58 protein-coding genes and 1 pseudogene (1 of these 59 only partly in view) are annotated in these 57,671 nt (G+C 36.0%); 18 read left to right on the plus strand and 41 right to left on the minus strand.

Annotated elements, in window-relative coordinates:
* A protein-coding gene (locus EM808_RS15880; protein ID WP_127739197.1) for a hypothetical protein crosses the window boundary here: on the plus strand, positions 1 to 112 show its final stretch. 368 nt of this gene lie to the left of the window's left edge; 112 of the gene's 480 nt are visible here — the last part of the coding sequence; the start codon falls outside the window, past its left edge; it ends in the stop codon at positions 110 to 112.
* A 45-nt stretch (positions 113 to 157) separates the two neighbouring features.
* Here EM808_RS15880 and EM808_RS15885 read toward each other — a convergent pair whose 3' ends face one another.
* The 3 genes from EM808_RS15885 to EM808_RS15895 form a co-directional block, all read right to left on the minus strand.
* Positions 158 to 709: a hypothetical protein gene (locus EM808_RS15885; protein WP_127739198.1), complete on the minus strand. Its 552-nt coding sequence runs from the start codon at positions 707 to 709 to the stop codon at positions 158 to 160.
* Positions 710 to 1,250: 541 nt separating this feature from the next.
* Positions 1,251 to 1,454 (minus strand): glycosyl transferase, encoded by a 204-nt coding sequence (locus tag EM808_RS15890; RefSeq protein ID WP_127739199.1) that lies wholly within the window; start codon positions 1,452 to 1,454, stop codon positions 1,251 to 1,253.
* A gap of 43 nt (positions 1,455 to 1,497) precedes the next feature.
* Positions 1,498 to 2,439, minus strand: coding sequence for a helix-turn-helix transcriptional regulator (locus EM808_RS15895; protein ID WP_127739200.1), 942 nt, complete (start codon positions 2,437 to 2,439; stop codon positions 1,498 to 1,500).
* A gap of 97 nt (positions 2,440 to 2,536) precedes the next feature.
* Here EM808_RS15895 and EM808_RS15900 point away from each other — a divergent pair, with 97 nt between their 5' ends.
* Entirely contained in the window at positions 2,537 to 2,983 is a 447-nt protein-coding gene (locus tag EM808_RS15900) for a VOC family protein (RefSeq protein ID WP_127739201.1), read from the plus strand.
* 45 nt (positions 2,984 to 3,028) lie between these two features.
* On the opposite strand, the gene EM808_RS15905 is transcribed toward EM808_RS15900, so the two are convergent.
* The 8 genes from EM808_RS15905 to EM808_RS15935 form a co-directional block, all read right to left on the minus strand.
* Positions 3,029 to 3,631 (minus strand): uridine kinase family protein, encoded by a 603-nt coding sequence (locus EM808_RS15905; RefSeq protein WP_127739202.1) that lies wholly within the window; start codon positions 3,629 to 3,631, stop codon positions 3,029 to 3,031.
* Between the two features lie 35 nt (positions 3,632 to 3,666).
* On the minus strand, positions 3,667 to 3,891 hold the full coding sequence (locus EM808_RS15910) for a hypothetical protein (RefSeq protein WP_127739203.1): 225 nt from the start codon (positions 3,889 to 3,891) through the stop codon (positions 3,667 to 3,669).
* Positions 3,892 to 3,904: 13 nt separating this feature from the next.
* Positions 3,905 to 4,105 carry a hypothetical protein gene (locus EM808_RS15915; RefSeq protein WP_127739204.1) on the minus strand — a complete coding sequence of 67 codons (201 nt, stop codon included), beginning with the start codon at positions 4,103 to 4,105 and terminating at the stop codon, positions 3,905 to 3,907.
* A 401-nt stretch (positions 4,106 to 4,506) separates the two neighbouring features.
* Positions 4,507 to 5,499 carry a DUF3231 family protein gene (locus tag EM808_RS15920; protein WP_127739205.1) on the minus strand — a complete coding sequence of 331 codons (993 nt, stop codon included), beginning with the start codon at positions 5,497 to 5,499 and terminating at the stop codon, positions 4,507 to 4,509.
* A gap of 123 nt (positions 5,500 to 5,622) precedes the next feature.
* A complete protein-coding gene (locus EM808_RS15925) occupies positions 5,623 to 5,886 on the minus strand; it encodes a hypothetical protein (RefSeq protein ID WP_127739206.1) in 264 nt (87 codons plus the stop codon).
* Positions 5,859 to 6,092, minus strand: a complete 234-nt coding sequence (locus tag EM808_RS28625) for a hypothetical protein (RefSeq protein WP_164849685.1) — start codon at positions 6,090 to 6,092, stop codon at positions 5,859 to 5,861. Before EM808_RS28625 ends, EM808_RS15925 begins: the two co-directional genes overlap by 28 nt.
* Positions 6,089 to 6,598 carry a DUF2716 domain-containing protein gene (locus EM808_RS15930; protein ID WP_127739207.1) on the minus strand — a complete coding sequence of 170 codons (510 nt, stop codon included), beginning with the start codon at positions 6,596 to 6,598 and terminating at the stop codon, positions 6,089 to 6,091. Before EM808_RS15930 ends, EM808_RS28625 begins: the two co-directional genes overlap by 4 nt.
* Before the next feature lie 40 nt (positions 6,599 to 6,638).
* Complete coding sequence (locus tag EM808_RS15935) at positions 6,639 to 6,866, minus strand: DUF3953 domain-containing protein (protein WP_127739208.1); 228 nt, start codon at positions 6,864 to 6,866, stop codon at positions 6,639 to 6,641.
* A 408-nt stretch (positions 6,867 to 7,274) separates the two neighbouring features.
* Between EM808_RS15935 and EM808_RS15940 the strand changes: the two genes are divergently transcribed.
* On the plus strand, positions 7,275 to 8,846 hold the full coding sequence (locus EM808_RS15940) for a histidine kinase N-terminal 7TM domain-containing diguanylate cyclase (protein WP_127739209.1): 1,572 nt from the start codon (positions 7,275 to 7,277) through the stop codon (positions 8,844 to 8,846).
* 55 nt (positions 8,847 to 8,901) lie between these two features.
* On the opposite strand, the gene EM808_RS15945 is transcribed toward EM808_RS15940, so the two are convergent.
* Positions 8,902 to 9,465: a hypothetical protein gene (locus EM808_RS15945; RefSeq protein WP_127739210.1), complete on the minus strand. Its 564-nt coding sequence runs from the start codon at positions 9,463 to 9,465 to the stop codon at positions 8,902 to 8,904.
* Positions 9,466 to 9,672: 207 nt separating this feature from the next.
* Between EM808_RS15945 and EM808_RS15950 the strand changes: the two genes are divergently transcribed.
* The gene (locus EM808_RS15950; RefSeq protein WP_127739211.1) at positions 9,673 to 9,939 is read left to right on the plus strand and encodes a hypothetical protein; all 267 of its coding nucleotides are present in this window, start codon (positions 9,673 to 9,675) and stop codon (positions 9,937 to 9,939) included.
* Here EM808_RS15950 and EM808_RS15955 read toward each other — a convergent pair.
* The 8 genes from EM808_RS15955 to EM808_RS15990 form a co-directional block, all read right to left on the minus strand.
* Positions 9,913 to 10,473, minus strand: coding sequence for a helicase (locus tag EM808_RS15955; protein ID WP_412758982.1), 561 nt, complete (start codon positions 10,471 to 10,473; stop codon positions 9,913 to 9,915). The genes EM808_RS15950 and EM808_RS15955 overlap by 27 nt on opposite strands.
* A gap of 126 nt (positions 10,474 to 10,599) precedes the next feature.
* On the minus strand, positions 10,600 to 11,721 hold the full coding sequence (locus tag EM808_RS15960; protein ID WP_127739213.1) for a GerAB/ArcD/ProY family transporter: 1,122 nt from the start codon (positions 11,719 to 11,721) through the stop codon (positions 10,600 to 10,602).
* Positions 11,722 to 11,745: 24 nt separating this feature from the next.
* Positions 11,746 to 12,921: a Ger(x)C family spore germination protein gene (locus EM808_RS15965; protein WP_127739214.1), complete on the minus strand. Its 1,176-nt coding sequence runs from the start codon at positions 12,919 to 12,921 to the stop codon at positions 11,746 to 11,748.
* 15 nt (positions 12,922 to 12,936) lie between these two features.
* The gene (locus tag EM808_RS15970; protein ID WP_164849686.1) at positions 12,937 to 14,397 is read right to left on the minus strand and encodes a spore germination protein; all 1,461 of its coding nucleotides are present in this window, start codon (positions 14,395 to 14,397) and stop codon (positions 12,937 to 12,939) included.
* Positions 14,398 to 14,616: 219 nt separating this feature from the next.
* Positions 14,617 to 15,525 (minus strand): DMT family transporter, encoded by a 909-nt coding sequence (locus tag EM808_RS15975; RefSeq protein ID WP_127739216.1) that lies wholly within the window; start codon positions 15,523 to 15,525, stop codon positions 14,617 to 14,619.
* 162 nt (positions 15,526 to 15,687) lie between these two features.
* Positions 15,688 to 16,449 carry an aminoglycoside phosphotransferase family protein gene (locus EM808_RS15980; RefSeq protein ID WP_127739217.1) on the minus strand — a complete coding sequence of 254 codons (762 nt, stop codon included), beginning with the start codon at positions 16,447 to 16,449 and terminating at the stop codon, positions 15,688 to 15,690.
* 110 nt (positions 16,450 to 16,559) lie between these two features.
* Positions 16,560 to 17,009 carry a DinB family protein gene (locus tag EM808_RS15985; RefSeq protein ID WP_127739218.1) on the minus strand — a complete coding sequence of 150 codons (450 nt, stop codon included), beginning with the start codon at positions 17,007 to 17,009 and terminating at the stop codon, positions 16,560 to 16,562.
* A 368-nt stretch (positions 17,010 to 17,377) separates the two neighbouring features.
* Positions 17,378 to 17,980 carry a hypothetical protein gene (locus EM808_RS15990; RefSeq protein ID WP_127739219.1) on the minus strand — a complete coding sequence of 201 codons (603 nt, stop codon included), beginning with the start codon at positions 17,978 to 17,980 and terminating at the stop codon, positions 17,378 to 17,380.
* Positions 17,981 to 18,131: 151 nt separating this feature from the next.
* Here EM808_RS15990 and EM808_RS15995 point away from each other — a divergent pair, with 151 nt between their 5' ends.
* A complete protein-coding gene (locus EM808_RS15995) occupies positions 18,132 to 18,497 on the plus strand; it encodes a cupin domain-containing protein (protein WP_127739220.1) in 366 nt (121 codons plus the stop codon).
* Between the two features lie 379 nt (positions 18,498 to 18,876).
* Here the strand turns inward: EM808_RS15995 and EM808_RS16000 are convergent, their stop codons facing one another.
* The 6 genes from EM808_RS16000 to hutP form a co-directional block, all read right to left on the minus strand.
* Positions 18,877 to 20,196 (minus strand): amidohydrolase family protein, encoded by a 1,320-nt coding sequence (locus EM808_RS16000; protein WP_127739221.1) that lies wholly within the window; start codon positions 20,194 to 20,196, stop codon positions 18,877 to 18,879.
* Between the two features lie 13 nt (positions 20,197 to 20,209).
* On the minus strand, positions 20,210 to 21,472 hold the full coding sequence (locus EM808_RS16005; RefSeq protein WP_127739222.1) for a Zn-dependent hydrolase: 1,263 nt from the start codon (positions 21,470 to 21,472) through the stop codon (positions 20,210 to 20,212).
* Complete coding sequence (gene hutI / locus EM808_RS16010) at positions 21,444 to 22,739, minus strand: imidazolonepropionase (protein ID WP_127739223.1); 1,296 nt, start codon at positions 22,737 to 22,739, stop codon at positions 21,444 to 21,446. Before hutI ends, EM808_RS16005 begins: the two co-directional genes overlap by 29 nt.
* 14 nt (positions 22,740 to 22,753) lie before the next feature.
* Positions 22,754 to 24,412, minus strand: coding sequence for a urocanate hydratase (gene hutU / locus EM808_RS16015; RefSeq protein ID WP_127739224.1), 1,659 nt, complete (start codon positions 24,410 to 24,412; stop codon positions 22,754 to 22,756).
* 75 nt (positions 24,413 to 24,487) lie between these two features.
* Positions 24,488 to 25,999, minus strand: coding sequence for a histidine ammonia-lyase (hutH, locus tag EM808_RS16020; RefSeq protein ID WP_127739225.1), 1,512 nt, complete (start codon positions 25,997 to 25,999; stop codon positions 24,488 to 24,490).
* 277 nt (positions 26,000 to 26,276) lie between these two features.
* On the minus strand, positions 26,277 to 26,705 hold the full coding sequence (hutP, locus tag EM808_RS16025) for a hut operon transcriptional regulator HutP (protein ID WP_127739400.1): 429 nt from the start codon (positions 26,703 to 26,705) through the stop codon (positions 26,277 to 26,279).
* A 372-nt stretch (positions 26,706 to 27,077) separates the two neighbouring features.
* On the opposite strand from hutP, the gene EM808_RS16030 reads away from it, so the two are divergent.
* The 5 genes from EM808_RS16030 (at position 27,078) to EM808_RS16050 (ending at position 30,983) form a co-directional block, all read left to right on the plus strand.
* Positions 27,078 to 27,662 (plus strand): GNAT family N-acetyltransferase, encoded by a 585-nt coding sequence (locus EM808_RS16030; RefSeq protein WP_127739226.1) that lies wholly within the window; start codon positions 27,078 to 27,080, stop codon positions 27,660 to 27,662.
* Positions 27,663 to 27,709: 47 nt separating this feature from the next.
* Positions 27,710 to 28,504, plus strand: a complete 795-nt coding sequence (locus EM808_RS16035; protein ID WP_127739227.1) for a MerR family transcriptional regulator — start codon at positions 27,710 to 27,712, stop codon at positions 28,502 to 28,504.
* A gap of 546 nt (positions 28,505 to 29,050) precedes the next feature.
* The gene (locus EM808_RS16040) at positions 29,051 to 29,860 is read left to right on the plus strand and encodes a TrmB family transcriptional regulator (RefSeq protein ID WP_127739228.1); all 810 of its coding nucleotides are present in this window, start codon (positions 29,051 to 29,053) and stop codon (positions 29,858 to 29,860) included.
* Positions 29,861 to 29,934: 74 nt separating this feature from the next.
* Complete coding sequence (locus EM808_RS16045) at positions 29,935 to 30,666, plus strand: AzlC family ABC transporter permease (RefSeq protein ID WP_127739229.1); 732 nt, start codon at positions 29,935 to 29,937, stop codon at positions 30,664 to 30,666.
* The gene (locus tag EM808_RS16050; RefSeq protein WP_127739230.1) at positions 30,657 to 30,983 is read left to right on the plus strand and encodes an AzlD domain-containing protein; all 327 of its coding nucleotides are present in this window, start codon (positions 30,657 to 30,659) and stop codon (positions 30,981 to 30,983) included. Before EM808_RS16045 ends, EM808_RS16050 begins: the two co-directional genes overlap by 10 nt.
* A gap of 126 nt (positions 30,984 to 31,109) precedes the next feature.
* On the opposite strand, the gene EM808_RS16055 is transcribed toward EM808_RS16050, so the two are convergent.
* Together EM808_RS16055 and EM808_RS16060 are read right to left on the minus strand one after the other, a co-directional pair.
* Entirely contained in the window at positions 31,110 to 32,150 is a 1,041-nt protein-coding gene (locus EM808_RS16055) for an NAD(P)-dependent alcohol dehydrogenase (RefSeq protein WP_127739231.1), read from the minus strand.
* A gap of 352 nt (positions 32,151 to 32,502) precedes the next feature.
* Positions 32,503 to 33,108 carry a TetR/AcrR family transcriptional regulator gene (locus tag EM808_RS16060; protein ID WP_127739232.1) on the minus strand — a complete coding sequence of 202 codons (606 nt, stop codon included), beginning with the start codon at positions 33,106 to 33,108 and terminating at the stop codon, positions 32,503 to 32,505.
* Positions 33,109 to 33,380: 272 nt separating this feature from the next.
* Between EM808_RS16060 and EM808_RS16065 the strand changes: the two genes are divergently transcribed.
* Entirely contained in the window at positions 33,381 to 34,826 is a 1,446-nt protein-coding gene (locus EM808_RS16065; protein ID WP_127739401.1) for a DHA2 family efflux MFS transporter permease subunit, read from the plus strand.
* Positions 34,827 to 34,847: 21 nt separating this feature from the next.
* Here the strand turns inward: EM808_RS16065 and EM808_RS16070 are convergent, their stop codons facing one another.
* Both EM808_RS16070 and EM808_RS16075 read right to left on the minus strand, forming a co-directional pair.
* Positions 34,848 to 36,125, minus strand: coding sequence for a GHKL domain-containing protein (locus tag EM808_RS16070; RefSeq protein WP_225314718.1), 1,278 nt, complete (start codon positions 36,123 to 36,125; stop codon positions 34,848 to 34,850).
* A 240-nt stretch (positions 36,126 to 36,365) separates the two neighbouring features.
* Complete coding sequence (locus EM808_RS16075; RefSeq protein WP_164849687.1) at positions 36,366 to 37,679, minus strand: PTS sugar transporter subunit IIC; 1,314 nt, start codon at positions 37,677 to 37,679, stop codon at positions 36,366 to 36,368.
* A 407-nt stretch (positions 37,680 to 38,086) separates the two neighbouring features.
* Here EM808_RS16075 and EM808_RS16080 point away from each other — a divergent pair, with 407 nt between their 5' ends.
* Both EM808_RS16080 and EM808_RS16085 read left to right on the plus strand, forming a co-directional pair.
* Entirely contained in the window at positions 38,087 to 39,115 is a 1,029-nt protein-coding gene (locus tag EM808_RS16080; protein WP_127739235.1) for a Gfo/Idh/MocA family oxidoreductase, read from the plus strand.
* Positions 39,115 to 40,098 carry a Gfo/Idh/MocA family protein gene (locus EM808_RS16085; RefSeq protein WP_127739236.1) on the plus strand — a complete coding sequence of 328 codons (984 nt, stop codon included), beginning with the start codon at positions 39,115 to 39,117 and terminating at the stop codon, positions 40,096 to 40,098. The genes EM808_RS16080 and EM808_RS16085 overlap by 1 nt, the downstream gene beginning before the upstream one ends.
* 57 nt (positions 40,099 to 40,155) lie before the next feature.
* Here the strand turns inward: EM808_RS16085 and EM808_RS16090 are convergent, their stop codons facing one another.
* Together EM808_RS16090 and EM808_RS16095 are read right to left on the minus strand one after the other, a co-directional pair.
* Positions 40,156 to 40,941, minus strand: coding sequence for a MurR/RpiR family transcriptional regulator (locus EM808_RS16090; RefSeq protein ID WP_127739237.1), 786 nt, complete (start codon positions 40,939 to 40,941; stop codon positions 40,156 to 40,158).
* A 122-nt stretch (positions 40,942 to 41,063) separates the two neighbouring features.
* A complete protein-coding gene (locus tag EM808_RS16095; RefSeq protein WP_127739238.1) occupies positions 41,064 to 41,933 on the minus strand; it encodes a cation diffusion facilitator family transporter in 870 nt (289 codons plus the stop codon).
* 257 nt (positions 41,934 to 42,190) lie between these two features.
* On the opposite strand from EM808_RS16095, the gene EM808_RS16100 reads away from it, so the two are divergent.
* Entirely contained in the window at positions 42,191 to 42,733 is a 543-nt protein-coding gene (locus tag EM808_RS16100) for an MEDS domain-containing protein (protein ID WP_235856628.1), read from the plus strand.
* 230 nt (positions 42,734 to 42,963) lie between these two features.
* On the opposite strand, the gene EM808_RS16105 is transcribed toward EM808_RS16100, so the two are convergent.
* Positions 42,964 to 43,431, minus strand: a complete 468-nt coding sequence (locus tag EM808_RS16105) for a hypothetical protein (protein ID WP_127739240.1) — start codon at positions 43,429 to 43,431, stop codon at positions 42,964 to 42,966.
* 574 nt (positions 43,432 to 44,005) lie between these two features.
* On the opposite strand from EM808_RS16105, the gene EM808_RS16110 reads away from it, so the two are divergent.
* Both EM808_RS16110 and EM808_RS16115 read left to right on the plus strand, forming a co-directional pair.
* Positions 44,006 to 44,767, plus strand: a complete 762-nt coding sequence (locus EM808_RS16110; protein WP_127739241.1) for an SDR family oxidoreductase — start codon at positions 44,006 to 44,008, stop codon at positions 44,765 to 44,767.
* A 344-nt stretch (positions 44,768 to 45,111) separates the two neighbouring features.
* Positions 45,112 to 46,641, plus strand: a complete 1,530-nt coding sequence (locus EM808_RS16115; protein WP_127739242.1) for an MDR family MFS transporter — start codon at positions 45,112 to 45,114, stop codon at positions 46,639 to 46,641.
* 261 nt (positions 46,642 to 46,902) lie between these two features.
* Here EM808_RS16115 and EM808_RS16120 read toward each other — a convergent pair whose 3' ends face one another.
* The 4 genes and pseudogenes from EM808_RS16120 to EM808_RS16135 all read right to left on the minus strand — a co-directional run bounded on the left by EM808_RS16120 (position 46,903) and on the right by EM808_RS16135 (position 49,243).
* Entirely contained in the window at positions 46,903 to 47,328 is a 426-nt protein-coding gene (locus tag EM808_RS16120) for an SRPBCC family protein (protein WP_127739243.1), read from the minus strand.
* Between the two features lie 162 nt (positions 47,329 to 47,490).
* The gene (locus EM808_RS16125) at positions 47,491 to 48,003 is read right to left on the minus strand and encodes a cysteine hydrolase family protein (RefSeq protein WP_127739402.1); all 513 of its coding nucleotides are present in this window, start codon (positions 48,001 to 48,003) and stop codon (positions 47,491 to 47,493) included.
* Between the two features lie 252 nt (positions 48,004 to 48,255).
* Positions 48,256 to 48,623, minus strand: a pseudogene (locus EM808_RS16130) (RidA family protein).
* Between the two features lie 125 nt (positions 48,624 to 48,748).
* A complete protein-coding gene (locus tag EM808_RS16135; protein ID WP_127739244.1) occupies positions 48,749 to 49,243 on the minus strand; it encodes a GNAT family N-acetyltransferase in 495 nt (164 codons plus the stop codon).
* Between the two features lie 263 nt (positions 49,244 to 49,506).
* Here EM808_RS16135 and EM808_RS16140 point away from each other — a divergent pair, with 263 nt between their 5' ends.
* Entirely contained in the window at positions 49,507 to 50,397 is an 891-nt protein-coding gene (locus EM808_RS16140) for a fructose bisphosphate aldolase (RefSeq protein WP_127739245.1), read from the plus strand.
* A gap of 561 nt (positions 50,398 to 50,958) precedes the next feature.
* On the opposite strand, the gene EM808_RS16145 is transcribed toward EM808_RS16140, so the two are convergent.
* Positions 50,959 to 51,381, minus strand: a complete 423-nt coding sequence (locus EM808_RS16145) for a DUF4181 domain-containing protein (RefSeq protein ID WP_127739246.1) — start codon at positions 51,379 to 51,381, stop codon at positions 50,959 to 50,961.
* A 584-nt stretch (positions 51,382 to 51,965) separates the two neighbouring features.
* On the minus strand, positions 51,966 to 53,228 hold the full coding sequence (locus tag EM808_RS16150) for a sensor domain-containing protein (RefSeq protein WP_127739247.1): 1,263 nt from the start codon (positions 53,226 to 53,228) through the stop codon (positions 51,966 to 51,968).
* 316 nt (positions 53,229 to 53,544) lie between these two features.
* Between EM808_RS16150 and EM808_RS16155 the strand changes: the two genes are divergently transcribed.
* The gene (locus tag EM808_RS16155) at positions 53,545 to 54,759 is read left to right on the plus strand and encodes an FAD-dependent oxidoreductase (protein ID WP_127739248.1); all 1,215 of its coding nucleotides are present in this window, start codon (positions 53,545 to 53,547) and stop codon (positions 54,757 to 54,759) included.
* Between the two features lie 112 nt (positions 54,760 to 54,871).
* Here the strand turns inward: EM808_RS16155 and EM808_RS16160 are convergent, their stop codons facing one another.
* Together EM808_RS16160 and EM808_RS16165 are read right to left on the minus strand one after the other, a co-directional pair.
* Complete coding sequence (locus tag EM808_RS16160) at positions 54,872 to 56,119, minus strand: MFS transporter (RefSeq protein ID WP_127739403.1); 1,248 nt, start codon at positions 56,117 to 56,119, stop codon at positions 54,872 to 54,874.
* A 129-nt stretch (positions 56,120 to 56,248) separates the two neighbouring features.
* Entirely contained in the window at positions 56,249 to 57,637 is a 1,389-nt protein-coding gene (locus EM808_RS16165; protein WP_127739249.1) for an aminotransferase-like domain-containing protein, read from the minus strand.
* Positions 57,638 to 57,671 lie beyond the last annotated feature (34 nt).

The following is a 57,671-nucleotide window of genomic DNA, read 5'->3' on the forward strand; positions in this document are numbered from 1 at the left end:
ATTAGGACCGGTATTTATGCCAATGATCTTTGTTATACCTGGTGTTGGTATGGGTTTTATTGTGCGGTATCTAATTCTAAAGCTAACAAACGAAAAGCAGAGTTATACATAACAGGGATTTTTATCTCTGTTTTTTATTTTTGCTGATGAATTATTTTCAATCATAACGAACAAGCATGTGCTTGGATTTCAACATCCGTCCCTTGTAAACATGCTTAGCTAGTAAAATAATCCAAAGTATAAATAAAATTCCACCAATACTAAACAAACCCAAAGGAAACACATAGTACCAATCAACAAAATCACGATGTACAATGAAAAAGTTCCCTGCTTCAAAGCCTTCAGCACCTATAAATAAATCATCCATCCATTTGTTCCGTTTTAAATCACTTGGAAACACATAATCAGCTTCATTAATATTCCTGTCATAATATCCATTTGCACGGTTATCATTTTTCAGATAAATAGCAACACTCTCAAATGAATGAAACTCTTCATTTATCGCTTTTATGGAAGCCTCAATTTCCATAAATTCTTTGTGCGTAAGTTGATTATAATTTTCAAGGTGATTAAATAGTTGACCTCGATACACTTTGTAGTTAGCTGTCTTAGAACTCGCTATGTAGAGACTTATAATTCCCAAAATTAACACCACAAGAAAACAGTAGAATAATACCCTTATTGTCCTATTGAAGCCAACAAACTGCATGCTATTCCCTCCCGTTTATCCATTAAAGGAGAATATTCTATTTTAATTATTGAATTCCTGCTCAAATGGAAAATTAATACTATTTTTTATCGTCTGATTAAGCAGACCGAATGAAAGATGCTGACTAATCCCCCATTCGGTTTATAACAAACACAAATTTTCCAATATACGGACCTCGATTTCTGGTTAATGTAGCAATAAGAGCTCGTCCTTATTAATGATTGCCCATTGTTAAAACGATAAAGAGATAAAATAATATCCAAATCCAAGTAGGAAGTATTTCAAATAACATATAGTATCCTCCTAACATAACTTGATTATCTAATATATGATATGTAGGTGGACGAATAAATGTAATCGTTTTCCTGTAGGCTTTCACGTTATTTTTCATTTCATTGTACAAAATTGCAGGTTAAGCTTTTCAAAAGGTAAGAATAAACGAGACTTATTCATAAAAATTTATTCTTAACATTAAACTGCGATTACCTTCCATTTACTTGTTATCCAAATAAAAAAAGCTGCCAAGCGGCAGGCTTACTGGTTATTCGTACTTCCTTTTATTCAGAATACCAAGGATAAATATTAATATCCCGCTTATCATATAGGAATATATAAATCCATTTAACATCGGCTTAAATTCACCTTCACTCAAGTTTTGATTAGCATACAATAAATTGAGAGACATATAGCCTAACGGTGTACTTAATACTATCAGCATAATACCGATTACAAATTGCTTTTTCATAAGCTCTCCTCCTGACCATACAATATATTCTCATGTGAATCCCTTAAGACATTTTTTCAAGATGTGTCTGTAGCTTTATTAATTTGGACTGTATTTGTTGCTTTAATGATGCAGGTTTAATTGCTTTGATATTGCTGCCATATCGCAAAAGATAATCCGTAATAAAATCCTCTTCCCCTCGATTATAAAATCCTTTTATCACTATTTTGTCTCCAATTTCGATCGACATGGAGGGATAATTCTCTTTATAAAAGATATCTATTGCATGTTCAACAATTTCCACCTCGAAATTAACGCTATTCTCTGTACGTTTTATTTGCTTAGAGCGCAGCAGGAGATCATCTAAAGAAGTATTCGATTTTGTCGTTATTTCTTCTATATATGTGATTCGATCACAGCGGAACACTCTAAATGTATTTGTATCAAGCTCAATACCTGTAGCATACCATTGACCAAACTTAGCGGAAATCTTAAAGAATTGGATAAAATAACTTCTTTCAACACCACTTTTTTTATATAAAATTTTACAACTGCTTTCATCAAGAATACTTAATAAAATCCTGTCTAAAAAACGACTAATATAATGATGCAAGTTCACTTCAAGTTGGAGAACTTTTTTCATTTTGTGGATTTTCTCTATTTGCTTTGGTGGAAGACAATTTTCAAACTTCTCATTGAGCTTTTGGATACTTATATGAAATGGTGTTGATTGATAGGAATCAAGTGTCAGCATCGCAAAATATAAAGCATATATTTCATCCACTGTAAAAGTAATCGGCGATAATAATCTGTTTTTTAGGATTCCATACCTGCCATATCTTCCATGCTCTGCATAAATGGGCATTCCTAATTTTTCTAGTGAACTTAAGTCACGCAGAGCTGTGCTTTTTGAGATACCATATTCATCCATAAGATTCTGTAAATTGAAGAATTCTCGCTTGTTTATGAACCTTATCATGTCGTTTAATCTTTCTGATTTTTTCATTGCTGGCTCCTTTAAAGGTGTCATAGGTTGATCCCTTTATTCATTATAATGAGATTTGTTAGTGGATATCAAATGAATAGTGAAGGAGATTGATGTTATGAATACAACACTTGAAGCAGCCATTTTCTTATCAATGAATGGAAAAGCTAAAGAAGCAATTGAGTTTTATAAAACACATTTTAATGCAAAGGAGTTAATGCTTGTGACGTATCTGGACATGGCAAAACGTGATACGTCAATGAAAATTACAGAAGACAATAAAGATTATATTGCTCACTCTGTCCTGAGTATTGGAAAAACGAAGCTTATGATTGCAGAAGACACAATGAATACGAGCGAAGCCTATACAGTTGGTAATAATATCTCTTTGTGTATTCAAAGTGCTGACCAAACAGAAATAGAACATTTTTACAATAGCTTAACGTCTGATAATCGCGTAAAAGTCATTCTTCCCCTGTCTAATATTATTTTTAGTAAGGCTTATGGGGTTATTGAAGACCCATTCGGCATTCAATTTCAGTTAATGTTTGATGATAGATTGTAAAATAAAAGCCTTTGAAAATTTTCTTTCAAAGGCTTCCATATTTATTTAATATCCCCGAATAATAAAGTTTGCTCTGTTAACAGGCTGATGTGCTTTGACATATATATCTTCAGCAATCATCCAGTTATTTTCCCATATTGTTTGTGCGTCTTCGCCATCTCTTTCTATTCCTCGTGCTAAGCGTGTTTCTCTTGGACAATCTATCCATACTTTAACATCATATAAATCTTCCAATTCTTTTCGCAGTGTATAAACACCCTCTATTACTACAATACCCCCGACAGGAACATGGTGCCATTCGGCTAATTTATCTGTTTTCCAATCATATCTTTGATAATATCCAGCTACCTCCTTGCTTAAGGGATTAAGAACTTCCTTTAACAGTCTTCTCCAATCAAAGTCAGCACCTATAGACTTTTTCGCAGGTTCTAAATTTGAAATCAAGGAGGTAGTAACATAAAAATCATCCATATGAACAATTGTAATATCACAGAAATCATCTTTTAGTTTCTGCGCAAATGTGCTTTTACCAGAGCCTCCACACCCGTCAATGCCAATCAAAAATGTAGACTGCTTTCTAGACTCACCAACAACATGTTTTACCCAGTTTTTAAAAGAATAATAATCTTGTACTAATTGCCCATTCATTATAATCCACCTACCTTCAAACTATTTAAAACTCATTAAACAGGCAATGGACGTTCTGGCCGCATAGGACAATAGCAGCATTCAGAATCACTGCATTTCGCTTCTTTCCAAACATTACAATTAGGACAGAAATAGGCATCAAAATCTTCGGAATACACTAAGTGAAACTTACAGCTTAAGCACCGTTGTTCTGTATCAATAAAGCCCTCAACCTCAAAGCCATCTATCACCACTAAATAATCTTTTTCTTCTATTTTCATAGAATCTCTCCAATCATTTTTCGCTGTAGCATTTAAATGAATACCCTAAAGTAAGAAAGGTACTTTCCACACTTGGATTACCGCCATTTTCATAACAAGACTCACTAGCTGCAGTTATTTCCTTCGTATTAAAATATACTTTAGAAGCTAATAAGAATAATGAGATAATGATAACCATTACTAGTGTTATCGATATACTAAGTTTATTAGTCATATTCTCCTCCTTTTCTTCGTTACAACATATAACTTATAAAAACATGGAAAGTTAATTACAGTTACCCTCCTACGTTAATAAGCATTAAAACCGATTATTCCATAATATGTATTTCTTTATAATCAATTCTTTTTGGCCTTGACTTCGTTAAGCAAAATAAAAAAACTGGTACTTGGAACAAATGGACTTTGGATTACTAAAAGAGTATTGCTTAATAGGATTTCGTTTCCTTACGATGTGGTCCCTGCTCCATTTCACTATGATTTTTTATTATTGAATACAATACGTAAACACTAAATAAAAAAACCGAACTATTAATCGATAAAATAGTTCAGCTTAAACATAGACTTAAATACTTGTGTGCCCCTCACCAACTAGTTATGAACACCGTAAACCGTTTCTCAATTCAATTCTTTACGGTCATCTGCCTCTGGTAACTTCTCAATCCAGCCTTGTTTGACCATTAATTTACCGAATAAAGCGATAATTTTTAGATCCCTAAGCATTGCTGCATCACAATGTCCAAGTACGTCTATTCTCATGCTTGTTATCATGGCAGTTGTGTAATACGTCGCTGCTAAATGGAACAGAAATCCTACATGAAATGTCATTAATTTTTCTGAGAACGGCGCTTCAACAGAATTTGTCGTTTCTCCATCTAACAGGCTTGGTGTATGAAGATTCTCTTCTTCAAATAATTTAGAGAAAACACTTATATTTTTATGGATGGTATCTGAGCACTGCTCCATAAAATGAATAATTTCTTTATCCTGCATGACTTGTTTAAATCCATTAATTAACGTTTTCGTTACGATGCTTTTCTTTAAGTTAAAATAAATATTTCCTGCTTCCATTGTGTTTAATGGCCTTTTATCGCCAAAGGAATCCATAAAATAAGAAAATTGAGTCGGTGATTCCCCGCCTTGCTTTACTGAAAAATAAGGCGAACGCTGATAAATATCTTTCGCTAAAAGCAGTTCAATTGATTTATTATAAAGATCCATTGTATCCGTATTACTTTCATAAAAATGATCTCTAACATCTTTTCTGGCAGAGGTGCTAAACGAAATGGAGTAGCCAGACAGCCCATGCAAGGTCATATCATGAATATAAATCAGCCAAAAATTATCAGAAAATAAAGAAGGGGCATTTAGGTTAACATCATCTTCTGTAAATCCTATTGGTGCTTCCATATTCTCCGCTTTAAAAAATTCCGCCACCATCTGCAAATGCTTTTCAGATAGTTTCAAAGTAAATTTAAAAAGAGAAAGAACCTCTGGATCTTTTGCTGTAGCTAATACATGTTTACTAATACATATCGACATCGTATTTTGAATATATTGTGTCCACAATCCTGTAATTTCAGAAGACGTTAATCTTTCCTTCTTAGCCAAAGCATATACCTCCAGTATCACTAAATTTATAAGTATTTTGCCCTAACTATTCATCGATTATTTATACTTCTTATATGGATTGTGATTAATTATTCAAACTAGACTGACCCCTCTCCAGTAAAATTAATTTAGTTCAAAATCGTCCGGTGTCCAAGCCGCAATTTCATTTCCTGGAACTGCAACAATTAACCAGTCATCACCAGCTTGCCAGCATTCTACATTTTTATCATAATCGTTGATATATAGACATTTTCCAGAATGAAAGGAAATTAATAAAGATGGGGAATTTTCCCCTAATGAAATATCAACAATCTGTTCTCTCCGAATTTCTAAAATCGTGTTAATCGCTTCCTCTTCACTTAGCTCCCTCCTATTTTCAAATACCAATAATTCACTCTTTTCTTTATTATTAATACAGCAAACTTGTTTACTTCAATATTTATCCAAAATCTATTTGGTTCTTTATCGGAATAGTGAATAAAATATATAAATGTTGAACGAGGCCCAACACCAAATTTTATTCCATCTAAGCTGCCGTCAATTAAAGTACACCACTCAGCAAACTCTCTATCTGAAGGTGTTATAATACTCACTTCTCTTCTTGGTCAACTATATGATGCAGCATTCTTGGTTGATGCATATTAAATTGTTCTAATAATTCTTTTCCAAAAATCGTTATGGTTTCTTCCCATGGATGTCCCAGCAATCCCCACTCGAAATTTTTCTGAATAAAAAAGTAATAATCACCATTTGGAAATATCGGCACAATCCACTCATCGAACTGTGATTTAGGAAATTCTAAATGGGGATTTATCCAATAAGAGGGATGCTGCCAATCTAATGCATACATAAATTCATCCTTATGTATAAGTGCCTGAAAAGCATGCAGCGATTTAAGCTCTAAGTCACTATATATATCAATAAAAGTTCGCATATCTCCTGTCCAATTTAAATAGGAGGAGATATTATATTTTATAAACGGTGGAGGGACTTTATAGGAAGGAAAAGAAGTCATTCTTGGGTTAAATCTAAATTCCTTATAGAGTCTTTCCCATACTTTTCTTTCCTCCATTGAAGATAATTCCTTCCAATTCTTCATTTACACTCTCTCCCATTATTTACTCTGAATAAATGTATCATTAAAAGGAAGAAGAAATAGAAACAAAAAGAACGAAGCAAGCTGTGGCAAAAAGGAGAGCTGTCATACCTTTTTCCCTTTTTTTCCACTCCGATATTCCCATAATTATGAATGTTAGCCCTAATAAGCCAAATGTTAATGGCATTAAATTCGTATTATCTGTTATTAGACCATAAATAGCTAAAAAAGCCGCACTCAAACTAAAGATTATTCTTAATATACTTAGCATTCAACAACACTCCCTTTTCAAAAATAACTATATAAATAATTCCTGATAATTAGTTCCTCTTTTCTAAACATCAGCACCAATTTTACACTTGTAATGATATAAATAAATTTACTTATTTTTACATAAAATACAAATAGCGATAAAAGTAAGCGTAAAAGGTGTATAAATCACATTAGTACATACGAATATGCTTTCTAAAAGGTTTCACCTTGTCCTTCTATAACTTATATGGTGTTAGTGCCTCTAAGTAAATTCTGCTAACAGCACTATTTCCACTGGGAAAACTTTACACATGAAAAAAATTTACCAACTTGGAATTCTTAAAGTATAATGAAATAAAAATAATATAGGAAAATTCACCTAATCAATTTACTTTTTTAAAGGATTGGTTATATTGGAGTACAATAGATGATCAATGAATTATTAATGTTTAAATTAATTGTGGCTTTAGCTGGTATTTTAAGCTTGTTTCTATGCTTATTTGCCCATTTTAAGCTAAAGGGTGCCCCTGGTGTTAGACCATATAAAGCAGCAGCACTATTTTCATCTTTATTTGCCTTTTTTTATGTCTTTGAGTTAAGCAGCACCTCGCTTAGGGATATAAAATTATGGATCATGATGGAATACCTTGTTATGCCATTCATTCCCGCTTTGCTCTTTATCATGTGTTCCGAATATGTTGGTCAAAAATTAAAGATATGGGTCTATTACTTTCTATTTTCCATCCCATGTTTTACGATATTTATGCAGGCAACAAACAATCTTCACCACCTATACTATTCTTCTGTCGGGTTAAGAAGTGATGCTCCCTTCCCCATTGCAAGAATGGAATATGGTCCGTTTTTTTACATACACGCACTTTACCTGTTCCTTTGTTTAACGGTAAGTGTCCTAACATTAGCCAGACAATTGAAAAGTGCCTCTTTTATTTTTAGAATTCAGATTTTAGCCATGATAGCTGGGTTGATTTTTCCAGTCCTTGCTAATTACTTTTACCTAAACGGTTTAAGCCCATACGGTATTGATTTAGGTCCTGTTTCCATGAGTTTATCCTATATTTTCCACTGTATCGCCCTGCTATCTTTTAAAATGTTTAATGTGACTCCCATCTTTAGAGATACAGTGTTTGATAGAATGAAAGAAGGCGTAATTGTTCTTAATCAAAATGGAATTATCCTGGATTATAATCAGGCAATGCTGCCAATCATTCCAAGCCTCCATGCAGCCGCAATTGGTAAACCAATAAAAGAAATTTTGTCAGATAATAGCAGTCTAAAGACAATTTTAGACACTGAGGAAAACTGTGATTACAAATGGATTTATAATAATAAGACAATTTATCATCAAGTTCAATTTTCAGAGGTCCAAAATAAAAATTCACTTAAAGTCGGGCAGATCGTGACTTTTGTTAATATGACCGAGAAGATAGAACTGCAGGAACAATTAAAACAGCTTGCATCCATTGATGGACTTACTCAAGTTTATAACCGAACCTATTTTTTGAAGCTATCTAATGAACTGCTTCACACGAAAACACCTGAGAGAATCAGCCTCTCTTTAATTATGTTTGATATCGATCATTTCAAAAGGGTCAACGATGATTACGGGCATGAGACTGGAGACATTGTTCTATCTCATATTGCGACAATAGCAAAAAAATGCATTCAAGAGTCCGATATTATTGGAAGGTATGGCGGAGAGGAGTTTGTGATATTGCTGCCAAATACCACTAGAGAGGAAGCATCTATCTTAGCGAATATCATCCGTGTAAAGGCTTCAGAAAGTCCTAGCTATTCGAATAATACTATCATTCAGACCACTTTAAGTTTAGGTGTTTCACATACATTAGTTACACAACCAAGTATAGATACTATAAAAAACTTAATGAGAGAGGCAGATCAAGCTCTCTATACTGCCAAAAAAAATGGCAGAAACAATGTGCAAATATATTTAGAAGCCGATGCTAAACAAACAATTTAAATGCAAGGGAAGGTAATGATACTTACTCATTGACTTCCCTTTTTATTTTTGTCAATCAGCTATTTTCATAGTCTTGTATCAACATTACTTGAAATTCATTGATATTTGATACCCAATTAACGGAATCAATATGGATTGTATCATTTACCTCAGGCAATTCATTCATGATTCGCTCAGCAATTTCAAACATGGCTGCCGTTCTGACATCATCATACGGGATGCCATCTTTAAATATTTCATTGATTTCTTGACCAAACTCTTTATTATTAGGAAGTATTTTTACTGTATAATTTATCTTACCTGTATTCTCACTTTTCCAAGAGTCCGTTATATAATGGGTATTTTCAATGACATAATGAGTATTTAAATAATTCTCCATATCTATTACCGTGTTAGCTTTGTCTGGTTTGTTATTTTCAATAGACTGATTTGCATTTGAATGATTGATTTTATCTTGTTTAGACACTGTGCTATTTTTTGTTTCTTGATTTATATCTTTCTGTTCACTTGTAGTAGAAGTTAGGTTTGATTTCTCAACTGTATCTCCTGTCGGATTTGAACAGGCTGCCATTGTTAGTACCATTGTCGCTAAACCAATATAGAAAGAAGCCTTTTTCATAAATACACTTCCTTGATCAATACTTATTAACCTTCTTGTTTTTTCATCTATGTACAAAGCCACTTGACTGCTTACGGCACAAAATGTTCTCTAACCAGTCGAACATTATATCCCTCTCTTTTTCCGAACACAAACACAAAGGTCCGCCTACAAATTTATGGAAAATATGTTAAAATATAATTATATTCTATAAAAGGATGTGGGTCAATGAAAGCAAAAGAGCATGGTATCTCCATTGTGTTAAACCTTTTCTTAGGTTATCTGTGGATTATATTTGTAAATCATATGGTTGCAATTGCCAATTCCTTTCCTAACACCCTTATATTTGGAGGCTTTTTTATCCTATTAGGAACCTTTTTATTTTGGGAAATTGTCAACCGAATAACTCCATTTAATACGTACAAATTTAATCATCCTGTCCGAATAACAGGTTTTGCTTCATTCTTCTTAGCTGTGGTCATCTACTTCCTTTGACAAGACAAAGATAAAACGATCATCTGGATTCCAAATATGCAAGTTATCCGCAATATAACCGCGCAACCACAGTTTTCCATCCATTTTTCTCAGATAAAAGCCTTTCGGAAATTCATCGTCCTCAGTTAAAGGTTCAGATGCTACGGTGACAGAACCTGTAGGAGCTTGATGAGTTTTGCCAGTATCAGCAGCAACTTCAGGTTGCTCTAAATAAAATAGTCTTAAATATGGGCCCAGCTCAAGGGGGCAAATATGTAAACCAAGCTCTGTTGCTTTATGCAAAATTTCAGGTGTTGTCCCTCCATTTGGAATCCCTAAATTACTTACAGCAAGTTCCACTGTCTTAAGTCTATACGCAGTAGAAGATACGATTAATCTATCATCAGCTAACAACAGCTCCCCGTACTTATTTAATAAAATAGAAGAATCCTGCAGTGCCTGAATTAATTGTAATTTTGTCTGGCCGCCTATTGTTACGTTTCTGATGATAGTTGGGCAGTCAGGATATACTTTTTTATATTCTTCATTAGCCAAAATCCCTCATCCTCTCCATATGTAATTTCTAACTTAGGTTTTTATGTATTCTACAAGCTTCATTTAATACCCTTGTTATTCCTTCCATAAAAAAAAAGCAGCTGGTCGGCTGCGACTTATGCGAGCTTAGGTTTTCACTGCCCTCCTCTTCCTTTTCTTGACCATCATTTTAGCTAATAATATTACCAGACACGATATTGGAATAAGAAACTGAAAGAACAAATGAACGTACAGCGGCACAATCTTTAAACCGATATAAAGATGGATAACAAAGTTGTTCATGAACGCTGCGCTTATAATATAAACAGCAAGCAAAAAGGGGATGATCATCTTTTGTTTCTTTTTCAGTTTGAAAATTCCTGCCAGCCCTTGAATACCTGCATAGGAGAAAATAGTTATTTTTATTAAGCCACCAATGGTAAACACCAAAACCGCTAATAATTCTAGATGTCTAATAAAATTTAAAAAATTAATCTGTTCGATTGTCTTCATAAATGGAAAAGTAAAAAATTCAGCTAGATCTGCTGTTAATAGTCCGACATTAAGTACTGCTATTATTATTAATATTAATCCTGAAATAAGTACCGCCAGCCAGCCATACTTCTGAAAGGCGGAAAATTTTGTCAAATATTGATAATAACAAATAAATACGATTACTTCACCAAATGGAAAGGTAATTAATGTTGGGAAAACAGCCTTTATAATGGGCGAAAAGCCATCTTCTAGGATTGGTCTTAAATTATTCCACTCAAAATCCTCAAGAAAAAACATAAATACGATAACCAATATAAGAAAACCCAACATAATCAAGGTTAGTGCCTGAGATGATCTACCTAATGTCTCTATATCTAAATAACAAACATAGGCAACTAACAAAAGAATCGATAATTTAATGACCCAAGCACTGACACTCCATAAAATTACTTCATTAATAAAAAAAGCAAAATCTCCTGTTACACGAGCAGCTAAATACAAAAAATAAAAATAGTAAAGGGTAGCGATAATAACTCCTATGGGACGGCTAAATGCATCTTGTAAAATACGCGTGAACGTTTTACCTGTACCACCAGCTCTATACAATGCTACATAACAAAAATGAATGGCAATACCGATAACTGTTGCAATACCAATTGCCATCCAAGCATCTTTTTTTGCCTCCATTCCCATCCCTAATACAATGGAGCTTCCTAGTTGAAACAATATGATCATAGAAGCTAGCTCTAACGCATCAATTTTTTTTATTTTCATCTTTAACACCAGCCGCCCATTAGGTTAGTCACTTATATTTATATCTCCGTAATTTCGTACGGTAACATTTGCTGTTATTTCGAACTGAGAAGTTGAAAAGATTTCTTTTTGCCATATTTTCTCATTCTTTTTCCAGTTTGATTTATCGTCAATTCTCAATACATCTCCAAAACCGATAAAATCACAATTTAATGTTTGTGACTGAACAATTAAGTCTTTTATGCTTGCTTCAATGTCCTTTTCCATTAATTTCTCAATCTTTTTTATCCCATCTGGTTTTGTTAAATCCATATCACAATTTAGTTCATCTAAATCTCCAACTAAATCAACCTTAATTTTGAATTGCGGTTTTCCATTATTCATCTTGCCATCGATCGACGTTTTAGAATGAATAATCGTTAAACCAAACTCCTCCTTCTGAGCAGAACAATAAGAGCTGAAATAACTATTTTTCAAGGATCCTTTAATTAAATAATAGGTTCTGCTTTGGTTATCATTTAACCAGCCTGCTTTTTTGTCTTCATTCATAACAGTCAATCCTGAAAGCTCTAAGTAGGCATTTGGCGATATGGACTCCAAGATAGCTTTTTCTCCAGCAGCTTTCTTATCCCCAATTAACATAATTGTTGGTACGATTGCTTCCTTTCCTCTTGAAATAATTTCCGCCTTAAGCTGTGTTGGAAATATTCTTTGGTGCGAGCCCCAGTTTTCCTCGGTGTTTTCGAGTGTTTTTACAATTTCGCTGCCTGGAATGTCCTCCATGAACGGGATAACTTTTAAAGCATCCCAAGCACTAATGTCTTTTGTGATTAGTATGTCTAACATGGAGCTTAAACCAGGCTCACGCAATATATAATTAAGTACTCCATTAATTCCAATTGTTTCAGCAACTGACTCTCCAATTATTATGAGCTGAACTTGAGCTGGACTTAACTGTCTTGATATTTTTCTAGATACCATTTCAATCGCTTTGCCCATGCTTTTTGCCTTCGAATCATACACAACTACTGGCAGCTTTTCTGTTTGATTATTAAGTGGCTGTGGATTAATTACTTGTAAGGAGACAACATAATTATCGGAGTCCCTGTCTATTCCAATTGCATAAACAAGAGCGACTTCATTTAATTCGTTACGATTAATATTACCTAGTGAAAGTATGGCAAACAGTGATAAGAACGCAATTATGCCTAATGTTTTCATTCTGCTAATCCTTCATTATTCTCTTTTTTTAGATACAGGTTCCTCATGCTGATATCCATGCTTATTCGTTAGTTTTCGTAATGGAAAGCGATAGATAGTATCCTTTTGGTCTTTTGAATTAAAAGGGAAAAGTGGAGCAAAGTAAGGCACACCAAAGGATCTTAAATGATTAAGATGAAAAACTAACGCTAAAGTTGCAAGAATAATTCCATATAACCCTAAAAATGCAGCAATTAAGATAAAGCCGTACCGAAGTGTCCGAACAGCTGTTGCTAGTGTCATAATTGGTGCTACGAAACTGAATATATATGACATGCTTACTACAAGTAGTGTAGCAGGCTGAACTAAACCTGCTTCTACGGCTGACTGACCTATGATTATCGTCCCAACAATGGACACAACTGAAACCAATCCCTTCGGCAATCGCAGCGCACCTTCAATGATAATTTGGAAAAGAAACATAAAGAGAAGTAGCTCAACGACTAAAGGTAAAGGTTTACCTTCCCTTTGAGAAGCCAGGCTTAAAATTAAATCAAAGGGCAATAGCCCTGGATGGTATGTTACAAAGGCTAGATAAAACGCTGGTAAATAAATAGCCAATATCAATGCAAGGATTCTGAGTAGCCTTGTAACACCACCATTAACAAAGTAATAATCATCTGGTGATTGCAAGAACTGTAAAAAAAGCGCTGGTACGACTAACGCATACGGTGTACCCTCAACTAAAATCGCAATTTTTCCATCCGTAATTTCTCCTGTAAGCACATCTGGTCTATCTGTTGTCAAAATCAGTGGAAACGGTGTGAGAAACTGGTCGCGAATAAATTCTTCCACATAGTTTGCATCCATTATTTTACTTGTCTTTATTTTTGTTAACCTTTTTTTTAATTCTGCTAATATTGTTTTATCTACTGAGTTTTCTAAATAGATTATGCAAATATTTGTATTCGTAAGGCTTCCAAACGTATAATTTTCTAATCGAAGTTGTTCGTTTTTAATGGCATGTCTCATAATCGCTATATTTGTCGCAAGATTTTCATTAAATCCAATTAAAGGACCCTTCGTAACACGTTGCCCCTCTGCTTCAGTCAGAGACCTTTCCTTCCATTTGGCAACATCAATAGACAGGACATCTTTTATTCCCTCTATGATCACGATGGTTTTGCCATTGAGCACATCGTGAATAGCATCTTTATATAAATGAAGAGTTGCAATGGATTTAGCCTGAATAATTTCCTTCTGAACAGTAAGTAAAATATCTTCAGCTTCTACTGCAGGAGATAGCTGCTGTAAAGGCTTAATAATAAAATTTTCAATCTCTTTCTCATCAGCAATGCCTGCAATAAAAACGATAGAACACTCTAATCTATTCTCCATCAATAGATTCAAGGTAATGGATCGAACATTTAAGTCGTTAGGATTACCTAAAGAAGCTTTAATATTGTCAGCACTTATACCCTTTAGGCTTGCCCCCATCCTAATACCTCCAAACATTTATATATTTGTTAATTTTAACTAAGTGGTAGATTTTTATGTATAGCTTAGCTCCTAAAATAAAAAAAATAGAGGCAGCTTATTCTCCAATTAAACAAAAAAAACCGGACTATTACGCGAAATCTTCAGGTGAAAATTCCGCATAATAGTTCCGATTTAGCTATGATTGATATACTTGTACCAGTATCCAACCCTTTTTATTTAATTAGCTAAAGAATTATTTGCTTTAGTATTCATGCTAGATTTAGAATACTTTAAATTACTGGCAGCGATTCCTCCTAAAATAATTACCACGCCGATCCATTGCACTCCACTAACATGTTCTTTTAAAACGAAGGCAGACATAAGAACGGCTACAGGAAGCTCAGATGCTGTTAGAATTGTGCCAAGTCCTGGACCAATCTTTGGCATACCAATTGAAAATAACAGTGGTGGCAATACTGCACCAAAGAAACCAAGGATTAAGCCGAACTTTGTTACCCCTATTAATACAGGTAAATCAATTAAATAGAATGGTGGAAATACGATGAACACAATGATTAATCCGCCACTAGACAGCAATGCACTTTTTAACAGCGGCGCTGTATCTTTCCCGACAGAACCACTGAGGAAAATAAACGTTGCAAACGTCACTGCAGAAAGCATTCCCCACATAGCACCTTGCAATGATACAGTAACTCCTGTATCTGAAAGGATTCCTGCTGCTAAGAGAGAACCTGCAAGAAGAATAACGATGGCAACAAGTTTTTCTAGTGAAGGCTTCTTTTTTAAGAATACTAGCTCTAGTATCGAACCGATCCAAATATATTGAAAAAGAAAAATAATAGCCAATGAAGCATGAAGTGATTGCAGCGAGTGATAATAGAATATTCCTGTTAAACCAAACGGAACACCTGATAACAGCAGCTTTACCGCTTGATTTCGTGAAATTTTCTGCTTTTTTGTTAATGCTACAAGCAGCCAAATAATCACTGTCCCAAATAAATATTGTCCACCTGTTATCTCCTGCACCGAAAATCCATTAGCGTAAGCAAGTTTAACAAATGTTGATAAGATGCCATAACTGCAGCCACCTAAGAAAACAATTAATACATAATGCCAGTTTTTCATACTAGCACCTCCTTTTGCATAAAAAAAGCCACACAAATGTCCTAAGACACTTGTGTGGCGAAAATAGAGCTTACTCTAGAAAAATCCACGAACAAAAAAATTTTAGTATGTTAATTCCGACTTTATTATAAAATCAACCATTATTGTTGTCAATAGTGTCTCTTAATCATTAGCACAAAATTTCGCAACAATTTTCATAAGACGTTCATTTTCTTCAGAAGGTATGTGTTCATTCAGTCTGGCTCCCGCAATAATTGCCATCCATTCTAAAATTGCCTTCTTAGAAATATTGGCCCTATTACAGTAGGAGCGAAGATATAATTCTGCTAATTCATGGGAATACGATGAAATTAATAAATAGGTACGACAAACGTCTGCTCTCGGATCACCAGCACTAGCATCTACCCAGTCAATAATACTAATCAACTCATTACTTACAAGTAGATTATATGGATGCAAGTCACCATGACATAGTTTAGGTTCATATTGCAGGGAACTTAATCTACTTAAAAGTTTAATTTTTTGTTCTTCACCTAAAGTGGGGGCCGAATTAATTTGCCGGTTCAGTTTTTCTGCCATAGATTCCACTTCATCATCTTGATGAATTTTAACTGTATGTATCTCTTTCTGTACATTCACGAAGATGTCAATATAATGCTCGACAGACCCCATCTTGTTCTGAATTTGCTGACCTAGCGTTTCACCGTTTATGTATTCCATAACGATTGCCTGTCTTCCATTTATTTTGGTAACTTCAAATACCCTCGGGACATTAAGGCCACACGAATAAGCAAACTTTTGTTTCTTAGCTTCATATGTGGCTTCAGTTGGCGGTAAATATTCCTTAAATAGCTTAATTACTTTATTATTGTACAAAAATACATCTGCCGTATTTCCAGTAGCTATTGCACTCCCTAAATCCACTATCTTCCCTCCCCAAGGTATTGCCTCTGCCTCCGTCAAATTTGACAACTGATTATCAATTACTAACCATTTAATTTCAAAGTTTTTCTTTATGGAATTTGCAGATGTCATTATTTAACTAAAATTTGGTTGTAAATATGATGCTCCATATGCTCGAGATAATCCTGTATCAGCCATTCTAATGTTTTTTCTTCGTTATTGCCGATATCACAAATATAAGATAATTTTTCAGATGGTATGTTTTGCAAAACATGGACAATTTGGTTATTTAACGCTTGAAAGAGAGTTACTATATCCTGAAGAGGTCTTTCTTGATAATTCTGGAGTATAACACATTGCACTTGATTATAAGGCTGAATCACATATGGTTGTTCTTCATATTGAACTTGTAGAAATCTACCTAGATTATTAATGGCAGAGTCACATAGATGTCCTAATATCTCTTTTTTGGACCATTTGTTTGGTGCAGACCGATTAGAAATTTCTGTTACTGACATAGTAGTGAATTCCTTTGGTAATGCTTGTATCCAGTGGTTTATACCATTAATTACTTTCTCCATCCTTTACCTCCTCATTGTACTTACCTAAATAGCTTCTACAATTATATTGCATGGAAACAACAATCATTCATTTGATGAAAGCAATTGATTGCTACAGAGAAATTCAAGTCTAAATGTATACATACTAGTTAAACAAGCTCCTAATAAATGACATTGAGAGCTGTTCCTTCCTTATAATTAAAGTCAAATTATTCTTGAAATACTTTTCATAGGTATTTCGCTAATGCCTTCACCTGAAGGGAAAGGACCACAATGAGGAAGTAAAACAAACGGTATTTCAAGTCTTGCAGCCATTTATTCGTAGTTAAATTGATCTGTTCTCGAGGCAATCATAAAGGAATATCCCAGCAAGTTATTGACTCTTTTGTCTATAACTCATTCTCCAATGTAATAACAAATTCAATTCCTGTTGGTTTTCTTTGCAGTGGTTCTTTATATTCCGTAAAAATGAACTTAACTGCAGACATATCGTCAGGTAATGGCGGTGATACAGTGTAAGTATGTGACATATGACCGTCAGAGCCTCCTCCTCCTATGTCTTTGCAGTCATACTCCACCCCATTATTTTCTATCGAGAGCTCTAGAAAGGTAAATTCAAGTAAAGATTCTGCATTTTCTTCTAACGGTTCTTTATCCATCGTTAAATTTACGATGCTAGCATTTTCATATTGACGTACAAATGTTACGGTGAAAAATAGATTATCCCTTTCATATGACTTTAATATCGGGATATTTTTACGAAATCCTTTTGGGTCAACATATGGCTTAAATAGGTCTTCAACTAATAAGTGATGGAATAATCCGTCTAAAAATCCCTCATATAAATCATATTTTTTTGACCATGAAGTTATAAGCTGAGAGGTTGGAATACTTGACTTACTCGATATACTTTTTCGTTTGTTAATCAATTCACATATTTGTTCGTCAATTGTTTCAAAACGGCGATCATATTGTTCTCGTTTATCTGTCATTTTACTTCCTCCTCATGGTAAGATGATGAACTAATTTTAGCATAATCTGGAAAAGATAGAAACTAACTTAATAGACTTTGTGTATTTAGCAATAATAGGTAAAAATATGCTACTATTTAAATAAATCAGTCAGATAAAAGGAGGTAAAATAATGAACTATTCTTCGATTAACTTTCAGGAGAAATTTTCGAAGTTTACGGACCAATGGTCACCGAAGGTCATTGCCGAAATGAATAATTATCAATTTAAATTAGTTAAGGTGCTTGGTGATTTCGTCTGGCATAAGCATGAAGATACAGATGAAGTGTTTATTGTAATGGAAGGCAGTTTAATCATTGAATTTAGGGATGGTAAAGTTCAATTAAAGGAAGGAGAAATGTTTGTTATTCCGAAAAATGTAGAACATAAGCCTTATGCGGTTTCGGAATGCAAAATAATGCTTGTGGAACCTAAAGGTGTAGTCAATACTGGCGAGGAAAGAACCTCCCAAACAGCAGAAAATGATGTGTGGATATAATAGCTTGCTATAAAACTAGCTGTTTTTTTCATTAATTGGGATAATACATCACTTAGATGAATAATATCAATTTTATTCTAACTTAGTAGCATTGGACCTTTTTGTAAATACTGGCTTTCCATTTTGTTCGTTCCATTGCGTTCACCTTACACTCGCTTTCCGCGGGCAAAGCTTTTAATCTCCTCTTCTTCGCCTGCGGGGTCTAAAGCGTCCTCTATTTCCCTTAGTATTCGAGTGGCCTCCGCTCCATTCCACTAATTTTTAAATTATATTAAAACATAAAACGTTAAAACTAATTGTTAATCTGTAAATGTTTATTTTTGATTGATTAATACTTATTACAACTTTATATGATAAAGTCTATTTCAGTAGTATTAATTTAGATTGTTTTCCACTTTTCCATTAAACTATCCACTCGATTGACTATATGCTGCTCTGAAATGGTCTTTATGCTGCGGTCTTTTACTATTATTTTGCCGTCTACTAATACATCTGTAATTGCATTTGGTTGGAGGGAATAAACTACATTTGCAAATAACTCTGTTTTTGGGGAAAGGGATAAATCATTTATATCTAATGTAACGAAGTCTGCCTTCATTCCTGCTTTCATCTCACCTGTTGACAGCTGCAGCATTTCCGCTCCTGCTTTTGTTCCCATGTTGTATACTTGTTTTGCATTAATACAAGTACCATCAAGGCGAGTTACCTTTTGCAGAAGAGAGCACATTCTCATTTCTTCGAAAATACTGATACGATTATTGCTGCAGGCTCCATCTGAACCAAGTGAAATACGGACACCTGCCTCAAGTAAATCTGGTATTCTTGTCACTCCATCAGATAAAAACATATTACTTGATGGGCAATAAGCGAGTGCTGTTTTTCTTTGTCCTAGTAACTTTATTTCACTGTCATCCAACCAAACTAGATGAATAGCAATCATACTATCATCGACAACACCAAGAGAATCGAGATAATGAACTGGACGTAGGCCATACCTTTCAAGTGTCTCATCGACTTCAAAGGTTTCTTCTGCCACATGAATATGAAACGGGGTATTTAATTCTTTCGCAAGACGGTGTCCTGCCTTAATCATTTCCGGTGATGCCGCGTGAGGACTATGTGGTGCAGGATGAATAGACACCATTGAATCACCTTGATACTTTATTGCGAGCTGTCTTGTTCGGTCAACAGCCTCTGCTACACTTTCTTGATAACTGCTTGGGGCACCTTCCCAATCATACATCGTCCTTGCGAAAACAAGGCGGATTCCAATATCCTTTGCTGCTTGAATCACCGCTTCATCTGTGGCAATTCCACCATTATGAACATAAAAAAAGTCACTGACAGTTGTTACACCGTATTTCAGCATTTCTCCAAAAGCAAAGAGCGCTCCCGTATAAATTGCTTCCTCATCCAATAATGGTGTGTAACGGTACAATGCTTGATCTCTCCATTCTAAAAACGGACGATCCACTGCAATTCCTCTTAGTAAGCTTTGAAAAGAGTGGTTATGAGCATTAACTGTTCCTGGCAAAATTGCTTTGTCCTTCCAATCTACTACAGCTATTCCTTTATATTTTTCGATAAGCTGTTTCCTTGGTCCAATTTCTTTTATTACACCATCCAAGACATAAATGGCCTGATTCTTTTGAAATTGGCTATTTATATAAACAAAATCAGCGGTATATATCATACTCATCATGTACGCTCCTTTACACATCTAATTTTTCGTCTAATGAAAGAATCGAATGCAGCAGCACATTCGCCGCTTTTTCGATGTCCTCCAATCCGCTTTCTTCCTCTGGACAGTGACTTTTCCCTCCAACACTTGGAACAAATATCATGCCGCTTCTTGTTATTGCTGCCATATGTGCAGCATCATGTCCTGCCATGCTGCCAAGTATTAAATAAGGGAAATTCAGAAGCTCTGCACTGCTTTTTATTGCTTCCATTACTACTTCATCCATTTCAGCTGGCGCTTGGTCTAACAACACTTTTCTTTCTATTTGCACAGCTCGTTTCTCCTTACAATCCAAGCAATCAAGCGTAAAAGCTGCTAATACCTCCTGTATTTCAAGCGATGTTTTCCCTCTTACTTCTAATGACATTGTTACTTTATCAGGGATAATATTCGGTGCATTTGGGCTGGCAGTAATCTTCCCAATCGTGCCAACCACTTCCTTTGAAGGGTGCCTTAAACAGGCACGCTCTAACGATAATATAAGCTCTGATGCTGCAGCTAAGGCATCCTTTCTATCTTCCATTAATGTAGTTCCAGCATGATTAGCCTCGCCGATAACGGTTATTTGTTCACGATAGATACCTGTAATTGCCATTACAATCCCGATAGGTATGGAACTGTTGACAAGCCTTTTGCCTTGTTCAATATGCACCTCTAAATAAGCACTAAGTTCTATCGGTTTTCTTATGCAGTTCGCAAATTGCTCAAAACTCCCCCCTGCAGATCGTAATGCATCTGTGAGCTTCGTTCCTGCTGTATCTGCTACATCTATAAGATTAACTTTCGTCAATTTGCCGCTGACCGCCCTGCTTCCAAATGTAGACAATCCAAAAGGATTAGGTTCTTCTGCACTAAATGAAACTAACTCGAGTGGATGCCTTGTCACTATGCCGTTTTCTTCCAATACTCTCAATACTTCAAGAGCCATTAATACACCAAGTGCTCCGTCATATTTCCCGCCGTTTGGGACTGTATCAATATGTGAGCCAAACACAATACTCGGAAGATTCCTAGCCCCCTTACGTTTCCCCCAAATATTTGCGGCTTCATCAACCTTTACAACCAAATTCGAATGTTCAAGACGACTCTTCAGCCATTCTCTTGCTGCTAATTCACTTGAAGTAAAGGTGGTTCTATCAAGACCACCTTTATCGTTTTTACCGAATTCCCCAAGTGCTTCAATGTCTGTTTTCAGTCGAGCTATATTAATGGAAAGCTTCCGTTTTTGCAACATTTACACCACCTTTAACAACCACTTTGCCATTCTTAATCACAGTATCAACTAAATTAACAGCATAGTTGTATTGAAGGGTTTGATAATTTCGCGCATCAAACAAAATGACATCCGCTTTTTTTCCCACTTCAATACTGCCAATTTCATGGGCCCTATTGATGGCATGTGCTGCATTAATGGTACAGGCTGCCAACACTTCCTCTGGAGTCATTTTCATTGTTAAGCACGCTAGATTCATAATAAAGGGCAATGATTCTGTCGGTGATGAGCCAGGGTTTCGATCTGTTGAAAGGGCAACAGCAACACCAGCTTCGATCATTCTTCTTGCATTAGCAGGCTCTGCCATCAAAAAGAATGCTGTGCCAGGTAAAAGTACGGCAATTACGCCTTTTTCCGCCATTTCCAGTATCCCCTCTTCTGAAGCTCTTAACAAATGGTCTGCAGAAACCGCACCTAACTCTGCTGCTAACTCAGCACCGCCAAATGGGACAATTTCATCTGCATGAATCTTAGGCAATAACCCAAGCCTTTTTCCTTCCACTAAAATTATCTTGGACTGTTCAACTGTAAAAACTCCCTCTTCACAAAACACATCGCAAAACTCTGCTAGCTTTTCCTTCGCAACAAGCGGAAGCATTTCGTTGATTATTAATTGGACAAAATCATCAGGATTTTCCTTGTACTCATTTGGAACAGCATGTGCTCCCATAAATGTAGAAACAAGATCAATCGGGTGAATTTCATTCAGTTTTTTGGCAACCCTTAGCTGTTTCCATTCATCCATTGTCGTCAGCCCATAGCCGCTTTTCGCCTCTATTGTTGTAACTCCATATTGCAGGAAGCGGTCCAGACGTGGAACTGTCTCGCTGATTAGTTGTTGTTCAGATGCTTGCCGTGTTTCGGCAGTAGTACTTAATATTCCGCCTCCTGCTTTTAAAATATCAATGTATTTTGCACCCTTTAAGCGCATTTCTAATTCCTTCTCACGACTCCCAGCAAAAACGATATGTGTATGTGGATCAATTAAGCCTGGGGTTACTACCTTGCCTGCTGCGTTAATAACGTCAACTGGTTCACTTAATCTATTAACATATTGCTCTACTGCTTGATTTACGCCGACTAAGACAATTCTGTCCTTTTTTATTAGCACACTGCCATTTTCTATTACACCTATATTAGACATTTCTCGGCCTACTTTTGGTTTATTACTGCTTCCGCTCACCGTAATAACTTGGGATGCATTTTTAATGTATAGGTATTCAGACATTTTATCTCAACCTTTTACTTTAGATTTGGGATATTGATTCCTTTATCCTGCGCTGTATCAATTGCTAATTCATAGCCTGCATCAACATGGCGGACAACACCCATTCCTGGATCTGTTGTGAGTACTCTTTCAAGCCTCTGCCCTGCTAATTCTGTACCATCTGCAACGACAACCATTCCGGCATGAAGAGAATAGCCCATTCCAACTCCGCCGCCATGGTGTACAGATACCCAGCTTGCACCAGCAGCTGTATTAAGTAATGCATTTAAGATTGGCCAGTCTGCAACTGCATCACTGCCATCCTTCATTGCTTCCGTTTCACGATTTGGCGAAGCAACAGAACCTGCATCCAAATGGTCTCTTCCAATCACAATTGGTGCAGACAGTTCTCCGCTTGCAACCATGTCATTGATGATTTTTCCAAATTTGGCACGCTCCCCGTAACCTAACCAGCAAATACGCGCCGGGAGTCCTTGGAACTCAATTTTTTCTCTTGCCATCCTTATCCAATTACATAAGTGGTCATTATAGGAAAACTCTCTTAAGATGACTTCATCTGTTTTATAAATATCTTCTGGATTACCAGATAATGCGACCCAGCGGAACGGCCCCTTTCCTTCACAAAACTGCGGGCGAATATAGGCAGGTACAAACCCTGGAAAAGCAAAGGCATTTTCAACACCTTCATCAAAGGCAACCTGCCTGATATTATTGCCATAATCAAAAACGATGGCACCTTTTCCCTGCATCTCAAGCATTGCTTGAACATGAACGGCCATGCTAGCCTTTGATTTTTTTACATATTCAGCTCCATTTTCTCTGCGTAATGTTTCCCCTTCTTCTAAAGAAAGCCCAATTGGCAAATAGCCATGAAGCGGATCATGTGCAGACGTTTGATCTGTTACGATATCTGGAATAAACCCACGTTTAATCATGTCTGGAAGCACTTCAGCAGCATTGCCGACTAACCCAATGGATAACGGTTTTCCTGCTTTTTTCGCTTCGTCCGCTTTAACGATTGCTTCATCCAATGTTTCTACAAGGACATCACAATAGCGTGTTTCCATTCGTTTTTTTATGCGACTCCTGTCAACATCGATGCCAATTAAAACACCGCCTGCCATTGTGACAGCTAAAGGTTGCGCTCCACCCATTCCGCCAAGCCCTGCTGTTACAGTAATTGTCCCCTTCAATGATCCGTTAAAATGCTGGTTTGCACATTCAGCAAAGGTTTCATATGTTCCTTGAACGATGCCTTGTGTACCAATATAAATCCAGCTTCCAGCTGTCATTTGTCCATACATCATTAAGCCCTTTTTATCAAGCTCGTGAAAGGTTTCCCAATTCGCCCACGCAGGTACAATATTAGAATTCGCTAACAGGACACGTGGTGCTGCTTCATGCGTTTTAAAAATGGCGACAGGCTTGCCTGATTGTACTAACAAGGTTTCGTTGGCCTCAAGTGATTTCAAGGATGCAACAATATTCTCGAATGCAGTCCAGCTTCGTGCAGCCTTCCCAATCCCGCCGTAAACAACCAGATTTTCAGGATGCTCCGCAACTGCCGGATCTAAGTTGTTCATTAACATTCTTAATACCGCTTCCTGTTCCCAGCCTTTTGTATTTAATGTAGTTCCTCGAGGGGCGCGAATTATTTTGTTTTTCCCTTCCATGCTTCAACCTCCTGTATTCTTTATCATTATATTTATTTGTAAATTTATAGAATATGAGATAAGTCAGTCATTTCCTTACGTTATTGCACCTGTATCAAAAGACCAGTTTTCCTGCTTTAAGGCTTGATCTAAATTTTCAATATCTGTAGCAAACACGCGATCACTTATTATTAACGGAACGGTTGCACGGATTTTTTCATGAAGCAATTTTGACTCTGGTGCAAGCTTCTCACACCCTCTTATATCTGCAGCCTGTGCTGCGCATATTGCTTCAATTGCAACTACCTTTCTTGCATTTTGCACAATTTCATATGCATGGCGTGCTGCTGTTGTCCCCATACTTACGTGATCCTCTTGATTTGCGGAGGAGGGAATGGAATCAACACTTGATGGATGTGCCAATGTTTTGTTTTCGGAAACTAATGAAGCAGCTACATATTGGGTAATCATCAAGCCTGATTCAAGACCAGGATTCGTGCTAAGAAATGCAGGTAAATCATTTAACTGAGGATTAACAAGGCGCTCAATTCTTCTTTCTGATATATTGGCAATTTCTGCAACCCCAATACTTAAGAAATCCATTGCAAAGGCGATTGGCTGTCCGTGGAAATTTCCGCCAGAAATGACTTTACCGCTATCAGCAAAAATCAATGGATTATCTGTCGCTGAATTTATTTCAATCATTAATTTTTCTTTCACATAATTTAATGTTTGTGAAATCGCACCATGCACTTGAGGAATGCAGCGAAGCGAATAGGCATCCTGCACCCTGAGCTCCCCCTGTTTTGTTGTCAGCTTGCTGCCTTCAACATAAGAAAGGATCCGTTCTGCCACTTCCTGCTGTTCTGGATATGGTCTAACTAAATGAGACTCAGGCGAGAATGCATCGACAATTCCTCTTAATCCTTCTAACGTTAAGGCAGCTACTCTATTTGCCATATGAAACAGCTTTTGTGCTTCTAAATAAGCTAAAACACCGACAGAGGTTAACGCTTGTGTACCATTAATTAATGCAAGACCCTCCTTTGCTTTTAAACGAATCGGTTTTAAGCCAGCACGCCTTAACACTTCCTTTGCTTCAAGCTTTTCTCCTAGATAAATGGCTTCCCCTTCTCCTACTAATACTAGTGCCAAATGTGCTAATGGCGCTAAATCACCACTTGCGCCAAGAGACCCTTGACTTGGAATAACCGGGTGAATTTCATGATTTAGACAATCAATAAGCAATTGCAGTGTTTCTGGCCGAATCCCAGAATAGCCCTTTGCCAGTGCATTTGCTCGAAGCAGCAGCATCACTCTGCTAACATCCTCTGAAAAGGGCTTGCCGACAGCACAGGCATGGCTTCTTATTAAATTGATTTGTAAATGCTCTAAATCATCCGTGGAGATTATCGTGTCACTAAACTTGCCAAAGCCCGTATTAACACCATAAATTACATTCTTATCCTCAATAAGTTTTTCCACAACAGCCCTGCTTTTTTTTACGTTTTCCCATGCATCCTCATGAACTTCAACTGTCGCTTTTTTGTTTAATACAAGCTTGATGTCTGTAAATGACAATGTGCTCCCATCAAGAAATACATTCATGCTACCGCCTACTTCCCCTTCTTTTTTCACATACAAAAAGGGGACTGCATAAAGAAATAAACTTCTTCATGCAGCCCCCTATATACTAAGAACTATGGGCTCTAAATATTAAATGATTGTCAATTATTTCAAATGATAATTCGCTAAAATTCCTAAATGTCTAATTGCTCACTACAATGATTATACATTTATTCAGAATATTTCGCAAACATTATTTTATCAATTTACCCTGTTTTTTTTTGCAACTATTTAAATAGCCACACACAGTTAAAGACGACTATATATGGTTAAACCCTAATCCTAATGCATCGTGCTCAAAGCCTTTTTTCGGGGCACCGATTGTTCCAAAAATACAAACACAAATCCATTCGCCATTATAGCCGTACTTTTCAATTTCACCTCTAACAATTCCGAACGTCAGACCTACCGTTCGCAATATTTCACCGAATTGCACATTGCCTCTCCCAACACCTTGCAGAGCTTCTAATATTGTGTGATAAAGTGCATGAACCTCTCTGTATGCGTCGCCATCAATAATATTATTCGACTTAGCCGTCGTTTCAATTGCAGCAATTACTTTAAATAAATCCATTGCGCCAACTTTTCCTACAGTATAACGGTAGCCTCTTTTTGTTAATTCATCTTTAATTTCCTGTTCGCCGCTGCTGTTATGTAAAAGTGTTAACAATGACGTTAATTTGCCCATCGAATAGTTTTTCACAGAGCCATCCCCTTCCTGAAGAAAAAAATTTCTAGTACAACAAAAAAACTTCGCAAAAGAAGAACAAAAATAATCTTCTTGCCAAGTCTACCCCTAAAAAACTAAACACTAATTGAACATGCCTATATGTAACTGACTTCACTTAATCTTCCATACTAATTTCTAAAAAACTGATTTTATTTGGAAGCATTTTACTACCTATCTCTATATTTTCTATTAAATTGCTATTAGATGTCAATATAAATATCCGAATTTTCCAAATTCATAACAAACCAAAGGATAGTAATTAGTGATTGACCTTAGAATGACTAGAGGGTTTATACTTAAACCAATTAATGAACAGAAAGTTGGATACTAATGATTAGAAGCATTTCACAAAAGGATACAACGGAAATAACAGCTTTATTATGGGTAATATTCGAGGATATGGAGCTGTCACTGCTTAACAAAATTCCGAAAAACAAGGTATTAGAAATGGTGGGAGAAGCGATGGCAGATCCAACTTATCGGTACGGAATGAACAGAGGGATAGTATTTGAACATAATGGTGAAATAGCCGGAGTCAGCTTTGGGTACCCTGCAATAGATGAGTCTGTAATCGATGAACCGTTTAAAAAGGTATTAATAAAGAATGGCTATGCAGAAAATGAAACCTTATTTGTTGATAAGGAGGCATTTCCAAAAGAGTGGTATTTAGACTCTATAGTCGTTCATAAAAAATACAGAGGTTTAGGAATTGGTTCGATTTTACTGAAAGAAATGGACCATTTAGCGATTAATGCGGGCTACAGCACAATCGGCCTTAACGTAGATATTGGCAATCCTAAAGCAAAAAAGCTATATTCAAGTATAGGCTATAAAAAAGTGGGCGAAATAGTTTTAAGCGGACACCGTTATGAACATCTTAATAAACCCTTAATGAACACCCGTATGGCAAATTAATAGCAACCGAGTTATCTAAGATTAATACAAATAGATGGAGCAGAAATATGAACTGGAAAATTAACGAAATTGCTAATCTTTATGATATCAGTGCACATACCTTGCGCTATTACGAGGAGATTAATTTAGTCGTCCCCCGCAGAGGCGAAAATAATTATCGAATTTATACAGATGAAAATTTACAGCAATTAAATATCATCCGAGATTTAAGAAAATTTAATATTCCATTAGAAGAAATAAAAGACTATTTGGAAAAACGCACCGTAGAGAAGACGTTAAATCTGTTGAAAAAGCAGCAGCTCTTTATTGAGCAAGAGTTAGCTGCATTACAGGAGATGCAGCATATCGTCGAGGAAAGAATTGATGTTTTTACACAAACTGTGCCATGTGCAGAGGGTGTGTGTCAGCTAATCGAATGTCCAGACAGATATGTGATTGCAAGCATTGATAAAGATATTGACAGTGAGCATGTTGACCTTTCTTTGAAAGAGCTATACAAAAAATACGAAAACAACCTCCCTCATTTAGAACAACATATGATAGGAAGTTTTTTGTACAATACTGAGGGCAATTCTATCAGTCACCGCGTTTTTTATTTTATTGAAAATGCTTCTGATTCCCATACAACGATTTTGCCTAAAGGAAAATATGCTGCGATTTGTTATAAAGGCAGCTACAAAAAAACCGAGCAATATATTGTAAAGCTGAAGGAGTACATAATCGATAATAAATTAGAGATGGACGGCGATCTTTTCGAAACGTATATCATTGATTTTCATGAAACGCATATAGCGGATGAATATGTGACAAGGATTGAAGTGAAGATTAAGGAAACAACTTAAAAAACCACTAATGCTCGAACGTGGTTTTAGGCTAGCTTCCAAAGTAATTTCTAAAGCACGGTTGTTAATCGTTCTTTTAAAATTCTTTAAAAGCATAGGGATACCAGAATTTCCTTTCCATAGGGCAAGCAATAAACCGCTTTGGCACTCTCCTCCTCTAATGTTCTTGCCTGTCTCTTAATCCCCGAGTAGTCTCTTCCTGCAGCGAGGACGTATGCTTTTTTTGAGTACAGATAGTTTAAACTTCTAAGCAAAGACCTGACCATAACTATTTCTTTCTATATAAGCCCAAATGATAAGCAAACTTATAAATTTTGCTTATCATTTGGGCTCTTTATTTGTTGTTTAGTTGAAATATAAAAAATAAAGAAGCGAATGTTAATTTGACTTTCCCCGTTTATTTTCTAACAACCCTAGCCTCCCCTTTATCAAAAAGTAAAAAAATTCTTGAAATTAAAATTAGGAAGTATTAAACTAACTACTATAAAGGCATGGAGTAAGTATTATACTAACTACTAAACAATTTAAATCAGAAGGAGTGCTAAGATGGACGATATTTTCAAGGAATTGCAAAAGCTCGGATTTTCACAATATGAATGTAAAGCATATGTCAGTTTACTAAAGCATTCCCCCATGACAGGTTATGAGATAAGTAAGCGTTCCAGTGTACCTCGTTCCATGATTTACGAAGTACTTGGAAAGCTTCTTGATAAAGGTGCGGTCTATATAGTTCCATCTGACCCTGTAAATTATGCTCCACTGCCAGCAAAAGATTTAATATCTCGCTTGCGATTAAATTTTGAAAATTCATTTGACTTTTTAGAAAAAAACTTATCCATACTCGAAAGCGAACAAGAGGTAGACACCATTCATCGTATTAGTGGTGATGAGAATGTCCTTGCGGAAATGAATAGCTTAATCATACATGCTCAGGATGAAATTTGGTTATCCGTTTGGGCTCCACAAATTCCTTCTATAGAGGATACAGTGTTACGTAAAGAAAAGGACGGACTCTCTGTTACCTCCATTTTATTTGGAGCTCCCGATACTACGCTTGGATATACTACACATCATGATTACATGTCTCCTAAAGTAGCAGAAGAGCGAACAAATGGCAGACTGACAATTGTAGCCCGTGATAATGAAGAGGTTATTATTGCGAATTTTTCCCCAGCTACTCAAGGTTGGGCCATTAAAACACAAGATCCAGCCCTTGTTTTAGTTGCACTAGAATATATTGGCCATGATATTATATTTGCGGCATTAACAAATGAAATTGGGGAGCAAAGAGTAGAGGCTCTTTGGCGTGAAAATAAAGAATTATTAAGGGTAGTTACTGGAAAGCGGTTCAAATAATTATTTTGAACCGTTTTATTCTCCATGCATCATAGTAGTTAGTATAACAACACCTATTTAGAAAGGAGCTTATTATGTCACTTAATACTAGTTATTCTCATGTCTCACCGAGAAGTGAGCCAGATGATTCTTTTTTTCAAGGAGTACGAGCTTGTATACCAACACTTATCACATACTTAAGCATTGGGTTTGCATGTGGTCTTGTTCAAAAAACGGCAGGGCTTAGTCTAGCAGAAATTTCATTGTTAACATTATTTGTATATTCTGGCTCCGCCCAGTTTATCGTTGCTAGTATGTATCTAATCAATCCGCCAATTGCTGTCATAACCACTATTTTCTTTGTTAATTTGCGACATTTGCTGTTAAGTGCTGCCTTATCACCTTTTTTTCAGCATGTCTCCCCCTTTCGTAACATGTTAATCGGTGCAATATTAACGGATGAAACGTTTGGTGTTGCCCTTCAAAAGAGTGTTCAGAAGAATAATTTAAGTGAAAAATGGATGCATGGTCTGAATATAACTGCCTATATTAATTGGTTTATTGCCAACTTATCTGGGGCTTACTTTGCACAGTGGATAACAAACACAGATGTACTTGGTTTAGAGTTTGCATTACCTGCAATATTTATTGGCTTATTAGTTATAACCATTGCGGAACGAAAAACATTGTTAAGTGACTTGGTTGTCAGCATACTTGCAGTGCTGCTTTTATTAATTAGTTCGTTATGGTTCTCTAGTAGCTTTAGTATTCTGATTGCAACTATTTTAGCAGCTTCAATAGGGTTGGTGATGTCTAAATGGAAGTAAGTTGGAATGTTCTTCTTATTATAATTGGCGGTGCTGTAGTTACGTTTATACCAAGAGTGATGCCAATTATGGTACTCAGTAGAATGAAGCTGTCTGAAGGTGTACAAAAATGGCTGCATTTTGTGCCGATTGCAATATTAGCTGCCATTGTTGGTCAAGAGTTATTTATTAAGAATAACGAAGTAAATTTATTGCTTAACAAAGAACTGTTGGCAGCAATTGTCACCATAATTTTTGCGATAAGTACTCGAAGCTTATTATGGACAGTTATTTCAGGAGTTACAGCATTTGTACTAGTACGATGGTTATTTTCCTAATAAGATTTTTCCTAGAAATATAGTAGGAATACACAAATATTGAACTTTAGAAAATAATTTTTCGTAAAGAAAAGGATGCCTTTATCCTAAGGCATCCTTAATAGCTTCATAGTTAATTAACAAAGCTTACATTGTACTTGTATCAATAACAAAACGATATTTAACATCAGAAGCAAGTACACGCTTATATGCTTCGTCAATTTCATCAGCTGAAATGATTTCAATATTCGGAGCTATATCATGCTCTGCACAGAAATCTAGCATTTCTTGTGTTTCACGAATGCCGCCGATCATAGAGCCTGCGAAGGAACGGCGATGTCCGATTAATGACATTACGTTAAGTGATAACGGCTCACCAGGTGCACCGACATTTACCAATGTTCCGTCAAGTGACAGCAAGGAAATATATGCATCAAGGTTAATACTCGCACTTACTGTGTTAATAATAAGATCAAAGGAGCCTGCCAGCTTCTCAAATGTTGCTGGGTCACTTGTAGCATAGTAATTATTTGCACCGAATTGTAGTCCATCTTCTTTTTTACTTAATGTTTGTGATAGAACTGTTACGTCAGCACCCATAGCATGTGCAATTTTAACAGCCATATGACCTAATCCGCCAAGACCAACAACTGCAACCTTTTTACCTGGACCTGCTCCCCAGCGATTTAATGGTGAATATGTTGTAATACCTGCACATAGTAATGGTGCTGCAGCATCAAGCTCGATGTTATCAGGAATTTTCACCACAAAATCTTCTGTTACGACAATATGTGTAGAATAGCCACCCTGTGTTGGCTCACCATACTTGTCCACACCAGCGTATGTAGGAATATTCCCTTTAAGGCAGTATTGCTCTTCACCTCTAACGCAGTTCTCACATTCTCCACATGAATCAACCATACAGCCGACTCCAACTCTGTCACCAACCTTATACTTTGTTACCTCAGGTCCAACTTCTGTGACAATTCCGGCAATCTCATGTCCTGGTACTAGTGGATAGTTCACTGGACCCCATTCACCGTGAGCAGTATGGATGTCAGAGTGACATATTCCTGCATACTTGATTTCAATCAGAATATCTGTTAAATCCAGGTCACGTCTTTTAATTTCTGCAGCTCGGAACGACTTATCTGGACCGTCTACTGCTCTAGCTTTAGCTGTTGTCATTTGTTTGAACCTCCAATAGAAAATAATTTTTAAAGAGATAGATTCCTATTCTCTTACAAAACTAGCATAAGCCCTATAGTTAACTCTAAGTCAAGCAATAAGGTATACTGCAACAATAAAACAGGAAATTTTTATCGTTATTTCTCTGTTCTTACTTCATTTATAAATATGAAAAAGCCACCCAACGGCAGCTTAACAGACTAACTGAAAATAAAAGGAAAACACTTTTGCAGGAACTGAATTAATACTTTCCATAGAAAAAAGCCCTATTCCGAAGAATAAGACCTTAAGGGAAGTACTGTTTTATTTTCCTATTTTATACATTTATAAATAAGAAGGATAACCTTCTTTTCTAATTTAAAAGATTATCAATTTCCATTTTATGTGCCAGGAGATAAAATTGCTTAGCAAGAAAATGGGGTGTGTATGGCAAATCATTACGCAGCCAAGCCACAATTGTTCCAATTAGTGCTGAGGAACCATACCACATGGCAATATCTGTTTGAATTTCTTCATCCCCATTCCCAATTTTGGCATTGCCTTTTTCCTTAATACGCTCTGTAATCATTTTCGTCAGCTCATTTGACAATCTTCCCATAAATATTGGTGTTTTTCTGGAGCCTAATGTCTCTTTATAAAAGCTAGAGTGCTCCGCAAAATGCTCAAGCAAGCTTGTTAGCACCAGCCAATCAGCATTACTTGAATATTGCTCTTCTGTTCTTGCGTAAAGAATTTGCTGGATATCCTCTATCATGTCGTCAGCCATCTTTTCTAACATATCTGGTATGTCACGGTAATGCAGATAGAACGTTACCCGACTTATAGTCGCTCGCGCTGCAATCTTACTTACAGTCATTTTCTCTATATCCATTTCCTTTAATAGGTCAACAAAAGCCTCTTTTATTAAATGTCGTGTACGAACAATTCTAGGATCTGTTTGATTTTTGGAAGCATCCATCGGCTTTACCTTTCCTCCCTAATAAACAAATATGATTTAAATGTACTAAATCCTCTATCTAATTAACATTAGATAAAAATATGTAAATTAGTTTACACAATGCTCACAATTGTAAATTGCAAAATAGCATTGACCGTTTATAATCTACTTTATGCCATGTTAATTATCTTACACAGTGTAAATTAAGTCTATAGCAAAGGAAAGGAAGTTATACATTGAGTAATACGGAAACATCTACAAGTACAATTAAAAAAGGGCCTATTTTATTTATTATGATTTTAGGAGCTTTCTTAGCGACGTTAAACCAAACATTAATGAGCGTTGCTACTCCAGAATTAATGATCGATTTTGACATTACGGCGGCAACTGCACAATGGCTCACAACTGGCTATATGCTAGTTAATGGAATTCTTATTCCAATCACAGCCTATTTTATGCAAAGATACTCGACTCGCCAACTATTTCAAGCGTCTATGTTTATTTTCTTGGCAGGGACGATTGTATCTGCTGTAGCAACAAGCTTCCCAGTTCTCCTGACTGGCCGTATGATTCAAGCGGCAGGAGCTGGTATCATCATGCCGCTTCTTACAAACGTAATATTTTCGATTTTCCCTGCAAATAAAAGGGGTGGAGCAATGGGGATGGTTGGCTTTGCAATCATTTTCGCTCCTGCAATCGGACCAACACTAGCTGGTTATATTCTTGAAAACTATAAATGGGAAGTAATGTTTTATGGAATGATTCCTTTCGCCATTTTAGTAATTATCTGTGGATTTATTTACCTAAAAAATGTTTCTGAGCAAGTTGCGACTAAGATGGATATTATCAGTGTCCTTCTGTCTACAATTGGTTTTGGAACATTATTATATGGCTTTAGCCGTGCTGGCAGTGAAGGTTGGTCAAGTGCTGAAGTGCTAGCATCTATAGCAATCGGTGTTATTGCACTTGCACTTTTCAGCTGGAGACAGTTGACTTCTAAAAGTCCATTACTGGATCTTAAAGCCTTTAAGTATAATATGTTCTCCTTAACAACAGTTATCAACATTGCTGTTACAATGGTTATGTATGCAGATATGATGCTGCTACCATTATATTTACAAAGTGCCCGCGGCTATACAGCTTTAGAATCAGGACTATTATTACTGCCTGGAGCATTAGTAATGGGCTTCCTAATGCCTATTACAGGAAGACTCTTCGACCGCTATGGTGCAAAATGGCTGTCCATTAGCGGAATTCTTATTATGATTATTACAACAATAGGTTTCGTAGATTTAACGGATTCTACGAGCTACACTTATTTAATTCTTATGTCTACCTTCCGTCGTATCGGAATGGCACTTATGTTAATGCCTATTCAAACAGCCGGATTAAATCAGCTGCCTGCAAGCTTGACTGCACATGGTACGGCAATTTCCAATACTATTAGACAAGTCGCTGGTGCGGTAGGTACTTCCCTGCTTGTAACGATTATGACAACTCGTACGGAAACACATTTAACAGATGCAATGTCTGCTGGCGGAAATGCTGCCAACCAAGCTCAAATGATGTTAGATGCAACAATACAGGGAATTAATGATGCTTATGTTGTGATTATCGGAATTGCTATCGTTGGATTAATTCTATCCTTCTTTATCAAAAAAGTATCGCCGGGAACACAATCAGCATCACAAACGAAAAAACAGCAAGCTTTGAGAAACGAACCAGAAGCAGCTAAATAAACAAAAAGGACTGATAAGTATTCATTGCTTATCAGTCCTTTTCGTTGTTATTTGTTTTATTGGTATTTTTACACGGGCAATCGTCTCATTTTTATTAGACTGAATAGAAATTTCCCCACCATATCTATTCACTACTTCTTTAACAATAAATAGTCCTTGACCCCTGATTTTTCCCTTTTGGGCCTTTTTCGTCGAAAACCCTCTTTTGAAGATTTGCTCCTTCACTTTATCATTAATCGGATATCCAGTATTACAAACTTCAAATATATATGTTTTAGCATCAGCCTTGCACGTAATGCTCATTTTTCGTTGCTGCTCAGGCAATTCTATTGTTGCATCCATTGCATTATCTATTAAATTAGATAATACCTTGATTAAATCTGTTGACGCTATTTTCCTATACTCGTTGTCTATTACATCAAATTGAATATCAATATTATGATTTTGAGCAGCAAGCTTTTTCGTTTGCAAAAGCACAGATAAACCGGGGTTGCTGACATTTAAATTGATTGATTGTATTAAATGTACTTCTTTAGTTAGCATGGCTATATAATCGTTAGCTTTGTCCATTAGTCCAAGCTTAAGCAGCCCATGCAGCACCTGAATATGATTAGAGTAGTCATGACGTAATGATTGCACAGATGATATGAGTGATTGCAGTTCAAACTGATAGGTATCCTCTGTATCGCCTACTTCTTTTTTCAGCTCTCTTGTATACCATTTTTGGAGAACAAAAAAAGCAGCAAGCATAAGAATGACAAACAAACCACTAAAGATAAAGGCAGAAATACTGCTTTTTAATGCCTTTTTACTCACATTATTGATTGTATCTGGGCTAATATCAATTCCAAGATAGCCGATGATTTCATCCTTTTGATCCTTAATAGGCACTCCGACAGTTAGGTATTCACCATATATTGGATCTTGGATAATGTCAGTTGAAAAAGTCTTTCCGTTGTAAGCTTTCACTACCTGTTCTTTTGGAATCGTACATATTCCGCCAATAGGAAACTCTTGCTCACTATCTTGCAAGGCAACAATCATCGCCCTCGTTACATTAGGGTTATTAACTAGCAGTGTGTACACATGTAAAGAGCCGTTTTTTTCCTTGGCGTCTTCTAAATAGCGTTGAATGACGTCATATTCCTTGCTTTTCACAGGATTTTCAAGAAACTTTTTATATGTTTCTGTATCTAATGAAGCCGCTATTTTTTTGGCAGTTTCTATATTTTGATTGACGATAGAGTTTTCTGCCGTTTTTTTTATACTAGAATAAGAAGAATATATATTCACCATCATGAAAATAACCACTATAAAAAAAGATATAATAAAAATTGACTTCAATTTTTTATTTCTCATTTATACATCCTTGCCACGTTACTTTTACGTTGAAAATTTTTTAGAGTATAAGAGTATTTTACTACATAATCCAATCCTTTTCTTCGTTATTTTCCCACTTTAACCTTATTTTTCACTAAACTATTTAATCCAGCTGCAAATTACAGCTGGATTATTTCTCTCCCCTATTATGCCTACATGTCAAACAGATACAGAAGAATCAGCTGTCTGTTCATTCTCCTGAATGCTCTCTTTTTGCTTTTCTGATTTTTCATATGCTTTCCAGAACGGATAATACACCACAACCCCTATGGCAAAATTAATTACCACCATCAAGACACCTTTCCAGTCGCCACCTGTAGCAACATAGCCGGAGATAAACGGCGGTGTTGCCCATGGTAATTCTACAAAAACTCTATTGATTAGATGTAGGGAAAAAGCACTGTAGGTGACAATTGCTGCAATTGTTCCAGAGAGAATGAAAGGAATGATAAAAAATGGATTTAAAACAATTGGCAAGCCAAAGATTACTGGCTCAACAATGGTGAAAATTGCCGCAGGTGTTGCAATTCCTGCCATTGTCCTTGCCTGCTTCAACTTAGATTTCCACATCCAGAATAAAATTCCCCAAGCGGCAGCTGGCCAGATTGTGATACGTTCTACTACCGTTGTCCATATATGAGGCAATTGTTTTATATCCACTCCATTAGATAATGCCTTAGCATTTTCTGCGACCCATTGCAGCTTTAAGGGTTCAAAAATTGGTCCAATCATATTATCACCATGCATGCCAACTGCCCAAAGCAATAGACCGATTAGGACTCTAGGGATAAAAACAAAAATGCTATCTGTACCACTAAAAACCGGCCCTAAAACTGTGTTTAAAAAGCTTGTAATATCAAAGTTGAGAATGGATCGTACAACCCATAACAAGGTAAATATAACGAAAAAGGGAATTAAAGCAACGAAGGCATTCGTAACATTTGCTGGAACACCATCTGGCATCCTTATCGTAATTTTCCTTTCTAAGAAAAAGCGGTACAGCCGAATACTAATTAAACTGCTGATGATTGCTGCAAATAACCCGCCTGCTGCGAAGTTAGTTACACTCATTCCGTTAGATAAGTCATTTATATTAATTAAGAAGAAGGCAGCTATGCTTAGTAATGCCGCATTGATCGAGTCAATTTCAAATCGTTTAGCATAGCTCATGCCAATGGCTATTGCTGCATACAGTGATAAAAAATTCATTGTCATATTATAAAATATCAAAAACTTCGATGAAACAGAGGAAAGAACGGGAATGAGGGGATCCTCACTAAAGGTTCCTGGCAATCCCAGCATCGCAATTAACAAGAACAAACTGCCAATAATCACAATTGGAACAATGGCCACTAGACCATCCTTAACTGCCGCTACTGCAGGTATATTACCGAATTTTGCCATCGGTCCGGCCAGACGATCTACTACAAAATCAGATACTTTCTCTAAAAAGGACTTCTTTTGATTATTCATGTGTTTCCCTCCCAGTTTTCTCTGAACCATTATTCGTACTTGTCGACAAATACTTTTTTGTAAGCGCTATCTAAAACTAATTCGGATTATAGGGTCTATAAAAATATTTGTCTATAGCACAAAATCTCGAAACTGGCCGCAGCGACGCTTTTTTCTATTTAGTTTAGCCAAAAATTTATACTATTTCCCAAATGACATAACAACGATATCCGCTAAAAAATCCAGCAATTATAAGAATTATTGCAGCGACTATAGTAAAAATCAGATTTCGGGAAATGAAATTCAATTTCAGAATCTCTTTTAGGATTCACAAATAATGAAATCGTTCTCCTAAATCCCCTCCACCTCTTTTCTCAAGTAAATCCATGATGCTATGATTATTTTGAAGATGGAAAGGAGATTTTCTTATGTTAACAATTGCTTTTATTGGATTTGGGAACGCAGTAGTCAATTACCACTTACCGTATCTTGAAAGGAAAGAAAATATCAGAATAAAAAGCATTTATCGCAGAGAAGAGGATCGCATCGGGGATACAGAAAGAGAAGGCTGGTACCCTTCCATTCAATTCACGACAAATCTACAAGAAGTGCTTGAAGACCCAGAGATTGAACTGGTTGTGATTTGTACACATGTTGACAGTCATACGGAATATGCCAGAAAAGCACTAGAAAATAATAAACACGTATTGGTAGAAAAACCATTTGCAGCAACTGTTGAAGAAGCTAAAGAAATTTTTGATTTTGCAGCATCCAAAGGTTTAATCGCGATGGCAAATCAAAATAGAAGGTTTGATGGCGACTTTTTGACATTAAAAAAAGTAATAGAAAGCGGTGTGCTTGGACAAATTATTGAAATTCAATCACACTATGATTATTTCCGCCCACAATATATAAATAAAGAATTTGGCATGATGCATGGGCTGGCCGTTCATACAATTGATCAGCTCTATTCCCTTTTTGGAAAGCCGAAAAAAATCCACTATGATGTCAGAAGCGTTTACCACCCAGGAGAATCAGATGATTATATCGATATAGATTTCCATTATGGTCAATTAAAAACGACTGTTAAATGTAGCTTGGCTGTAAAAATCAATCATCCGAAATTTGTAGTCCATGGCGATAAAGGCAGCTTTATCAAGTATAGCAGCGGACATCAACAGAAAAATGAGAATGGCCCAACAAAGGTTAGCTTTGAGACAGAGGAAGAAAGTAACTGGGGAACGCTATCCTATGTTGATACAAATGGTGTTGAGCATCAAGAAAAGGTGAAGTCTGAGGTTACAGACTATGGAATTTTATACGAAAAGCTATATCAAAGTATTAAACAAAAAACGGAAAAACCGGTAAAAGACGAGGAAGTTTTAGCGGTTTTACAAATCCTGAATGATGGCGTCAACGCTGCAAAAAATGCTAATTACGAAACGGAGAATTTATAATGAAAATCGGGACTATAGGTACAGGATTTATTGTAGATGCATTTCTTGCTGCAGTAGACTCCACTGACGAGGCTGTATGCACAGCAATGTACAGCCGTAAACAAGAAACAGCAAAAACACTAGCAGACAAGTATGAGATATCTACTATTTATACAAGCTTGGATGAACTGTTTGAAGACAATGAAGTGGAAGTTGTTTATGTTGCTTCACCGAACAGCCTTCACTACTACCATGCAAAACAAGCACTTGAGCATGGCAAGCATGTAATATGTGAAAAACCATTTACTTCTACTGTGAAGGAACTAGATACTTTAATAGCTTTGGCAAAGCAGAAAAATCTTATGCTATTTGAGGCAATAACAACAATACATTTGCCGAACTTCCAATTAGTGAAAGAAAATCTTCATAAATTAGGCCAAATTAAGTTGGTGCAATGTAATTATAGTCAGTTATCAAGCAGATATAATGCATTACTTGCAGGTGAAACACCTAATGTATTTAATCCTGAATTCTCAGGTGGATCTTTAGTGGATATTAATATTTACAATCTTCATTTTGTGATGAATCTTTTCGGTACACCTGACCAAATTAGCTATACTGCCAATAAGCATGCAAATGGCATTGATACCTCTGGAGTATTAGTTCTAAACTATCCTGACTTTATCGCAGAATGTGCTGGTGCCAAAGACACGAACAGTATGAACTTTGCCCTTATTCAAGGTGAAAAAGGTTTCATTCATGTCGAAAATGGCGCAAACGGATGTCGCCGGGTATATCTTCATACAGGTGCGTCAAAGGTGGAATTAAATAGCCAAACAACTACCAATAACCTATACTACGAGCTTGTTGCTTTCCAGGATATATTTAAAAGGAAGGATTATGAACAGTGCTATCAATTGCTTGATTACAGCCATTCTGTTTTAGAGCAGGTTGTCGCAGCTAGGAAGGATGCTGGCATTAAATTTGCGGCTGACTTATCATAATAATTTAAAAACAGTATCATTACATGATGATACTGTTTTTCTATGTATGAAAGACTTTTACTCCTCAGGCTTGTTTTTCAAGGAACTCATATATAACACATCAAAGATAAAAAGCGAAGACATCATTCTATATATTTTTGAAAGCTTAAAATGTTCATCCTTCATATACGTTAATATCGTTTCATTGCATATTTTAGCAAGTAAACTATCACGACTTCCAGTGACTGCTATAACTGTCATATTATTTTTTACTAGCTTCTTTGCGATTTCTATCATCGCTTTATTCCTGCCAGTATGGGAAATAACAAAGGAAACAGTCGTATCGCTATTTGTTAAGTTTGTTAAGTAATGCTCGTTCGCACTATTAAAGGCTACTGCCATAACCCCAACTTCATTCCATTTAGCGCTAGCTTGCTGTGCTACAAAATAATTTAAATCCACTCCGTAAATATCTATCCGTTTTGCTTTCGCAAGGATTTCAACAATATTACCCAAGCTATTTTCATTAATTAACTTTCTTGTTTCAACAAATGATTGCTCATAAATTTCCGGAATGATCTCCAATCCACTTACCATGCTGTTGTTTGGATAACTAATGCTTGCTTGTTTTGTTTGATCCTCTTCTTTGTATTCAAGCGCGAGCTTCAGTTGAAAGTCAGGATAACCCTTTGTTCCTAACTTTTTACATAGCCTTACGATTGTTGATGAACTTGTAAAGGTTAATTTAGCAAGCTCATTTGCAGTTGAATCAAAAACGATGGAAGGATTTTTAAGTATATAATTGACAATATACTGCTCCTGTGAAGTTAAATTGTACATAAATTTCATCTTGTTAATAAGCATTTCTTATTTCCTTCCGCAGCATTTTTTTAATCTACTATTTATTATAGTAGTAAATGATGCTTAGTGCTTACCTCGGCCGTTATTTTTATATAAATCCCTATAACTTTGTCATTGCAACTATATTAATGTGGTTCAATATGAACATGCACTTGATACACGCCATACTTTTGGTTTAAAACAGCTTCTACTTTGTCTGCAATATCATGCGCTTTTTTTACATCTAATGTTGAGTTTACCAGTATTTCAACATCAATAACTTCATTATTCCCATAGCTTCTCCCTTTCATTTCTTTAATCCCTTTTATTCCGTCTATACTGATAATTTCTTGCTTATACTCGTCCAATTTATTTTCATCAAATCCATCTGACAGCTCATGTGAAGCATTTCTGAAAATATCCCATGCTGTCTTGCAAATTAACAGACCGACTATAAGGGCCGTTACACTATCAAGCCAAGGCATATTCAGCTGTGCTCCCAATATTCCTATAGCAGTTCCGATACTTACCCAAGCATCAGAAATATTATCTTTCGCTGCCGACATGACTGCACTGCTCTTAATTTTAAGTGCGAGTGCTTTATTATACCGATAGACACCATACATAATGACAGCAGAAAATGTTCCAACAATAGCTGCAGTTACGTCAGGCGATTCACTATTTCCATTTGATAAAGAGGTAATGGATCCAAATAAAACCTCGATCCCAACAACCATCATGATAAAAGACGCAACCATCGAGGAAATGGCTTCACTCTTCCAATGACCGTATTTATGGTCTTTATCTGCTGGTCTTTGCGAAAGCTTTAAGCCAATTAATACTGCAAGTGAAGCAATTATATCTGTTGTATTATTCAAACCATCTGCTCGTAATGCCGCAGAGTCTGTCAGATAACCAACTGTAACTTTTATAATAGATAAAAAGATGTAAGCAATAATGCTAATAATTGCTCCACGCTCTCCGAGTTTTAAATCCTTGAATTTCTGTTCCTCCATCCTCTCTCTCCCTCCAACACGATAATTACATCATAACAATGGGCAATCGGGTGGGTCTAGAGCAACCTTTTTGATGCAATTTATAAAAGTAAGCTAGCTATAAATATGTTTCCATTAAGCAAAACTCATGAATACTATCAATTTTTATCCCTGCTTTTTTGGTGCAATTTATGAAAGGGTCAAATATATACGAAATATAGCTAAACAATGTTATGCTAGAAGAAATAATAACTAATTTAATAGAATGTGGTGAAATTTTGGAGAAAAACCAGCTTACAGTCATAGATAATCTGAAAAATCTTAACGAAGGACATATAATCTATTTTTTTGAATATATAGATCCATATATTCAAAATGTTATCGACTTTGTTATCTCTGGCCTAGAACAAAATCAATATTCTATCATCATAGAAAATGATCGGATTATTCCGCTTATACAAAAAGGCCTTAAAGATTTATTAAGTGATACACAATTAAATAAAATAAAATTTGTCAATAATTACGACTTTTATTTCGCTAAGGGTAGTTTCCAATGTGCATCCATATTCGATTATCTTCCAAGGTTAATAAAAGGATATTCAAAACAGACATTTTCTGTACGAAGCTGGGCACATGTGGAATGGGGCGATGTACTGGAGGTCCATGAAAATATAACTAATTCAGAAAAAGAAGCTGACGTCATTGTAAAAGAAAATAGACTCCTTTCCGTTTGTGCTTATGATTCGGTTAGAGTAAGTGAGACAACTAAGAATCGTCTTATAACTCACCACAATTTTCTTATTCATGATTACTCAAGCTAAATACGAATCATGAATATGTCACACCTATTTTCCAACTAACTATTAACATTATTTGTAAGCATCAGCAAACAAAGAAAGAAAACCTATCTACATAATTAAAAATGCCTAAATCCTGTTATAACAAGGTTTTATACATTTATTATTTAACGTTATTCATATATGTCTTCCTTTTTTTCATACAAGTCGAAACGATGCAAATCCCTGCCATCTTTTCTTGAATGTTAAATTACTTAAGTTAGTTTTTTTCTGCCTATGTATTCCTTTATACTTTGAAAAGAATACAAAAGAATCTCTCTAAATAAATAAACAAAAAAATACTGTTTCCCCGTAATTCTGACAAGTGAAAAGATACCCATACGTTTTAATAGCGGCAAAACAAAATAAATAAACAGGGAATGTATCATTAGATTTACCAAAATATACAGCGGTAATTTACCATATGTCCACTTTAACACCCAAATGGTAAGAGCAAAGAAAGGTCCCCAAGCCCAAGTATCTTCCCCAGCTACTTTTGGATGGATGCTTTGATAAAAAGCCCACCACCTTCTTTTCTTAGCATAAATATTAGTGCATTTTGTGACTATACTTATAAAAATAGCTGCCGGGAGGAATCGTTTTAAGGCATTTTTGTTGATAAAAAACAAGCTTGACCAACTAATTATAAAGAGAACAATTAAAAAATACCTCGATTTTTTCATAGAAACACCTCCCTGCTTAAGATGCTCCATTTCATAAAGATTTACACAAATGAGGGAAGTTCTTTGAGCACAAAATAATTTAACTTTAATCTTTCTAGTAACTTAAACTGCGGTTTAAGTCGTATTATTATCCTTGCGATAAGGAAAGCTAAAGGTCTGAGGAGTTTTGATGAAGGGTTGTCCAAAAGCGAAGCTGCAGCATAGTTCTTTATTAATGAATCAACGCTACATTATTAGAAAAAAAGGGATTAATCCTATTAATTAAGTATCCATGATGCCAGGCTGATGGGTATTATCTGTGAGTCAAATGTCGTTCCTTGAAACTGTTATTTGTAAAATACACATTTTCCTATATGTAGTATTAAGCAATATTTAAATTGGGTACTAGAAGGAGAAGGAACTACTGAGCTAAGATAAAATACTGAGGAAATACAAGCAATGATAGATGAGAATTCATTGTTGACTGATTCTTTGCAGAGGATTGCTAAAATAGCCGTTATACAAATGCAATATAACAAAATAGGTATAAATTTTTAAATTCACATAAAACCATAATCAGAAATGAGGAACTTATATGAAACTTTCTGGCAATACAATACTTATTACAGGTGGAAGCGCTGGGATTGGATTAGCTTTTGCAGAACGATTTTTAAAGGCTGGCAACAAAGTAATCATTACAGGCAGACGTGAAAATGCCCTTCAAAATGCACAGGAAAAATATCCTGAGCTTATTACATATGTCAGTGATTTAAATAATGAATCTGATCGCTTGTCTCTTTTTAATTGGGTATCAGAGAACCATCCTGAAGTGAATGTATTAGTGAACAATGCTGGAATTCAACAGCGTTTTAATCTGTTAAAAGCAGATGCTAAGACTAACTGGAGATACTTTAATAACGAACTTACTACTAATATTGAAGCACCCTTCCACCTTTGTATGCTGTTTGCCCCATTTTTTGCAGAAAAAGAAAATGCAGCAATCATTAATGTTACATCTGGATTAGCCTTTACGCCATTTGTAATTGCTCCAATTTATTCAGCCACTAAAGCTGCACTTCACTCATTTACAGTGAGTCTGCGCCACCAGCTATCAGATACATCTGTAGAAGTAATTGAAGTTGCTCCACCTGCAGTTAATACTGATTTAGGCGGCGCTGGCTTGCATACACACGGGGAACCATTAGATGAATTCGCAGATGGTATTTTCAAGGGACTGGAAGAAAATAAACTAGAAATTGGCTATGGCACTTCAGTAGAACGCCTACGGATGTCACGAGATAAAGTGGATGAACATGTAGAAAATATGTACAATGCCTTGAAACATACACTTGATTAACTAGTTCTTTAACATATTAGAATAAAAAAGCAAAACTCCTTAATGAGAAGTTTTGTTTTTTTTCAGCCTTTTTTCACCTAATCATCGTCACTTTCCTCGTATTTATTATAAATCTCACATAATGCAGGCTTCACAAAATGTGGCAAGCTCTCACAAATATTTTTATATGTTGAAAATGCATCAAGAAACCATCTCCAGTTACAATACTTGATCTCCTAAGTTGGAAATTTGATTATTCCAAAAACAGTGATTGCTAATTCTTTAGAAATTCTCATCCAAAGTTCACATATAGTTCATAAATAATATATATAATCCGTTTATCAAATGGTGAAAGGGTTAGATGAATGGAAAGTATTACAAAATATCAAGAACCAGTTTTAGCTGATAAAAGCAATAAAATTCTGGTAATGCTTGGGTTAATAATTGGGCTGATTTTTTCTGAGCTAGATGAAACAGTTGTCAATACTGCAATGCCCACAATCATTCGTGATTTAGGTGGATTGGCGATGTATGGATGGGTCGGCGGTGTATATATGTTAACAATGTCTGCATTCATGCCTTTACTAGGAAAATTAGCCGATTTAATGGGTCGCAAAAAAATATATTTAATGAGTATGGCCTTTTTCATTTGTGGGTCGATTGTTTGCGGATTAGCAGATTCTATGACATTGCTCCTTATTGGACGCGGGATTCAAGGTTTAGGAGCTGGTGGCTTGATGCCCCTTGCCATGACCATTTCCAGTGATTTATTTCCAGTTGAACAGCGAGCAAAAGTTCAAGGCTTTATGGGTCCAATCATGTTTATTCCAATGTTATTAGGTCCATTAATGGGCGGATATTTCGTTGATCAAGTAAGCTGGCATTGGATTTTCTTTGTTAATATTCCTGTTGGTATTATCGCAGCACTTTTGCTTGCAAGTGGTTTACGAGAAAAAGCTATCAAAAAACAGGTCGTTATTGATTGGGGCGGCGCATTATTATTAATAGCTACAATCGTTTCCTTGCTAATAACGCCAGTACTAGTTGAAAATAATGGTTATACTTGGGGCTCTCCGCTAATTATAGGTTTGTTATGCCTTGGGGCCATTTTATTTGGGATTTTCCTCTTTGTGGAGAGTAAGGTAAAAGAACCGATTGTTCCTTTGCATTTGTTTAAAAATCGCAATATTCTTGTACTATCTTTAATTGTTTTCACAGTAGGCATTGGTTTAATGGGATCATTCTCTTCCTTCCCATATTTTGCGCAAAATGTGCTGGGATTAACTGCAACTGAGGCTGGCTACTTGACATTGCCAATGATGGTAGGAGCGGTTGCTTCAGCTATGGTTAGTGGATTTCTTATAACAAAATTTCGTTACAGAGAATTATTTGGCATTGCCTTTATCATGCCAATCATCGGATTCTACTTGTTCTCACATATGAGTATTTCTACAACAATTGTCCAAATAATCATCTTCTTTTTCATCACAGGTCTTGGTTTAGGCGTTTTGTTTGGCGGTGATAACCTCATCGTACAAGAGTCTGTTGACAAAGAGAATAAAGGCATTGCGCTTGCGACTGTTCCGTTATTCCAAACAATCGGGGCTACAGTCGGGGTAAGTTTATTTGGTAACTTATTATCATCAACACTGACATCAAAATTACAAAGCTTAGGCGATAAACTTCCCGCAAGTATGGCTGAAAATATGAATAGCTTAGCTGCTGGTGGTGTGCCGGCAGGGTTACCAAAAGGGTTGTTAACACAAATAAACACCTTATTTATTGACTCATTCCAGCATATTTACATGTATTCATTTGTCATTGCGATTATCGCGTTTGTCTTATGTTGGTTTTTGAAAAAAGAAGTGCTATCTACGAAGCCTGAAGAAGAGTAATTGTTGCGGAGCTTAGACTTCATTATTACAACAAATGGTAGTAATAGTATTACTCTAGTAGTAATTAAGTTACTTGGCAAGGTACTTACAAAATGTACAAAAAATGTCTAATCCAGTGCTGCACCCCAAAAGTTAGAGTTAAAATCTAATTTTCGGGGTGTTTTTTATACAAGAAAAAAGGTATTGCCTTTCTTGTGGATGCACTCACTCATAAATATATCCTGTACAAATAAAAAACCTTCCACCAAGGGAAGGTATATATTAAGAACGCTCCGTATAGCTTTTGAAATTATTAAGAAATGCCTGCCAGCCTGCACTTTGTTGCTCATTGGAATTAGTATCCTCTGCTTCGAAGCTTTGAACTACTTTAGTGTGATTATCTTGATTAAGGAAAGAAACAGTAACCTTTCGATCATCTCCAAGTGTATAGGAAATAAATTCGTTTAGCTTAACCTCATCATACACACCGCCGAAATCAAATCCGAAACTACCATCCTTTGCTTCCATTCTCGTAAGGAATTTCCCACCAGCTCTCAAATCATTTTCAGCCCTTGGTGCATGCCAATCCTCAGAAGCAAATGACCAATTTGTTATATGCTCTGGCTTTGTCCAAAACTCCCATACTTTTTCCACTGGTGCATTAACGGTAGTTTCTACCGTAATTATTGCTTTATTTCCTGTTCCCATAATACACACCTCACTAGATTTATTTAATAACTTAAGTATATCACCAATATAAACATCATATTAATAAATTTCCCGACAATGAATTGATATATTTCTATTGCTTAAGCATTTATCTATTCAAAATATAAGACTGAAGTAAATAATAGCATAAGGAACAAAATTCTAGCCTTCATCATCTATTAGTTGTAAGTAGCGATTATTCCAGATATTTTCATAAAAACGTATCGTGTCTTTTGCTGACATAAATGAGTTATTTAATGTGGAGGTTGCTTGTTTATACATAGTATTTTCATATCCTAATCCGTGCGCAAATTTAACGGTTGCATCCATACAGTATTCTGTTTGCGCGCCACAAAATTCAATTTTTTGTACAGACAGTTGGTCTAAAATTGTCTTCAAATTTGTTTTATAAAAAGAGTTTGCATGCGTTTTTCTTACAAAAAGGTCTTGGGCTTGTACATCTAAATTGGCATGAATTGCCCACGCTTCTTCTTCTGGAACTAACTCTTCATCACCGTGCTGAACAAATATAATCGGTTTATTTAAACCTCTATAGACAGCAATTCTATTATTAACCTTTTCAAGGAGAGCTTGTAACTCGTATAAATGCTCTTCACCGCTGTAACAAACACCATTTTGTAAATCAATGACCATTAACACATCTGCACCATTCACCATTAAACTTCACCTCGTTCATTATTATGATTATTATTCTATCACTTGAGGATATTTTGTACACGCCTACTTTTCACACGATCTAGTTAAACCTCTTAATAAATTATAACCGTTTATAGCTATTAATTTTGAAATAAAAAATGCCTTTGCAGAAATAATCTACAAAGGAATTTTACTTCAACATATTTCCTTTAAAACTACAGCTAGAAGCTTAAAATATTTCAGGGTACGACTAATTAATTCCTGACAGGCCTATGCATCCACCTCTACTTTTAGAGCAGGTGCTGCAAGTCCTAACACATACATCATGGTCGTATAAGGAAGGTTCTCTCCCACAGTATCTCCAATTATATTTCTTCTTTTCTCTGCATCAAAGTCACCAACTAAATAGAAGACTAGTTTAGTTAAATCAGAAACAGTTATATTTGCAGCTACGAGTTTTTTTAATATTGTCGAGCGCATTGCAATTGCTCTAATGGATCATCAGGTATATTCCCTTCTATATCCATGCCTATTTGGCCCGACATCATTAACCATTTATCAGGTCCTGTTATTTCGATTTGATGCACATAAGGTGCTACTGGTTTATGTATTGTTTCTGGATTTAGAGATTTTCTCAAGATAGCTCCTCTTTCCCAATAACCAGTCAAAAAAAAAAAACAGCCCTTAAGTCTGTTTTCTTTCCATTGTTTATATATTATCGTTCAAAGCTTTCTTTCTTACTTTCGGGAAGATTCAGCTCTTTTTACCCCTTGCTTCTTTCTTTCACCATGTTATACCAGCGAATTCCTCCGTGTTGGGATGCAGAAAGGCCATGGCTGCTAAATCCAAACCTTTCATAAAAACTAACTAGTTCTTGTTTACATGTTAGCGTAATTCCTTCTCTTTCATTTTCTTCAACAAGCTCCTCCAGCTTACTTATAAGCATCTTTGCGATTCCCAGGTTTCTAGCATGCTTTGATACAGCCAGTCCTAAAACGCTCTGATAGCCTCCACTTTTCGGATTTTCTTTAATTTGTTCGAAAAGATCATCCGTGATATATGGTTGATGAATTATCGGACCATTAATGTATCCCATAATCACTCCTTCAACTTCAGCAACAAGGAAGGTATCTGAGATAAGTTGAATCCTTTCCACAAAAGCTTCCTTCGTGGCAGCCTCTTCTTTTGAAAAACCTTCATTTTCAATTGCTAACAACTGGTTTAAGTCGTTAGCTTGCACATTTCTTAATGAAATCATTACTTAAAAAGACCTCTTCTCTATTATGTTTAATTTCTATCAATTTTTTATATTATATCAATTATTTGAGGCAACAACATACGGTAAACAGAGTTATTTGTTCAAAATAAGTTCAGGTACTTTTTGCATCCTCCTAAAAGGATTTATGCACTAAAAAATGGGTAAATTAAATAAAGAATTGATGCTTGTTCAGACTCTAGTTAGTTAATCTTAAATTAATGCTAGTTTTTGTAGTCATTCTATTTAAACAAGGAGGAATAATCATGAATTTAGAGCAATTAGAAAGAATTCGCACAGGTAAAGGGTTTATAGCTGCTTTGGATCAAAGTGGTGGAAGTACCCCTAAAGCTTTATTACTGTATGGAGTTAAGGAAAACAGCTATGCAAATGAAGAAGAAATGTATGTATTAGTACATGAGATGCGAACTCGTATTATCAAAAGTTCCGCCTTTAACGCTGAATATATTTTAGGCGCCATCTTATTTGAAAACACAATGGACCGGAAAATCGATGGAGAATATACTGCTGATTATCTTTGGAAGCAAAAAGGGATTGTCCCTTTCCTAAAAGTTGATAAGGGATTAGCCGATTTAAGTGATGGAGTTCAACTAATGAAGCCAATGCCAAATCTAAATGATTTACTTAAACGTGCCGTTGATCGAAATATTTTTGGGACAAAAATGCGTTCCTTTATTAAGGAAGCTAATAGGAACGGAATAAAAAAGGTTGTTGATCAACAGTTTGAAGTTGGTAAACAAATCATCGAAATGGGACTAGTTCCAATTATTGAGCCTGAGGTAGATATAAATAGTGAAGATAAAGAAGCCATTGAGAAGATATTAAAGGAAGAGCTCCTTACTAAGCTATCTACTCTTGGAGAAAATGAAAAAGTTATCCTAAAAGTATCCATTCCATCTGTTACCAATTTTTATAGCGACTTACTTGAAGATTCACATGTAATAAGAATTGTTGCATTATCAGGGGGATATTCTCAAATGGATGCAAATCAAAAGCTAGCCTTGAATCAGGGCCTAATCGCTAGTTTCTCTCGTGCCTTAGCAGAAGGATTAACTTTCAGCCAAAGTAATGAGGAATTTGACTCCATGTTAGCTAAGTCAATTAAGGGTATTTATGAGGCATCGGTAAATAAATAAGCGAGGGAAGGGATGAGTAAAACAAAATATAACCTAGCTACACATAATAATATAAAATATTATCTAGCTTTAACAATGGATATTAAAAAGAATATGACTTTAGAATTTGTTCGTTTCATTACGCTCACATACACTCGCATGCCGCGGGGAGTAAGCTGATCCTCCCCGTCTTCGCCTGCGGGGTCTAAAGCGTCCTTTATTCCCCATAGTAGTCGAATGTCCTCCGCTCCACTTCAGTAAAAGTTTTTATTATTTTTTAATACAAAAACCAAACCATAAATCAATCATCGATAATAGCTTGGTTTAAATTAGTCTTACCTATTAATTTCTTAGTATATAGTTTATGTATCCCCAGAAATAAACAATAGTTAGGAAACACCTATCCTTCTTACGTTTCTGGCACTTCTTTAAACAAATCATAAGGTTCGACTTCAGCTCCAATTAGCATTGCTCCAGTTAACACCAATTCAGTTGCTGGTTATTCATTCAATTATTTTTGGAAGTCAAAGCAGTTATCAACTTCTTTCCATCCCCCATCACTTAACAGCTTTTCTTAATAGCCTATAATAATCCCCAAAAATCTGTCTTGAATAAAGTAAAAGCCATTATAATGACAAAAATCAATTGACTAAGTGTTAATTTATAAGCATTGGGGTTTTCGGCATATTTCCTTTCCATAACAGCCCTTACTATTTCAGAAACAAACAGAAACAGGCTCAATATTATCCACGGCTGTAGAATCCAAAAGCTTTTCGTTTCATCCATGTTAATAGGGAATATTAAAAGTAGACAAAATATCGTAATAATCCTTAGTGTCCAATCTATCATTTTATGTTTTTCATTAATGTGGAAATCAGAAAATAACTTTCTCCTATCTGCCTTTAATGTTTTACTCATAATATAATTAAACAAAAATATTATTAATAAAAAACTAACAATTAATAATAGCATTTTCAGTCCAAAAGACAGTCCTAAACCATACATATACACGCCCCCTATATGTTTAATTCTATTGTTGTAATTAATCAAATACGTTACTTTTTATCTCCAAGTCTGTTTTTAGTTATGCTTACGTGTTTCAGGGGGTTTTTTTAACAAGTTTCTAAAATCCGCTCCAAACTTCGGACTATACAGAGCCATGCATAAACCAATCATAAAGATGATAAATCCACTTTGACCACTCGTTATATACGGATACTCTTTCGAATAGTATAGGATCGTTAAAACTGTCATATAAATCCACCCAATTATATTTATCAGCAAGCTTTTTTTAGTCATATCTTCCTTCCTATCTTAAGTAAGTAATTCAGCTATGGCACAAGATTATTAGTACAAAATAATTTCTTTTTTCTCTGCTTGAATACTTGCCACTATTTATTACGCATCAAAATAGAAAAAGTTCCACAATTTAACAAGTTTTATATCCTATTATTTTAAAACAGCTATTTTTCTAATGCCTAAATGTCCATCTTACTTATCTTGATTAGACCAAAACTCGAACTGAAGCAACACAGAAAAAGGAGCTCCCCTATTAAGATAAGATAAGCTCCCATTTTCATTAAATGATTTTATTCTCTTGAAAAATTATTTTTACCGGTTCGTTTTATTTGATACATCGCATTATCTGCTTTTTGTATTAATGCCGCTAAATCGGCCCCATCATCTGGAAAGATACTTATACCTATACTTCCGCTTATCTTCCATGAGATTCCGTCAAATTGAAATGGCTCCTGGAATGTTTCGATAATCCGCTCTGCCCTTTCTTCCACTTCCACATTAGATTGGATATTTTCCAGCATTAATATGAACTCGTCTCCGCCATATCGGCAAACGAAGTCTGCTTCATTCACACCACTTTTTAGGCGATCCGCTGTCATTTTGAGTAATTTATCACCGATTTCATGACCAAGATTATCATTGATTTCCTTAAAATTATCTAAGTCCATAAACAACACTGCAACTTTGTGCTTTGTTTGATTTTCAATCAATTTCGACAATTTATTGATAAGAAATCTCCTGTTTGGCAAATTTGTTAAGGGATCATAATGTGCTTGATAATACACTACCTTTTCAAGCTCTTTTCTTTCTGTTATATCGTGGGCAATCGTAGATAAAAACTCAACATCACCATTTTCAGATTTATGTGCCACAATCATTTGAGAAACTGGGATTTTTGCGCCATCTTCCTTAAGGATTGTTGTTTCCCCCTTCCAATGGCCTTTTTCTATTGCAGTTGGAATACCCACTGTTTTGATTTTATCTGTAATCCATCTTTGTGTTACTTGATCGCCAGTGCTTTCCTCTTGATTAACACCAAGCATTTTACGTGCAGCTGGATTATAATACAAACTGTTTCCGGCAGTGTCTAATGTTGCAATAAAGTCTGGTGAGGCTTCTATAATATCTAAGAGCTGCTGCTGTCTGCGCTCTTGCTGTTTTCTTAAAGTAATGTCTCTATCTATGCCTCTATAGCCAATACATTTTCCATCTGCGTTAATAATGGGAGAACCACTCGTTTCTAATATTACTTCATGACCATCCCGATGAAGATTAATATTTTCTAAGCTTTTAATAGGCAGCTTATTGGCAACATGGTACTCAAAAATTGGCGCAATACGTTTTCCTTCCAAAGGCTCCATCAAATGAAATGGTGTTTTTCCGATAACCTCTTCTGGAGAATATCCTAATATATCCTTAATTTGAGGACTAGCATACGTATATATACCATTTTCATCTACTTCCCATATCCAATCACTGACATGCTCTACTAACAACCGGAATCTTTCTTCGTTTGTCCGAGTTTGGTCTTTATCGTTCATGTGCTCTTCCATGTTCCACCATCCAAAAATTCAAATTAACAGAATAATTATAACAAACATTAGGAATCCTGGTCTTCTGTAAATATATTCCTAATAACTAGTACTTTTATATTGTTATTTCATCCTACTATTTACTCATATATAATTCAACACATAAGCATTATACAATCATCATCCAAAAAATGTAAAATTAATTCCTTATATACGACCATTTCTACCTGCTAATCATCCCTTCATTCTGTTAACAAATATGTTGGTGTTATAATGTTTCGGTGATTTCGCATATGATAAACAGTTGAAAAGTCTAGTTCATGATGGAGGGTTGTGTATGAGAGTTGGTATAATTGGTGCTGGTATTGGTGGACTAACATTGGCTCAAGCGCTAATTGCACAAAATATCGAAGTTATCGTGTTTGATCGCGACCTATCTGCTGAAGAAACCGGTGGCTACCGCCTGCATTTAAGTGAAGATGCTTTAGCATCCATTCGCGAAGATCTTCCTGAAAATATCGAAAAATTACTGAAACTAAGTGGTACTGGTCCTGAATCATTCCAACAATTTTCGATATTAAATCATCATGGAAAAACAAAGCTTAGCTTTCGTCAAACAGATGAGGAAGACCTTCTTATGATTGGAAGAATTCCTTTACGAAAAATATTAGCAATAGACTTGGAAAAGGTAATTCGTTGGGATACACAATTCACTCATTACAAAGAAGAGGAATCTGGCATTACCCTTCATTTTTCCAATGCCCAAAGTGAAAAGGTTGATATTTTAGTAGGTGCAGACGGTGTGCATTCAGCAGTAGCCAAACAACTCCTTGGTCGCTCAACAGCAAAATATGCAGGAGTGATGGGGATTGCCGGTAGAGCCTTGCTAACTCCCCAGCTAGGATCAACTATTAACAAGGATTTTTTTAAAGGACCTGGTTTCGCTGTTGGTCCAAAAGGTATTGGCATGTTTATAACGGTTCATGCTCCAAAAACAAATAATGAATTAATAGCAGGCATGGATGTCTTGGAGGACCCATATATTGTCTGGTCTGTGGCAGCAACAGATAAAACGCTTCGTAAAAGCTTCAGAAATTTAACCTCTGATCAGCTTGAAAAAGAAGCATACCAGCTAATAAGACACTGGGACGAGAGCTTTCTAGAGCTTATCAATAACTCTGAAAAAGGCAGGACAGCTGCTTTTCCATTTTGGTATCCTAGCAATCTTACCCGGTGGAAGCACAGTAAAATAACACTAATAGGAGATGCTATTCATCCTATGCCGCCAACTAGCGGGCTTGGTGCAAGCACTTCCATACTGGACGCAGTTAACTTGGCAGAAAAGCTGGTGAAGCATGACGATTCGTCCTATGCATTACAAGCATATCAAGCTGACATGCTGAAATATGCACCAAAGGCTGTGGCAGAAGCTCGTCCACCATTATTTTGGCAACGTCGTTTTAAAAACAATTTCATACGAAGATTTGCCATGAGCGTATTGCTTCCTTGTGTAAGTGTTGTATTAAAAATTAAAGATTCTATTAAAAAGTAAGAACTTGCAAATCGTTATTTTTTCAAAATTAAACTGTTATGTCACATGAGTTTTCATACTTTGAATAGAAAGCAAAATGGCGAATGCTCTCATTGAACACTCACCATACTTGTTATCCTGTTGTTTTTTTAGCACGAGCCCATATTACTACTGGGATTAGAAGCAAGGATATAACTCCTCCAATTAATGATAGTGTTGCATAACTTGATCCTGCAACAATCATTCCGGATAAGGCACCACCAGCAGCTCCTGATAATGCAATTAGAACATCAACTGTTCCTTGTCTTTTGGCACGAGTCGTCATTTCAGTTGAATCGACGATGAGGGCAGTTCCGCTTATTAAGCCAAAGTTCCAGCCTAATCCAAGTAAAGACAGAGCGATTATTAGAAGAAGCATGGAATCTGCTGGTGCAAAAGCAGAAATTAAGCCTGCCAGTAGTAATGTTATTCCAGAGGCAATAGCCATAAAAGCTCTCCCTAGCTTATCAACAAGGAAACCTGTAATAAGTGAAGGCAGATACATGGCACCAATATGAAAACCAATGACAACACCTACAGCACCAAGTCCATGACCATGATGACTCATATGCACAGGTGTCATTGTCATGATTGCTACCATTACGATTTGCGTCATTACCATTATGGCTGCACCAACAAATATCCCTCTTTTGTCTTCTGTATTTTCTGATGTTGTTAATACACTCTTGTTTACTTCGTTAGTTACTGCTAAATTTCTAGCAATAATTAACGGATCTGGCCGTAGAAGCAAGAAAAGAACAAGCCCTGCCAAAATATATGCCGCTGCCGCTAAAATGAACGGACCGGCAATGGACGGGATACTAATAGAACTAGCAATGTTACCCATAACATTTACTAGATTCGGACCTGCTACCGCTCCAAATGTTGTAAAAACCATCGTCATACTGACTGCCGTTGCCCGCTGTTTACTTGTTGCTAAGTCAGTACCTGCATAGCGTGCCTGTAAATTTGTTGCTGTTCCCGCTCCATATATAAGCAGTGAGATAAATAATAAGATAATACTATTGATAATGGCAGAAATTATTACCCCTATTGCTCCAAGTCCACCAATGATAAACCCAGTCGTAAGACCAATACGACGACCATAACGTTGAGAAAGTCTCCCCACAAATAAAGCAGCTCCTGCAGATCCTAATGTAAACAAGGCAGACGGTAAACCAGCATAAGCATCTGTGCCAAGCATTTGCTGTGCAAGCAGTGCTCCAACAGTAACACCGGCTGCTAATCCTGCACCACCAAAAACCTGTGAGATACTAACAATAAATAAAGTTCGTTTGTATAGAGATTTTCTTTTTTCTAAGTCATTACCATAACTATGCATCCTATCCGAATGATCTTCGATCACCTATCTAACCTACCTTTCGCTAAAGTTCTGCTATTTAACTAGATTTTAAGTCATCATAACACCTATAAAAAAACCATACAATAACATAATTGTATGGCGAACAATTTACCTATGCTTATCCAACAATCCCTTTAAGATAATTAATCCTTGTTCAAGCTCTTCAAGTGTTTTAGGTGCACATACTGCGATTCGCACTGCCCTTTTTGGACAGCTATTACCAACAACAAAACGTTCAGCAGCATAGACCTGCACCCCATGCTTGGCAGCAAATGCCTCAAATTCAGCACCAGTAACCTTTCCAGGTAGCAACAGCCACCGAAAAACCCCTGTCTCATCTCCGACACATGTATAGTTAGATAAATATTGTTCTAACAGTTCATTCCTGCGTCTGTTCTGCAACTGATGCCCTTGAATTAACCCTTCAAATTGATTCGACACGATCATTCGTGCTGTCAGCTCTGCTAATAAAGGAGAAACAGTTATATTTAAATTATAAAGCGCCTTAGAAATTAGCTCCTTATACTGAAGCGGTACTGACACATACGCTAAACGCAAGCCTGGTGCTAAGGATTTAGACAAACTTGCAATATAGATAACCTGCTCTGGTGCAAATGATGCTACAGCTGGCAGTGGGCTTTGATTGAGCAGATGGTATGACGCATCTTCCATCACAAACTGGTTATACTTCCTGGCAACGGACGCAATCCGCTTTCGATTCTCCACAGTCATTATAGAAGCCATCGGATTATGATAATCTGGAATGATGTATATGCCTTTGATATTTTCATTTTTGCAGGCATCCTCAAAAGCTGTCGGGCTCAATTGATCGTTTTCTGATTTAATCGGCACTATTTGCACACTTAACATAGCTGCAACCGTCTTTAATCCAGGATAAGTATGTTCGTCTACACCAATCCGATCACCAGGCTTACACAGACTCGCCAAAGTGGCAGCAATGGCATTTTGTCCTCCATTGGCAAATAAAATATGGTCTACCGTTGTTTCAAAACCACCTCTACGAATTAGCTTTACCGCCGCATCCTTTTGCCAAATACTTTCGCCTGCACGGCCATAGCCAAACCACTTCTCATAATCCCCTTCCTGCAGCATACTTTTAAGCTGGTGTATGAGCGCTTCAAAAGAATCATTATCTGGTATTGTCGCACCCATTTCTATTAAGTGTGTTGGCTTAGTATCTTCAAGTAAATAGGCATTTGAAACCGCATCATACGAAACAAAAGTTCCACTTCCAACAGAAGCGCTTAACAAACCCTTCATCTCACAAACTTTAAAAGCCTTGGAAATAGTACTCACATTTAAATCCAGATAATCAGCAAGTTCCCGCTGAGGCGGAAGCTTAGTTCCAGGTAATAAAATCCCCTCTACAATATCCTCCTCCAATTGGCGTGCCAGCACTTTATAAATTGGCTTATCTATTCTATTAATAGCTGGCTTCCAGCTCATATGGTAGTTTTCAAACGAATTAATTGGCATAATAAACACCTTTTTTTAGTTCATTATAAGATTC

This window comes from Niallia taxi, from assembly GCF_004005475.1.
Classification (GTDB): Bacteria; Bacillota; Bacilli; order Bacillales; family Cytobacillaceae; genus Niallia; species Niallia taxi.

Coding starts and splice junctions, on each gene's coding strand:
- EM808_RS15885 (WP_127739198.1), bottom strand. CDS start 709: ATGCAGTTTGTTGGCTTCAATAGGACAATAAGGGTATTATTCTACTGT.
- EM808_RS15890 (WP_127739199.1), bottom strand. CDS start 1,454: ATGAAAAAGCAATTTGTAATCGGTATTATGCTGATAGTATTAAGTACA.
- EM808_RS15895 (WP_127739200.1), bottom strand. CDS start 2,439: ATGAAAAAATCAGAAAGATTAAACGACATGATAAGGTTCATAAACAAG.
- EM808_RS15900 (WP_127739201.1), top strand. CDS start 2,537: ATGAATACAACACTTGAAGCAGCCATTTTCTTATCAATGAATGGAAAA.
- EM808_RS15905 (WP_127739202.1), bottom strand. CDS start 3,631: ATGAATGGGCAATTAGTACAAGATTATTATTCTTTTAAAAACTGGGTA.
- EM808_RS15910 (WP_127739203.1), bottom strand. CDS start 3,891: ATGAAAATAGAAGAAAAAGATTATTTAGTGGTGATAGATGGCTTTGAG.
- EM808_RS15915 (WP_127739204.1), bottom strand. CDS start 4,105: ATGACTAATAAACTTAGTATATCGATAACACTAGTAATGGTTATCATT.
- EM808_RS15930 (WP_127739207.1), bottom strand. CDS start 6,598: ATGAAGAATTGGAAGGAATTATCTTCAATGGAGGAAAGAAAAGTATGG.
- EM808_RS15935 (WP_127739208.1), bottom strand. CDS start 6,866: ATGCTAAGTATATTAAGAATAATCTTTAGTTTGAGTGCGGCTTTTTTA.
- EM808_RS15940 (WP_127739209.1), top strand. CDS start 7,275: ATGATCAATGAATTATTAATGTTTAAATTAATTGTGGCTTTAGCTGGT.
- EM808_RS15945 (WP_127739210.1), bottom strand. CDS start 9,465: ATGAAAAAGGCTTCTTTCTATATTGGTTTAGCGACAATGGTACTAACA.
- EM808_RS15950 (WP_127739211.1), top strand. CDS start 9,673: ATGAAAGCAAAAGAGCATGGTATCTCCATTGTGTTAAACCTTTTCTTA.
- EM808_RS15960 (WP_127739213.1), bottom strand. CDS start 11,721: ATGAAAATAAAAAAAATTGATGCGTTAGAGCTAGCTTCTATGATCATA.
- EM808_RS15965 (WP_127739214.1), bottom strand. CDS start 12,921: ATGAAAACATTAGGCATAATTGCGTTCTTATCACTGTTTGCCATACTT.
- EM808_RS15970 (WP_164849686.1), bottom strand. CDS start 14,397: ATGGGGGCAAGCCTAAAGGGTATAAGTGCTGACAATATTAAAGCTTCT.
- EM808_RS15975 (WP_127739216.1), bottom strand. CDS start 15,525: ATGAAAAACTGGCATTATGTATTAATTGTTTTCTTAGGTGGCTGCAGT.
- EM808_RS15985 (WP_127739218.1), bottom strand. CDS start 17,009: ATGGAGAAAGTAATTAATGGTATAAACCACTGGATACAAGCATTACCA.
- EM808_RS15990 (WP_127739219.1), bottom strand. CDS start 17,980: ATGACAGATAAACGAGAACAATATGATCGCCGTTTTGAAACAATTGAC.
- EM808_RS15995 (WP_127739220.1), top strand. CDS start 18,132: ATGAACTATTCTTCGATTAACTTTCAGGAGAAATTTTCGAAGTTTACG.
- EM808_RS16000 (WP_127739221.1), bottom strand. CDS start 20,196: ATGAGTATGATATATACCGCTGATTTTGTTTATATAAATAGCCAATTT.
- EM808_RS16005 (WP_127739222.1), bottom strand. CDS start 21,472: ATGTTGCAAAAACGGAAGCTTTCCATTAATATAGCTCGACTGAAAACA.
- hutI (WP_127739223.1), bottom strand. CDS start 22,739: ATGTCTGAATACCTATACATTAAAAATGCATCCCAAGTTATTACGGTG.
- hutU (WP_127739224.1), bottom strand. CDS start 24,412: ATGGAAGGGAAAAACAAAATAATTCGCGCCCCTCGAGGAACTACATTA.
- hutH (WP_127739225.1), bottom strand. CDS start 25,999: ATGAATGTATTTCTTGATGGGAGCACATTGTCATTTACAGACATCAAG.
- hutP (WP_127739400.1), bottom strand. CDS start 26,705: ATGGGCAAATTAACGTCATTGTTAACACTTTTACATAACAGCAGCGGC.
- EM808_RS16030 (WP_127739226.1), top strand. CDS start 27,078: ATGATTAGAAGCATTTCACAAAAGGATACAACGGAAATAACAGCTTTA.
- EM808_RS16035 (WP_127739227.1), top strand. CDS start 27,710: ATGAACTGGAAAATTAACGAAATTGCTAATCTTTATGATATCAGTGCA.
- EM808_RS16040 (WP_127739228.1), top strand. CDS start 29,051: ATGGACGATATTTTCAAGGAATTGCAAAAGCTCGGATTTTCACAATAT.
- EM808_RS16045 (WP_127739229.1), top strand. CDS start 29,935: ATGTCACTTAATACTAGTTATTCTCATGTCTCACCGAGAAGTGAGCCA.
- EM808_RS16050 (WP_127739230.1), top strand. CDS start 30,657: ATGGAAGTAAGTTGGAATGTTCTTCTTATTATAATTGGCGGTGCTGTA.
- EM808_RS16055 (WP_127739231.1), bottom strand. CDS start 32,150: ATGACAACAGCTAAAGCTAGAGCAGTAGACGGTCCAGATAAGTCGTTC.
- EM808_RS16060 (WP_127739232.1), bottom strand. CDS start 33,108: ATGGATGCTTCCAAAAATCAAACAGATCCTAGAATTGTTCGTACACGA.
- EM808_RS16065 (WP_127739401.1), top strand. CDS start 33,381: ATGATTTTAGGAGCTTTCTTAGCGACGTTAAACCAAACATTAATGAGC.
- EM808_RS16070 (WP_225314718.1), bottom strand. CDS start 36,125: ATGATGGTGAATATATATTCTTCTTATTCTAGTATAAAAAAAACGGCA.
- EM808_RS16075 (WP_164849687.1), bottom strand. CDS start 37,679: ATGAATAATCAAAAGAAGTCCTTTTTAGAGAAAGTATCTGATTTTGTA.
- EM808_RS16080 (WP_127739235.1), top strand. CDS start 38,087: ATGTTAACAATTGCTTTTATTGGATTTGGGAACGCAGTAGTCAATTAC.
- EM808_RS16085 (WP_127739236.1), top strand. CDS start 39,115: ATGAAAATCGGGACTATAGGTACAGGATTTATTGTAGATGCATTTCTT.
- EM808_RS16090 (WP_127739237.1), bottom strand. CDS start 40,941: ATGCTTATTAACAAGATGAAATTTATGTACAATTTAACTTCACAGGAG.
- EM808_RS16095 (WP_127739238.1), bottom strand. CDS start 41,933: ATGGAGGAACAGAAATTCAAGGATTTAAAACTCGGAGAGCGTGGAGCA.
- EM808_RS16105 (WP_127739240.1), bottom strand. CDS start 43,431: ATGAAAAAATCGAGGTATTTTTTAATTGTTCTCTTTATAATTAGTTGG.
- EM808_RS16110 (WP_127739241.1), top strand. CDS start 44,006: ATGAAACTTTCTGGCAATACAATACTTATTACAGGTGGAAGCGCTGGG.
- EM808_RS16115 (WP_127739242.1), top strand. CDS start 45,112: ATGGAAAGTATTACAAAATATCAAGAACCAGTTTTAGCTGATAAAAGC.
- EM808_RS16120 (WP_127739243.1), bottom strand. CDS start 47,328: ATGGGAACAGGAAATAAAGCAATAATTACGGTAGAAACTACCGTTAAT.
- EM808_RS16135 (WP_127739244.1), bottom strand. CDS start 49,243: ATGATTTCATTAAGAAATGTGCAAGCTAACGACTTAAACCAGTTGTTA.
- EM808_RS16140 (WP_127739245.1), top strand. CDS start 49,507: ATGAATTTAGAGCAATTAGAAAGAATTCGCACAGGTAAAGGGTTTATA.
- EM808_RS16145 (WP_127739246.1), bottom strand. CDS start 51,381: ATGTATGGTTTAGGACTGTCTTTTGGACTGAAAATGCTATTATTAATT.
- EM808_RS16150 (WP_127739247.1), bottom strand. CDS start 53,228: ATGGAAGAGCACATGAACGATAAAGACCAAACTCGGACAAACGAAGAA.
- EM808_RS16155 (WP_127739248.1), top strand. CDS start 53,545: ATGAGAGTTGGTATAATTGGTGCTGGTATTGGTGGACTAACATTGGCT.
- EM808_RS16160 (WP_127739403.1), bottom strand. CDS start 56,119: ATGCATAGTTATGGTAATGACTTAGAAAAAAGAAAATCTCTATACAAA.
- EM808_RS16165 (WP_127739249.1), bottom strand. CDS start 57,637: ATGCCAATTAATTCGTTTGAAAACTACCATATGAGCTGGAAGCCAGCT.